Here is a 49,108-nt window from a genome sequence, read left to right as displayed (position 1 = left end):
GGCTGTGTCTGTTTTTTATATGATCGGGGGTGGGGGGGGGGGGGGGGGGGGGGGGGGGGGGGGGGGGGGGGGGGGGCGCGGGGGGCCGGGTGCCGCCCGCGCCGCCGTACACGCCCCCCGCGCCCCCCGCGCACGCCCCCGACGACTGGGACGCGGGCTGGCGCGGCGGCTCCGCCCCCGCCGCCCCGGTTCCCGCCCCCGTAGGCGCGTCCGCCGCCGCTCCCGACGTGAGTCCGGTGCGGCTGCCGGGCTCCGCCGTGCCGATCGGCCCCGGACCGCGGGTGGCCGACGCGCGGGAAGCCGCGGTCAGGGCCGCGACGCCCGACGGCGGCCTCGCCGACTCCTGGTCCGGCGCGTCGGGGGCCGCGGCGAACGGCGCGGACGCCGCACTGCCCGCTCCCGCCGGACAACCCGCCGCGCCCCCCGCCGCGCCGCCCGAGGGCGCGCCTTGGCGGCCCTGGCGGTTCCGTATGTCGAACGACGTGTGGGGCACCCCGTACGTCGCGGGCGACCAGGTCTATGTCACGTCCTTCGAGGTGCACGCGCTGGACGTGGCCACCGGGCGGCGGCGCTTCAAGACACGCGACGTCGCCTGGTCGATGGCCGTCACGGAAGGCCGTATCCACGCGTCCGACGGCCCGTCGCTGTACGCGCTCGACGCCAAGGACGGCTCCGACCTGTGGCGCGTCCCGACCGAGGCCTGGGTCTACGCGCTCCGGGCCGACCGGGGCACCGTCGTCACCGGCACCCGCGGCGGCGGCGTACAGGCCTACGAGGCGGTCAACGGCGAGAAGCTGTGGGAGATCACCGGCGCCCAGACCGAGTTCGAGACCCCGCAGGCCGGGCCGGTCGTCCAGGACGGCACGGTCTACGTCTGGCAGGACGCGCGGCTGCGCGCCCTGGAGGCCCGTACCGGCGTCGAACGCTGGTCGTACCCCATCGGCGACGCGGCGTCCTGCGGGGGCGTACCGGTCCGGCTCACCCCGGCCGACGACGGCTATGTGTACGTGGTCGCGGGCACGCGCGCGCTGGCGATCGACGTGGCGGCGGGCCATGTCCGCTGGCACTTCGAGGCCCCGGCGGTCTTCCTCTCGCCGCCCGCGTTCGCGCCCGGACCCTCGGTGACCGGCGGCGGCGTCTACCTCGCGGACTACCTGGGCACGGTCTACGCCCTGGACGCCACCGACGGCCGCGACCGCTGGCGGATCGCCACCGAGGCCCGCTCCTCGATCGACCCGGTGCTGGTCACGGGCGGTCATGTGCATGTGGGCAGCGGAAACGGGCTCTACACCCTGGACGCGGTCACCGGCACCCCGAAGTGGCGCTTCCAGGCGGGCGGCGAGGTGATCGGCGCGCCGGTCGCCGCCGAGGAGCGCATCCACTTCGGCTCCGCCGACCACTGTCTGTACACGCTGGACGCGGACGGCGGCCAGCTCCGCTGGAAGCTCGCCACCGGCGGCGAGATCACGGGGTCGCCCGTGGCCGAGGCCGGTGTGGTCTACGCGTGCAGCAAGGACCGGTGCGTCTACGCGCTGGACGCCGTGAAGGGCACGGGCACGGCGACGGCCCGCTGACCGTGACGTGTCCCTGTCTGTGACGGCCGTCGTACCAGACACGGAAGGGATTCCGGACGGCGGCCGTCCGCTCCCGACGCTACGCCGCCTTCGCCCCGCCTGCCAGGCAGGCGGGGGTTCAAAGACAGTCCAGTCTCAGCGGACTCTGAAGTCCGGGCGGCGGGCGGCGAAGAGGTCCGCCTGCCGCTGAGGGGACAGATTGCCGAGCGCGATGAGGTGCGGCGCGTGCGCGAGCGCCTGGGTGCGCGCCGCCTCCTTCGCCGCCCAGACGGCCCGTACGGTGCCCTGCACGGCCTCGGTCGGGTACCCGGCGATGGTCGCCGCGCAGGCCAGGGCCGCGTCCAGGGCCCGGCCCGGCGCGGTGAGCTCGGAGACCAGGCCGGTCTCGTACGCCCGCCGGGCCGAGACCCGTTCGGCCGTACCCATCAGGGCCATCCGCGCCACCTCCCCGAACGGCATCCGCTGGGCCATGAACACGGACTCGTACGCGCTGACCATGCCGTAGGTCGTGTGCGGGTCGAAGAAGGTCGCGTCGGCGTCGGCGACGATGAACTCCGCCTCGCCGAGCAGATAGAACGCGCCGCCGCAGGCCATCCCGTTCACGGCGGCGATCACGGGCTTGAACAGGTCGTTCGCCTTGGGCCCTATCGTGAGCAGCGGATCGTCGACGGCGTACGGGGACGAGGGCTGCGGCACGGCCACGGACCGGTCGACGCCGGTGCAGAAGGCCCGGCCGCCGGCGCCGGTGAGGACGATCGCGCGCACGGCGTCCTCGTACCGGAACCGCCGCCAGGCGGCGGCGAGCCCGGCGGCGGTCTCCAGGTCGATCGCGTTGTGCTTCGACGGCCGGTCGAGGGTGACGACGGCGACCCCGGTCTCCTCGTCGGTCTCGACGCGCGGGGACGTCGCGCCGCTCACCGGTCCCGGTCCAGTACCCAGCGGGGCACGGCGATCCCGCCGACCTCGCCGAAGACGACCCGGACGCGGGCGCCGACGCGCAGCAGCTCGCCGGGCACCGAGTTCAGCGGCGCGTCAGGGCCGGTGACCAGGTTGCCGACCAGGCGGATGCGCGGGGCGTCGGCGAGCTCGACGACGATCGCGTTGTACGGCGCCTGCTCGGCGTAGGCGGGCAGCAGCGGCGGGTGCGGGACGACGTACGACCAGATGCGGCCCTTGCCGCTCATCGCGCGCCACTCGCTCGCGAAGGACTGGCAGCGGGGACAGCAGGGGCGGGGCGGGAAGCGCGGCTCGCCGCAGCCGGGTGCGGCGCAGGCCTGGACGCGCAGCTCGCCGCGGGCGGCGTACTCCCAGAAGGGCGCGCCGTCGTCGTCGGGCAGGGGCGGCAGCAGCGCGCCCGCCCGAGCGCCGTCGGCGGCGGGGCGGTCGGCACCGGGGCGGTCTGCAGCGGGGCCGTTGTCAGTGGCGGGGTTCATAGTGGAGGACATGAGCGATCAACTCCTCAGCAGGACGGCCGAAGTGGGTACGCCCTCGCCCGCGGTGACCAGGCAGGTGGCGGCGTCGGGTATCTGCGCCGTGCTGGTGCCGCGCAGCTGCTTCACGCCTTCGGTGATGAGGTTGAAGCCGTGGACGTACGCCTCGCTGAGTCCGCCGCCGCCGGTGTTGAGGGGCAGCCGTCCGCCGATCTCCAGGGCGCCGCCCTCGGTGAAGGCCGCGCCCTCGCCGCGGGCGCAGAAGCCGTAGCCCTCCAGGGACAGCGGGATCAGCGGGGTGAAGGCGTCGTAGATCTGGGCCACGTCGACGTCCTGGGGGCCGAAGTCGGCCTGCTTCCACAGCTGTCGGGCGGCGGTCCAGGCCGGTCCGGTGAGCGGGTCGTCGTTCCAGTAGTTGACCATGCCGTGGTGCTGGGACGGCAGTCCCTGGGCGACGGAGTGCAGATACACGGGCTTCTGACGGCAGTCGCGGGCGCGTTCGGCCGACACGACCACACAGGCGAGGGCGCCGTCGGTCTCCAGGCAGTTGTCGAAGAGGCAGAGCGGCTCGCTGATCCAGCGTGCCGTCATATACATCTCGCGGGTGAGGGGGCGTTCGTACATCATCGCGGCCGGGTTCTGGTTGGCCCGGTTGCGGCAGGCCAGCGCGACATTGAAGAGGTGGTCCCGAGTGGCTCCGTACTCGTGCATATAGCGGCGGGCCAGCATGCCGATCTCGTCCGCGGGGCGCAGCAGGCCGAACGGCCTGGTCCACTGGGCGGGGGCGGGCAGTTGGACGGCGGTGTTCGTCCAGGGCCGCGGCCCGCTGCCGCGCTTGCGCGACCGCCAGGCGACGCCGACGCTCGCCTGCCCGGTGGCGATCGCGGCGGCCAGGTGCGCGAGGGTCGCGCAGGAACCGCCGCCGCCGTAGCCGACCTTGCTGAAGAAGGTCACGTCACCCGCGCCGATCGCCTTGGCGATCTCGACCTCGTCGGTCTCCTCCATGGTGTACGAGGCGAAGGCGTCCACCTCGGACGGGGCGATTCCGGCGTCGTCGAGTGCGCTGACGATCGCCCGGCAGGCCAGGGCCTTCTCGGACTCCGGCAGGTGTTTGGCGAAGGGGGTCTGTCCGATGCCGGCAATCGCCGTAGCGTCTTTGAGGCCTGTCGTCGCTGTCGCTGTCGCCGTCGCCGTACGCGCCGCCATCGCCGCCTCCGTGGTCAACCTGCCCGCGTCACTGCTGACAGCGGGGAAGGGTACAGCTAATCTGACGGATAGTCAGCTACTGGGTGGGAGGGCTTGTGATGCGAGCGAGACCTGCACGCGCGACACCTGCACACGCGACGCCCGCGGCGCGCGGCGGCCTGGAGTGGGGCACCATCCCGGAACTGGTGCGCGCGGCGGCGCTGCGGTTCGGCGAGCGCGAGGCGGTGGCCGACGGCCGCACCCGGATCACGTACGCCGAACTGGGCGAGCGGGTGGAGCGGGCCGCCGCGGCCTGCATGGCCAGCGGCGTACGCACCGGCGACCGGGTCGCGATCTGGGCTCCCAACACCCTGGACTGGATCGTCTCGGCGCTCGGCGCGGTCTGCTCCGGCGCGGTCCTGGTCCCGCTGAACACCCGCTTCAAAGGCGCCGAGGCGGCGTACGTCCTGGCCCGCTCCCGCGCGAAGCTGCTGTTCGTCACCGGAACCTTCCTCGGCGCCTCGTACGTCGCGTCCCTGCGCCGCGCGACCGCCGAAGGCAGCGGCACGGGACCGCTCCCGAGCCTCCCGCACCTGGAGCAGGCGGTGGTATTCGCGGACGACGCCCCGGAGAACTTCCGCTCCTGGAAGGACTTCCTGGCCGACGGCGAGCGCGTCAGCGTCGCCGACGTCCGCGACCGCGCCGCCGAGATCGACGCGTCGTCCCCCTCCGACATCATCTTCACCTCGGGCACCACGGGCCGCCCCAAGGGCGCCGTCATCACCCACGCCCAGACCCTGCGCTGCTACGACGTCTGGAGCGAACTGGCGGGCCTGCGCGAAGGCGACCGCTATCTCATCGTCAACCCGTTCTTCCACACCTTCGGCTACAAGGCGGGGATCATCGCCTGCCTGACGCGCGGCGCGACGATGGTGCCGCAGCCGGTGTTCACCACCGACACGGTGCTGGCGAACATCGCCGCCGAACGCATCTCGGTCCTGCCGGGCCCGCCCACCCTGCACCAGTCCCTGCTCGACCACCCGGCCCGCGACCAGCACGACCTCTCCGCGCTCCGGCTGGTCGTGACGGGCGCGGCGGTCGTCCCCCTCCGCCTCGTCGAGCGGCTGCGCTCGGAGCTCCGCATCGGCACCGTACTGACCGCCTACGGCCTGTCCGAAGCGAGCGGCATCGTCACCATGTGCCGCCGCGGCGACGACCCCGCGGTCATCGCCGGCACCTCCGGCCGGGCCATCCCCGACACCGAGATACGGGTGACGGACGCCGCGGGCCAGCCCCTGCCGCCCGGTCAGCCGGGCGAGGTCCTGGTCCGCGGCCACCACGTCATGAGCGGCTACTTCGAGGACCCCCTGGAGACCAAGAAGGCCCTCACCCCCGACGGCTGGCTGCGCACCGGCGACGTGGGCGTACTCGACGAGGCGGGAAACCTGCGCATCACCGACCGCCTCAAGGACATGTTCATCGTCGGCGGCTTCAACGCCTACCCCGCCGAGATAGAGCAACTCCTCGCCCTGCACCCGGACATCGCGGACGTCGCGGTGATCGGCATACCCGACCCCCGCCTCGGCGAGGTCGGCCGCGCCTACGCGGTGCGCCGCCCCGGCTCCACCCTGACCGCCGACGACCTGATCGCCTGGTCCCGCCGTGAGATGGCCAACTACAAGGTCCCGCGCGAGGTCGAGTTCGTCCCCGGCCTCCCACGGAACGCGAGCGGCAAGGTCCTGAAGCGGGAACTGCGGGAACTGCGGGAACTCGGGAAACCGAGGCCCCGGCCGCTCACCAGAGAGGAGTGTTGAGCTCGACCGCGCGCCGGGCCGCGGCGAGCGCGGCCGCGTCCCCCACGTCCAGCGCGGTGTCGGTGAACTTGATGGTGTGATCGTCGCCGTGCGCGGCGGCCGCCTGGAAGACCTCCTCGGCGGTCAGCTCCCCCGACGGGCTGTAGACGACGCCCTCCCGAGGCCGGTACGCCGCCGTCACCGCCGCGCTCGCCGCCCAGGCCGCCGCCAGCGAGGAGGGCCACAGCTCGCGGGGGAGCGCGGGCAGGGTCCGCAGCACGGCGTTGGGCGCGGTCGCGGAGTGCACCATCATGACCGGCTCGCCGTGCCCGTGGGTGGCGTACCGGTGCACCGAGGCGGTGACCAGCTCCGTCAGCGCGGCACGGGCGGCGTCCGGGTCCCCGGCGTTCCCGTCACCGGCGTTCCCGGCCCCGGCGCTCCCGTCCCCGGCGCTCGGGGCGGTCGCGGCGGCATGCCCCGGCCAGGTGGGGAAGGCCGATATCTGCGAGAGCCGGTTGCGGATGCCGCCGCCCTGCTCGGGCACGGCCTCCACCGCGTCCAGCGCGGCCAGGGCGCTCGGCGCGGTGCGCAGGGTCCGCACCTCGGGCAGATACAGCTGGCGCGCGGCCCAGTACCCGAGCGCGTGGGCGAGTTCGGCGACACGGGGAGCGCTCTCGTCGCCGCCCAGCAGCGTCCGTACGGCATGCCCGATCCGGATCACCGAGTGCGTGGCGCTCGCTGCGATGCCCGGCAGCAGCCGGGGCCACCACTGGGCCAGCACGTCCCGCCAGGGCCGCCCCTCCCCGGAGATCTCCCGCTCGAAGTACGCGATCCAGTCCGCGACCCGCCGCTCATCCCCCATCGCCTCCCGCCAGTTGGCCTCGGTGATGGGTTCGCGGAGGTCGGGGAAGTCCTCCAGCTTCCCGCTGTACCGATCGATCCACTGGTGTACGGCGGCCGCCTGCCCGTGGTGCACGAGCGCCTCCACGGCCATGGGCGCGTGATTGCTCAACCCGCCTTGGTACTCAGGCCCGGTGGCGTGCAGGCGTAGCAGCGCTTCGTCAAGGATGCCGGTGGTGTCATCGCTCATGCACCCCACGCTAGGCCGCCGCCCGCGCCGACGTAACGGCCCGCGGCCCTAGGACCTGCGACGGAGACGGGCACGAGCCCTGATACGAGTACCAGGACCCGCGAGAAGCGGACCGCGCGGGAACCCCTACCCTGATGCCCTGCGTCTGCCCAGAAGACAGGCGTACGACGGAAGCACGGGGATTCGGGGATTCGGGGGAACACATGGGCACGGCACGGGACCGGCTGCGCTCCAGCACGGTGGTACTGGGCGGAATGGGCCTGCTCGCGGCCGCGCTCACCGCGTGCGGCTCGGAACCGGACAAGCGGTGCGTGGACCGGGACAGCTACGACCGCGACCTGGGCTACCGCGTCATCGACTCCCAGAACTGCAAGACCAGCGCCTCGCCCAAGTCAAGCCGGGACGCCGCCTGGTACTACGGCGGCCGGAAGAAGAGCGGCTGGGCCAAAGGCGGTTCGTTCCGCAAGCGGTCGAAGGATTCCGGCTCCAGTTCCGGCGCCGGCGGCGGCACCGGCTCGTCAAGCGGCACCGGATCGTCGAACGGCGGCCAGTACACCTCGGGCGGCGGCTCGTACGACGACGACGGCGGCTACGGCAGCAGCGGCAGCGTGACCCGAGGCGGCTTCGGCAAGCCCGGCTCCGGCAGCTCGGGCGGCTGACCGCCGATGCAGCGCCACACCATCGAGCCGCGCCCCGGCTGGCAGCAGACCGTCGAACAGCAGGGGTTGATCTATCCCCTCACCCGCTACCCGGACGACTCGCTGCGCCCGTACTGGGACGAGAGCGCGTACTACGCGTTCACGCTCCCGGAGGTGGAGGCGCTGGAGGAGACCGTCGAAGAGCTGCACCAGATGTGCCTGGCCGCCGCCGCGCACATCGTGGACACCGGCCGCTTCGCCGAACTCGGCATCCTGGACGGCCGCCTGGCCGACCTGATCGCCGAGTCATGGCGACGACGGTCCGAACAGCCCAGCGTCTACAGCCGGTTCGACCTCCGCTACGACGGAAGGGATGGCGGAAGGGATGGCGGAAGGGGCGGCGGCCCGGCCAAGCTGCTGGAGTACAACGCCGACACGCCTACCTCGCTCGTGGAGGCCGCCAGCGCCCAGTGGTTCTGGATGGAAGAGCGCTTCCCGGACGCCGACCAGTGGAACTCCCTCCACGAACGCCTCGTCGACGCCTGGAAGCGGCAGGCCCCGCTCCTCCCGTCCCGCGGCCCGCTGTACTTCGCGCACTCGGCGGACGACGAACTCGGCGAGGACCTGATGACGGTCGCGTACCTGCGGGAGACCGCCGAACAGGCCGGGCTCGCGACCGAGGCCATCGCGATGGAACACATCGGCTGGGACGACCTCTCCGGACGCTTCGTCGACCAGCGACTCGGCTTCATCCGCGCCTGCTTCAAGCTCTACCCGTGGGAGTGGCTGGCGACGGACGACTTCGGCCCGCACGTCCTGGACACCCTCGACAACGGCGGCGGCACCGGCAGCACCCTGTGGATCGAGCCCGCCTGGAAGATGCTGCTCTCCAACAAGGCGCTGCTAGCGGTGCTGTGGGAGCTCTACCCCGGCCACCCGAACCTCCTCCCCGCCTACCTGGACGGCCCGCGCGAGCTGGCGGCCGGTTCCACGCCGGGCCCCGGCTACGTCGCCAAGCCGCTCCTGGGCCGGGAGGGCGCGGGCGTCACCGTCCACCAGCCCGGATCCGCCCCCGTCGTACGCGACGAGCCCTGCTGCTACCAACAGCTGGCCCCGCTCCCCGACTTCGACGGCAACCGGGTCGTGCTCGGCGCGTGGACGGTCGGCGACGAGGCGGCGGGCCTCGGCATCCGCGAGTCGTCGGGCCTGGTCACGGACGAGTACGCCCGCTTCATCCCGCACGTGATCCGCTGAAGCGCCCCGGTCTCCCCGACCTCAGGATGCCGGGCCTCCCGAGGCCAGCCGCAGATCGACCCAGACGTCCGTGTCGCCCTCGTCCAGCACGTACCGCTCGACCTCGACGAAACCACGCGCCAGCGCGAACCGCAGCCCCTCCGTGTTCGCCGCGAGAACGACCGTCTCGATCCCGTCGGCCCCGAGTTCCCTCGCCTGCTGGAGCGAGCGCGCGTAGAGCTGCCCGCCGAACCCCTGCCCGCGGTACTCGGGGAGCACGCGCGCGATGACGGTCGCCGCGGCGGTCTCGTCGCCCGGCGGCCGCACGGTCGTACACCCCACGAGGACGTCCCCGAGGTACGCCACCTCCAGGCGATACCGCGCGGCCCGCCCGCGCACGTCGTCCAGCGACATGGCGGCGGGCGGCACGATGACGTTGTGCACGTGCCGCCAGTCCGTGAGCTGCGCGTCGGTGCGGGGTTCGATGAAGCGAAGGCTGTCCATCGCCGCAGCGAACCCGAGCACGGGCCCCGACGTCAACCGCATTCGCGTCGCGCGGCGTGACGCCGCCCATGGCATGACTCACAGAAAAAGTACAGGCAGCGTGAGCAACTATCCTGATGTGTCCCGTTTCGGTCAGGTGCATTCCGGCGAGAGGACGCCTCCGAGGTATACGCAGAGTTAATCGGTGCCATGTGGCCTGCATAAACTCGGCGGACTGAAGCCGCACCCGCGACCCCGCGGCGAGGCTTTCTTCTTTCTCACTGACCAGGGAAGGCCCAAGTGAAGTTCCGCCGTACTCTCGCGGTGGCCGTCGCCGCTGCTGTGACCACGCCTGTCGCACTCATCGCCGCCACCCCCGCGTTCGCCGACAGCCCGGCCGCGTCCCAGACGCAGGCGCAGACGCAGACACAGACGCAGAACCAGCCGACGTACCAGGAGCTGGAAAAGGCGGCGGCCGAGGCGAAGAAGACGTACGAGAAGGCCCTCGCCGAGAGGGAGAGGCTGCAGAACGTACTCAAGGTCACCCTGGAAGCCGACACCCACCCGCTCAAGGCCGCCTGGCTCACCGCGGACAAGGCGGCCAAGGAGGCGAGCGCCGCCAGGACCGCTGCCGAGAAGGCGGTGGAAGACGCCCAGACCAAGCTCGACGCGGCCGGGGACGAGACCGAGAAGGCCACGGCCCAGAAGGCTCTCGACCAGGCCAAGGAGGCCCTGCCCAAGGCCGTCAAGGCCGAGGAGACGGCCAAGGCCGAAGCCAAGAAGGCCCGCACCGCGCTGGACGACGCCAGGGTCGCCGCGGCCCGCGAGTACCACCTGAACCAGCAGGCCCTCAAGGAGGCCGACAAGGCCAAGAAGGCCGCCGACAAGGCGCTCGCCGAAGCGAAGAAGTGCGTCCGTGAGGCGGGGCTCACCGCGCTCGCGGACGGCCTGCCGTCGAAGGTGACCGCCGGTACCACCGTCGAGTTCACGCTCCGGCTGACCAATGGAACCGACCGGACGGTGAAGGTCAAGCCGCTGGTGGCCATCCACCCGAAGGACGGGACGAACCGCCACCTCAAGATGCAGTGGTCCGACGGTTCCGGCTGGCAGGACCCGAAGTCTGGCGATCCCCACCACCTCGACCTCGACAAGGCCATCGAGCCGGGCGGCGACAGCGCCGTCAAGATACGCCTGCGGCTCGGTTCCGAGTCCCCGGCCGGTGACGCCTTCGCCCTGTTCGCCATCGACGGCTCCAACCAGTACAACCCCTGCCTCAACGGCCCGATGAAGCGGTACGACTTCGAGCTCCTGCCTGCTGGCAGCGAGCCCGGCCCGGTCGACGACGCCGAGCCCGGCAAGCCTGACAAGGGCGACGACCAGCGGCCGGACACGGACAAGCCCGACACGGATAAGGGCTCCTCCAAGCAGCCAGCGGACGGCGACAGCGGCAACGCCTCAGACGCCAGCCCCAGCCCCAGCCCCAGCACTGGCACTGGCACTGGCACGGACGCTGACACCGACGCTGACGGGAACCTCGCCAAGACCGGCGCGTCCTCGTCCACGACCCCCATCGCCCTCGCGGGCGCCGCCGCCGTGGCACTCGGCGCCGGAGCGGTCTTCGTCGTACGCCGCCGCAAGGCCACCGCCGCCAGCTAGGACAGGCCCTAGGGCATGCCTCGGCCGCAGCGGCTCCCCTCCAGGCCGCTGCGGCCGATCCCCGTGGGGGTTGGTCCGGTGAGGACCTCTTATGGCATGTGGTTGTCCTGGGGCTTCAGGATCGGCTCGTCCTTGGCCTCAGCCGTCTGTATGTCGATCACCGGGGAGATCTCGTCCACAGGCTCGCTGGGCATGTGGTTGTCCTGCGTGGTGATGTCCCCGGACTTCTTCATCTGCTGCTGCTCGCTCATGGCTTGAGCTCCCCTGTTGTGGTTGAGATCGAATCGAACGACTGAGGAACGCCCGTCCGGCAGCTCCCCCGAGGACCGCCGGACGGGCGTTCGGAGCCGTTCACCCTAGCCGGTTCGGCTCCTCGCCAGACCGTCTGCCCCCCGGCGCAACGGTTCGACTAAGACGAGAGTGCCGTACGGCGATAAACGAATGATGAACGCCCGTGACAGGGGCTTTTCGGGGGCCCGCCCAGCGCGTTCTCAGGCAGCCGTGGCGGGCGCGAGCAACCTGCGGATCTCACTCGTCTCGGCCACGGGACCGCACTGCTCGTAGAGCGCGAGTGCTTCCTCCCAGCACACCTTGGCCCGGTCGAGTTGGCCGAGTCCCGACAGTGCCTTGCCCAGCAGGGTCAGCACCTCGCCGCGTATCCGGTCGCCGCCGATGCAGCGCAGCGCGAGCGCCTGTTCGGCGTGCTGAGCCGCTTGAAGGTGTCGGCGCGCGGCGAGATGCACATCGGCGATGCGGAAGTGGGTGGTTCCCTGCCAGAGCTGCTGCCGGTGGCCGGTGAACGTACCCAGCGCGTCGGAGAGCTGACGGAGCGCGTCGGTGAGCCGGTTGGCTCTGGTCAGCGCGATCCCGAGGGAATAGCGGCCGTTGGCCGCGCGCAAGGTGGAGCCCAGTTCGTCGTAGATGTCGATGCCCTGCTGCGCGGTCTCGACCGCGGTCGTGGTGCGGCCCAGCCCCAGATGGGCACGGGAGAGATTGCACAGAGCGGTGGCCTCGCTGGCGCGGTTGCCCGCCGAACGGGAGTTCTCGATAGCCTTGTTGAGGAAACCCTCACCGTCATCGAAACGGGCCTGGTGCAGGGCGATGATGCCCCGGTCATTGGCCGCCCAGCACACCGCCGCCGGGTCCACCGCGGACTCCGCCAGCCGCATCGCCAGGCGGGCCTCCTCGTCCGCGTCCGCGATGCGCCCGGACACGAGCAGGACGTTGGTGAGCGTCGTACGGGCCCGGCCCTCGGCGAAGGTGTCTCCGGCGCGCCGCGCCGCGTCGCGTACGGCGACGGCCGTGGTCTCGTACCGGAGCGCGTTGGCGCCCGACTCGGCGAGGTCCTTCGCCGCCCACAGCAGGTCGACCGCGCGTCGCAGGCGTTCGGGGGCCGTCGACTGCTGGACGCAGGCCAGCAGGCATTCGGCCTCCGCGTACAGCCAGTCCAGGGCCGCGCCGCCGTCCGTGAACTCCAGGCCGGAGTAGCGGGTCGGCGCCAGGTGGTCGACCATCAGGTCGCCGGGCCGCTCGATCGCGTACACCCCCGCCGCCGTGGCCAGGTAGAAGTCCAGGAGCCGGGAGAGCGCGGCCTCGCGCTCGCTCGGGGGCTGTTCGTCCCGTTCCGCGCAGGCGCGGGCGTAGAGCCGTACGAGGTCGTGGAAGCGGTAGCGGCCCGGCGCGGCCGACTCCAGGAGGGACGTGTCGACCAGGGACTCCAGCAGGTCCTCGGTGTCCTCGACGGGGAGGCCGAGGACGGCCGCCGCCGCGGCGACCGAGATGTCCGGCCCTTCGGCGAGCCCGAGCAGCCGGAACGCCCGTGCCTGCGCGGGCTCCAGCGCGCCGTAGCCCAGCTCGAACGTCGCCTTCACCGCCAGGTCGCCCGCCTGGAGTTCGTCCAGACGGCGGCGCTCGTCGCCGAGCTTCGCGGCCAGCACGGAGACCGTCCAGGTGCGGCGCGCGGCGAGGCGGGACGCGGCGATGCGGATGGCCAGCGGGAGGAAGCCGCAGGCGGCGACCACGTCCAGGGCGGCTTCCCGCTCCGCCGCCACCCGCTCCTCGCCCACGATCTTGGTGAAGAGCTGGAGCGCCTCCTCCGGTGACATCACATCCAGGTCGACCAGATGCGCCCCGGCCAGATCGACCATGCGGATCCGTGAGGTGACCAGCGCGGCGCACCCGGCCGTGCCGGGCAGCAGCGGGCGCACCTGGGCGGCGTCGCGGGCGTTGTCCAGCAGGACCAGCACCCGACGGCCGTCGAGGAGCGAGCGGTACAGGGCCGCGCGCTCCTCCATGGAGTCGGGGATCGCGGAGTCGGCGGTGCCGAGGGCGCGGAGGAAGGAGCCGAGCACGGTCTCCGGCTCGGCGACGCGCGGGCCCGCTCCCTGGAGGTCGACGTACAGCTGGCCGTCGGGGAAGTGGGCGCGGACCTCGTGGGCGACGTGCACGGCGAGGGTCGTCTTGCCCACGCCGCCGATCCCGGCCAGGGCGGAGACCGCCATCACCCGGCCCTCCTCGGCGGTCAGGTACGCGCCCAGCTCCGCGACGAACGACGCGCGCCCGGTGAAGTCCGGGACGGTCGCCGGGAGCTGGGCCGGGCGGACCGGCGCCGTGGCCGGGGCGGCGGGCGCGGCGCCGGGCTCGGCCAGGGCCGGGTCGGCCTGGAGGATGCGCCGCTGGAGTTCGGCGAGGCCGGGGCGCGGGTCCACGCCGAGCTCGTCCGCGAGCAGGCGGCGGGTGTCCGCGTAGACGGCGAGGGCCTCGGCCTGGCGGCCGGAGCGGTAGAGGGCGAGCATGAGCAGTTCGCGCAGGCGCTCGCGCAGCGGGTGGGCCGCCGTGAGCGCGGTCAGCTCGGATACCGACTCGGCGTGGCAGCCCTGCTCCAGGTCCATGTCCAGGCGGGTTTCGAGGAGTTGCAGCCGCCACTCCTCCAGCCGGGTGCGCTGGGTGTCCGCGTAGGGTCCGGGTACGTTGGCGAGGGGCTCGCCGTCCCAGAGGGCGAGGGCGTCGTTGAGCAGGGCGCGGGCGCGGCAGAGGTCGCTCGCGCCTCTGGCCTTCTCGGCTCGGGCCCACAGGTCCTCGGCCACGGCCAGGTCGAGCGCGTCGCCGGGCAGCCGGATCGCGTAGCCGCCCGACTCGCTGGTCAGGACGTCGGGGGAGAGCGCCTTGCGCAGCCGGGAGGCGTAGGTGCGTACCGCGGCGAGCGCCTGTGACGGGGGCTCCTCGCCCCAGACCGCGTCGATCAGCTCGGCGGCGGTGGCGGTGCGGCCCTCGCGCAGCAGGAGCGCCGCGAGCAGGGCGCGTTGCTGGGGCGATCCGGTGCTCAGCGGCTCGCCGCCGCGCCAGGCCCGTACCGGTCCGAGCACGCTGAAGCGCAGCGCCTCCCGTGACATCGACACCTCGGGGCGCCGCTGCTCGGGTACGCGCGGTACACCGTCCATCCCTGCCCCCTGGCGAACCTGGACCGAACCTTGACGGTTCCTTGCAAAGCGTGGCGATCCGCGGTTTATTCCCGCGCTTCGCGTCTGCCCGCCGTGGAATCGCCGCTGCCAGTCTGCCTTGTGCGCGCCGGATACGTCAGCCGTGGGAGACACCTCTCACACGGTCCACCCAAGCCAACCTGGTGCACCCCCGGCAGGCAAGGCGGGGACAGGTCACGTACGCGGTGCACACCAGTCACTCGCCCGTCACGCGCCGCTCGGATCCGGGCTCGTATCCGGGCTCGCATCCGGCCGTCTGGCCGCGCGCGATGAGCTGACGGTTCGTCAGATCGGCGCTACCGTGGTGCGCATGGAGACCTTCCCGAAGATCATCTCGGTGGACGACCACACGGTCGAACCCCCCAACGTCTGGCAGGACCGCCTCCCGTCGAAGTACCGCGACACCGGCCCCCGCGTGGTTCGTGCCCCTTTGCGGGAAATGACCTTCATGGGCGGGAAGTTCGCTCCCGTGATGGGGGAGAAGGGAGACGACGGGCCGATAGGCGACTGGTGGGTCTACGAGGATCTGCACCGCCCGCTGACCCGCCTGGACACCGCCGTCGGCTACGACAGGGACGAGATCAAGCTGGAAGTCATCACCTACGAGCAGATGCGGCCGGGGTCGTACAGCGTCCCCGAGCGGCTGGCCGACATGGACGTGAACCACGTCCAGTCCGCCGTCTGCTTCCCGACCTTCCCGCGCTTCTGCGGCCAGACCTTCACCGAGGCCGGGGACCGCGAGCTGGGCCTGCTGGGGGTACGGGCGTACAACGACTGGATGGTGGAGGAGTGGTGCGGCGCGCAGGCGCGCGGACGGCTGATCCCCCTCACCCTCATCCCGCTGTGGGACGCCCGCCTCGCCGCCGACGAGGTGCGCAGGAACGCCGCGCGCGGGGTGCGGGCGGTGGCCTTCTCCGAGATCCCGCCGCACCTGGGCCTCCCGTCCATCCACACGGACGACTGGGACCCGTTCCTGGCGGCCTGCGACGAGACCGGGACGGTCGTCGCCATGCACATCGGCTCGTCCAGCAGGATGCCGTCCACATCGGCGGACGCGCCGCCCGCCGTCGGATCCACGATCACCTTCGCCAACTGCTGCTTCTCGATGGTCGACTGGCTGATGAGCGGCAAGTTCGAGCGCTTCCCGAACCTCCGAATCATGTACGCCGAGGGGCAGATCGGGTGGATCCCGTACATCCTGGAGCGGGCGGACGTGGTCTGGGAGGAGAACCGCGGCTGGGGCGGAGTCGCCGACAAGGTGCGCCGCCCGCCGTCCGAACTCTTCGCCGACCACGTCTACGGCTGCTTCTTCGACGACGCCTTCGGCCTGCGGAACCTGGACGCGATCGGGGTCGGCAACGTGCTGTACGAGACCGACTACCCGCACTCGGACTCGACCTGGCCGAAGTCCCGCGAGGTCGGCGAGAGCCAGATGGGACACCTGGACCCGGACGTCGTGGACCGCATCGTCCGGGGCAACGCGATCGACCTGCTGGGCCTGACCGAGGACGGGCTGTGGGGGCCGTCCGCGCCGTCGGGACCGGCCGAGTCGTCGGGGCCGCCTGCGCAGGGGGGCCCGGCGTGAACCCGAGGGAGTCGTCGCGAGCGCGGCGGCGGCGCCTGGTCTACGGGATGCAGCTTCCCGTCCAGTCGCAGAGCACCCTCTACGCCGAGCCGTGGGAGGCGGGGGCCGGGCCCGCCGACCTCGTGGAGATCGCCCGGACCGCGGACCGCTCCGGGTTCGCGTACCTCGCCAGCTGCGACCATGTGGCGATCCCGCGCCGCCTCGCGGCCGCGATGGGCACCGTCTGGTACGACCCGGTGGCCACCCTCTCCTTCCTCGCGGCCGTCACCGAGCGGGTGCGGCTGCTCAGCCACGTCGCCGTCGTCGGGCTGCGGCACCCGCTGATCACCGCCAAGCAGTACGCCACGGTGGACTGCCTCTCCGGCGGCCGCCTGATCCTCGGGGTCGGGGCCGGGCATGTGGCGGAGGAGTTCGACGCGGTGGGCGCGGACTTCGCGGGGCGCGGGGCCGTGCTGGACGAGACGATCGACGCGCTCAGGGCGGCGCTCGGCCCTGGCGAGTTCCCCGAACACCACGGCGAGCGCTACCGGTTCCGCGACCTCGGGCAGCGACCCCGGCCCGCCCAGGAGCGGGTCCCGCTGTGGGTGGGCGGCTCATCGCCCGCCGCCGTACGCAGGGCCGCGACCCGCGGCGACGGCTGGCTGCCGCAGGGCGACCCGCGCGACCGGCTGCCCGCGCAGATCGCGAAGCTGAAGCGGCTGCGCGAGGCGGCGGGGGTGGCGGAGCCGATCACCGTCGGGGCCATCGCCGAGCCGCTGTACGTGGGCGAGCCCGCCTGGGACGTGGGGCGCCGGGCGCTGAGCGGCAAGCCGGAGGCCGTCGCCGATTCGCTGCGCGCGTACGCGGCGATGGGCGTGGACCAGATCCAGGTGCGGTTCCGCAGCCGGAGCCGCGCCGAACTCGCCGACCAGATGGCGGCGTTCGGCGCGGACGTGGCGCCGCTCCTCGACGACTGAGTCAACGGCCGAAGTCAACGGCCGAAGTCAGGCCGAAGTCAACGAACGGCTCAAGCGGATGGGTCCGTGAAGGAGTGCGTATGGGCAAGCTGGACGGGCGCGTCGTCATCGTCACCGGCGCCGCACGCGGGCAGGGCGAGCAGGAGGCGCGGCTCTTCGCCGATGAGGGCGCCAGCGTCGTCCTGGCCGATGTGCTGGACGACCAGGGGGCGGCCGTCGCCAAAGAGATAGCCGAGGAGACCGGCGAGGACCGGGCCAGGTACGTCCACCTGGACGTCGGAAGTGAAGAGGACTGGACCGCCGCCGTGGCCGCCGCCAAGGAGGCCTTCGGCCGCGTAGACGGGCTGGTGAACAACGCCGGGATCCTGCGGTTCAACGCGCTGGTGGACACCCCGCTGGACGAGTTCATGCAGGTGGTGCGGGTCAACCAGGCGGGCTGTTTCCTCGGGATCAAGGCCGTCGCGGGCGAGATCGGCGCGGCGGGCGGCGGGACGATCGTGAACACCGCCTCGTACACCGCGCTGACCGGCATGGCCGCCGTCGGCGCCTACGCGGCGACCAAACACGCGATCCTCGGGCTGACTCGGGTCGCGGCGCTGGAGCTCGCGCCGCGCGGCATCCGGGTCAACGCGATGTGCCCCGGCGCGATCGACACCCCCATGTCCAACCCCTCGCTGCTCGACCCCGCGGCCGACCCCGCCGAGACCTCGGCCGCGCTGGACGAGCTCTACCGCAAGCTGGTGCCGCTGGGGCGGGTCGGGCAGCCGCGTGAGGTGGCCGACCTGGCGCTCTTTCTCACCAGCGCGGACTCCTCGTACATCACCGGGCAGCCGTTCGTGATCGACGGCGGCTGGCTGGCAGGGGTCAGCGTGATCTGACGCAGCGTCAGTATTGACGCCTCACGGCGACGGTGGAACAGTCGACGGCATCAAATCTGACGCATCGTCAGAAATAGCGAAGAGGACGGTGAACCGCCGTGGAATTCGGGCTCTTTGTACAGGGATACGTCGGCAAGCGCGCCGAGACCGACCCGCTGGCCGAGCACAAGGCGCTGATGGAGGAGACCGAGTACGTCATCCAGGCGGACAAGTCCGGCTTCAAGTACGCCTGGGCCTCCGAGCACCACTTCCTGGAGGAGTACTCGCACCTCTCCGCGAACGAGGTGTTCCTCGGCTACCTCGCCCACGCCACCGACCGCATCCACCTGGGCTCCGGCATCTTCAACCCCCTGGCGCAGGTCAATCACCCGGTGAAGGTCGCCGAGAAGGTCGCCATGCTCGACCATCTCTCCGAGGGCAGACACGAGTTCGGCTCGGGGCGCGGCGCGGGCTCGCACGAGATCCTGGGGTTCATACCGGGCGTCACCGATATGAACTACACCAAGGAGATCTGGGAAGAGACCATCGCCGAGTTCCCCAAAATGTGGCTCCAGGAGGAGTACCCCGGCTTCCAGGGCAAGCACTGGCAGCTCCCGCCGCGCAAGATCTTCCCCAAGCCGTACGGCAAGTCCCACCCGGCCATGTGGTACGCCGCCGGGTCCCCGCCGTCGTACGCCATGGCCGCGCGCAAGGGGCTCGGGGTGCTCGGGTTCAGCGTCCAGAAGGTCTCCGACATGGAGTGGGTGCTGGAGCAGTACAAGACGGCCATCACGGACGCCGAGCCGGTCGGCGACTTCGTCAACGACAACGTCATGGTGACCTCGACGGCGGTCTGCGCGCCGACCCACGAGGAGGCGGTACGGATCGCGGCGGGCGGCGGGCTGCACTACCTCCAGTCCCTGGTGTTCCGCTACCACGACACCTTTCCCCGGCCGGAGGGCTTCCCGGTCTGGCCGGAGACGCTGCCGGAGTTCAACGAGGAGATCATCGAGCTGCTGATCGCCGAGGAGCTGCTGATCTGCGGGGACCCGGACGAGGTGCTGCGGCAGTGCAAGCGGTGGGAGCAGGCGGGGGCCGACCAGCTGTCGTTCGGGCTGCCGATCGGGATCTCGCGCGAGGACACGCTCCAGTCGATCAAGCTGATCGGCGAGCACGTGATCCCGAAGATCGACACGGACCCGGTGCACAGGACCACGCGGTTCAGACAGGGCGCACATTGAACCGCCCCGACCCGCACCGCCCCGCACCCTGAAGGGAACGAGACATGCTCGACCACCTCATCCGCGGCGCGACGGTCGTGGACGGCACCGGCGCCCCCGCCCGCGTCGCCGACGTCGGCATCAGGGACGGCCGGATCGCCCTGATCGCTGAGCCGGGCGGCGACGCCGCGGCCGAGACCGCCGCCGCGACCACCGAGGACGCTGCCGGCCGCGTCCTCGCCCCCGGCTTCGTGGACCCGCACACCCACTACGACGCCCAGCTGTTCTGGGACCCGTACGCCACCCCGTCCCTGAACCACGGCGTCACCACCGTCGCGGGCGGAAACTGCGGCTTCACGCTCGCCCCGCTCAACCCCGCCCGCCCCGAAGACGCCGACTACACCCGCCGGATGATGTCGAAGGTCGAGGGCATGTCCCTGGTCGCGCTCGAAGAGGGCGCGCCCTGGAACTGGCACACCTTCGGCGAGTACCTGGACGCCCTGGAGGGCCGGATCGCGGTCAACGCCGGTTTCATGGCGGGCCACTGCGCCCTGCGCCGCCATGTCATGGGCGCGGACGCGACCAGCGGCCGGCCGCCCACCGACGAGCAACTGGCCGCCATGCTGGCCCTGTTCCACGAAGCGATGGACGCGGGCGCCTGGGGCCTGTCCACCACCCAGTCCGCCACCCACTCCGACGGCGACGGCCGCCCCGTGGCCTCCCGCCACGCGCACCCCGACGAACTCCTCGCCCTGTCCCGCGCCGTGGCCGAACACGAGGGCACCCAGCTCGAAGCGATCGTCGCCGGCTGCCTCGACCAGTTCAGCGACGCCGAGGTCGACCTCTTCGTCGAGATGTCCGCCGCCGCGGGCCGCCCCCTCAACTGGAACGTCCTCACCATCGACGCCGCCGTCCCCGAACGCGTACCCCGCCAGCTGGTCCCCAGCGAACGGGCCCGCAAGGCGGGCGGTCGCGTCGTCGCCCTCACCATGCCCATCCTCACCCCCATGAACATGTCGCTCGGCACGTTCTGCGCGCTCAACCTCATCCCCGGCTGGGGCGAGACCCTGGCCCTCCCCGTACCCCAGCGGATCGAGCGCCTCCGCGACCCGGACGTACGGGCCGAGCTGCTCCGCCGCGCCGACTCCAGGGAGGCCGGGGTCTTCCGCCGCCTCGCGCGCTTCGACCGGTACGTCATCGGCGACACATACTCCGACGCGAACGCGGGCCTCACCGGCCGCGTCGTACGGGACATCGCCGCCGAACGCGGCCAGGACCCGTTCCACTGCCTGGTCGAGATCTGCGCCGACGACGGCCTGCGTACGGTCCTGTGGCCGATGCCGACCGACAACGACCCCGACTCCTGGGAGCTGCGCCGCCAGACCTGGGAACACGAGGACGTCCTGCTCGGCGGCTCCGACGCGGGCGCGCACCTGGACCGGATGTGCGGCGCCCCGTACACCACGCGCTTCATCGGCGACTGCCTGCGCGGCCGCGGACTGGTCTCCCTGGAACGGGCCGTCCAGATGCTCACGGACGACCCCGCCCGCCTCTTCGGGCTGCGCGAACGCGGCCGGATAGCCGAGGGCTACCACGCGGACCTCGTCCTGTTCGACCCGGAGACGATCGACGCGGGTAAGGCCACCCTCGTCCACGACCTGCCGGGCGACAGCCCGCGCTTGGACTCCAAGGCGATCGGCGTCCACGCGGTCTGGGTCAACGGGGTGGAGACCATCCGCGATGACGTGGTCACCGGCGCGGTGCCGGGCACGGTGCTGCGTTCCGGCCGGGACACCAGGACGGTGAGCACCACGTGAGCACGCCACAGCAGGCGAGCACGCCACAGCGGCTGTTCGTGGGCGGCGAGTGGGTCGAACCCGACGCCGGTCACTACGAGGTGATCGACCCCGCGACCGAGGACGTCGTCGGACTCGCCCCCGAAGCCAGCCGCGAGCAGGTGTACGCCGCCGCTGCCGCCGCGCGGGAGGCGTTCGGCCCGTGGTCCCGCACCCGAGCCGAGGAGCGCGCCGCGATCCTCGACCGGGCCGCCGACCTGATGCGGCGCGACACGGCGGCCCACGTCGAACTGGCCCAGGCCGAGACCGGCGCGACGACGGCGACCGCGCGCGGCATGCAGGTCGCGGTCGGGGTGTCGCGCTTCAGCCGCTACGCGAGGGGGGCCCTTGAGCCGGTCGAATCCGCCCATCCGCCCCAGGTCAACGAGGCCGGTCCGATGGGCGGGGCGGGCGCGTTCGGTGCGCTGGCCGTACGTCAGCCGGTCGGCGTCGTCACCTGCGTCACCTCGTACAACAACCCTTGGGCCAACCCCGCGGGCAAGGTCGCGCCCGCGCTGGCCATGGGCAACACGGTGGTCGTGAAGCCCGCGCCGCAGGACCCGCTGTCGGTCTACCGGATGGCGGCGGCGCTCGGCGAGGCGCTGGAGGAGGCCGGGGCGCCGCCAGGCGTGGTGAACGTGGTGTCCGGGTCGCGCTCCGAGGTCGGCGAGGCGGCCGTCGACTCCCCGGACGTCGACATGGTCAGCTTCACCGGCTCCACGGCGGTCGGCCAGCGGATCGCCGAGGTGTGCGGGCGCGGCATGAAACGGCAGCTGATGGAGCTGGGCGGCAAGGGCGCGGCGCTCGTCTTCGACGACGTGGGCGACGCGGGCCTCGACGCGGCGGTGCGGGGCATCGGCACGGCCTTCGCCTTCTACAGCGGCCAGATCTGCACGGCCCCGACACGGGTGCTGGCCGCCCGCGCGATCTACGACCGGCTCCTGGCGAAGCTCACCGAATACGTCGCGCACCTGAAGGTAGGCGACCCGCGCGAGCGGGGCACCGTGGTCGGCCCGGTCATCTCAGCCGCGCACCGGGACCGCGTCGAGTCGTACGTCGACCTGGGCCGGAAGGAGGGCGCACGGCTGGTGACGGGCGGCGACCGCCCGCCGTCCCCGCACGGCCGGGGCTTCTACGTCGCCCCGACCCTCCTCGCCGACTGCACCAGCGACATGCGGGTCGTACGGGAGGAGATCTTCGGCCCGGTCGTCGTGGTCGTCCCCTTCGACGGCGGCGAGGACGAGGCGGTGTCCCTGGCCAACGACTCCGACTACGGCCTGATCGACTACGTCTGGACCGGCGACGTGGCCCGCGCCTTCCGCGTCGCGCGGCGGCTGCGCGCGGGCGGCGTCGGCGTGAACACGATCGGCCGGAACATGGAGGCGCCGTTCGGCGGCTTCAAGCGCAGCGGGGTCGGCCGCGACTGCGGCTCGTACGCGCTGCACGCGTACAGCGAACTCCAGTCGATCGTCTGGACGACGGCCTGACGGGTTCTGTCCACCAGGCCCGCCCGTGGCTGTCCGTGGCTGTCCGTGGCTGTTCGGTCTGCCCCGAATTCGGATGGTTGATCGTCTGGTAGTACCGTGCCGGGTGACCTGTGGGTGTCCTGTGGACGTCCGCAGCCACCGGTGCGCGGGACATTCGGTGGACGACTGCCGCACGGCACCGGATGAGACGGGGACCACCGACCCATGGCGCTGACCACGCTGCGTAAACCGAACAAGTCCGTGCCGCAGGGGACCGCTCTCGCGGGCGCGGCCCTGGCGAGCCTGCTGCTGAGCGGCTGCTCAAGCTACGACTCCACCACCCCGTCCGACGCGCGCGGCAAGGCGGCGGACGGGGCCGAGGTCGCGGCGGGAGCGGTGGACTGCGCGAAGGCCAAGTGCATCGCCCTCACCTTCGACGGCGGCCCCGGCCCCAAGACGCCCGAGCTGCTGGAGACTCTGAAGAAGGAGAAGGTCCCGGCGACCTTCTTCCTCCTCGGCAAGAAGCACATCGAGCGCTACCCGGACACCGTGCGCGCCATCGCGGACGCGGACGAGGGCCACGAGCTGGCCAACCACACCTGGACCCACCCCCGCCTCCCGGACGTCTCCGAGGACGAGATCCGCCGGGAGCTGTCCCGCACCCAGGACGAGGTGAAGCGCCTCACCGGCGTCACGCCGACCCTGATGCGCCCGCCGCAGGGCCGCACGGACGACAAGGTCGAGAAGGTCTGCAAGGAGCTCGGCCTGTCCCAGGTGCTGTGGTCCACCACGGCGAAGGACTACAAGACGAACGACTCCGCGCTGATACAGAAGCGCACCCTCGACCAGGCGGGCCGCGACGGCATCATCCTCCTGCACGACATCTACCGGGGCACGGTCCCGGCCGTCCCCGGCATCATCACCGAACTCAAGAAGCGCGGCTACACCTTCGTCACGGTGACCGACCTCCTGTCCCCGGCGAAGCCGGAGCCGGGCAAGGTCTACAAGCCCTGACGTTCTCCCGCTTCTCCGCCCGAGTGCGCGGAATCCCTCAGAAAACGAGTACGCGGCCGCGTGGTTTCAACCGATCATGTGCGTATGACCGATCAGCCGACGATAAGCACCCTGACCCTGCGCCACAGGATTCCCTCCGATTGGACGGCGGATCCCTGGGCTGAGGTACGGCCTCTGCTCGACGGCGTTGACGTACTGAAGGAGGTTCACCCGGAAGGGATGGCGCCCAGTTGTCGGCACTGGACGGGGCCGGCCGAGAGCTGGCCGCTGGCGGTCACGGAGGAACCCCGCCGGGTCATGATCACTGAGCCGACCTGCACGGCCGGCTGTTGCGGAGCCCTGTACGTCACCATGCGCCGCGAAGGCGGTTGGGTGATCTGGGACGCCTGGGAGAACACCAGCGACATCACAGCGGTACCTCCGGACTTCCGTTTCGATGTCGCCCAGTACGAGACCGAACTCGCGCGGGCTGCGGCGGACCGCAGTTGGGAAGAGCCGGTGGACGCCATCGCCCGGCTTCTCGCGCAGACCCTCGCGGACAGCGGCTGGTTCGAGCGGTGGGGGTGTGTCCTCACGAGTGTCGCGCCACGACGCGAGGAGCCCGGCCTGCCTGAGGAGCTTGCCAGTCCCGAGGGCGTTGACGTCGAGTTCCATCAGGTCCGGGGAGTGGGCACGCGGGCGAGTCGTTACCGATACGAGTTGGTCGTCAACCGTGATCAGCCCGTGGACGAGCAGGCGCGGCGGTTCGCGGACCGTATTCTGGCGGATGATCCGCGCAAGACTGCGGAGGCAGAGCACTCCGTCAGCGGCCCATCACGAAATGCCGGGGTTGGTGGCACTGGTGCATGAGCGGGACTTCCCTAGCCGGACGCCTGCTGGCGGGTGCGGGCCCGTGCTGCCTGCACGGGCCCGCACGGTGGGGTGTTACGCCGCGGTGTCGTAGGTGTAGAGGGGGGTGTGGTTCAGCATCTCGGACGGGGTGACGTCGTTCCAGGGGCGCATGGTGTCGTGCAGGTCCACCACGTTGGGGGTGCCCCCTGTGGGCAGGTAGGGCGAGTCGGGGTGGCGCCGCTGCCAGTCGGACCAGAGCTTGTCTATGAAGGTGTGGTGCAGCCAGAACACCGGGTCGTTGGGGGAGGTGCCGGTCGCCATCTGGCCGCCGACCCAGACATGGACGCGGTTGTGCAGGTTGACGCCGCGCCAGCCCTCCAGGTGGTTGCGGAAGCCGTCGGACGCGCTGTTCCAGGGAGCGGTGTCGTACGTCTCCATGGCGAGGACCGAGTCGACCTCGGCGCGGGTCGGGAGCCCGCGCCAGCCGGAGGCGAGGGAGCGGCGCAGGTAGTCGCGGCCGTCCACGCGAACGGTGATCTCCCAGCGGCCGCCGCTGTACGCGAACGGGCCGTCCATGACCTGGCCGTCGCGGCTGCGGCCGGTGCCGCCGAGGAAGTCCGGGGCCCAGAGCGAGGAGCTGGTGGTGCGGTCCGCCGTCCAGTCCCAGTAGGGCAGGGCGACGGTCGGGTCTATGGACTGCAGGGCCTCCTCGAAGTCCAGGAGGAATCTGCGGTGCCAGGGCAGGAAGGACGGCGAGCGGTGTCCGACGCGGTCGCCGTTGTCGGTGTCGCTCATGATGAACTCGTTGTGGGTGGCGACGAACGGGTCGTAGCGGCCGCTCGCCTTGAGTTCGAGCAGGGCGTTGACGAAGGCGCGCTTCTCGGCAGCGGTCAGCTGGGACTGGTTCTTGCGTACGGTCATGAGGGTGAGTCCTGGCCTTCCGGGTTCAGGCGGTGAACGGGACGAGCTCGGCGCCCTGGAGCTCCCGCACCGCGGCGCGGGCGGTGGCGCGCGGCGTGGCGAGGGGCTCGTAGTGGTTGATGACGCTGATCCAGGTGCCGTCGGCGTTCCGCATCAGGTGCAGCTCCTGGCCGTCTACGTACACGGCGTAGCCGCCGTGGCGTCCGCCGCCGTGGTGTCCGCCGTCGCGCGAGGGCGCGCCCTGGATGCGGCGGCCCTGGTAGACCTCGTCGAACGGTTCCAGGTCGGGCGAGGCGGAGCCCTGGGCCCGGTCCCGGCCCTGGTCCTGGGCCGCCGCCTGGCGGGCGGCGGCCAGCGCGGGTCCGGCGATCACCGGCCCGGCGGCCGTGGCGGCCGCGACGGTGCCGACGACGGCGCCCAGGGCATGGCGGCGCGTGATTCTGGACATGGGAAAGTCCCCCCAGTCGGTGCGTGGTCAAGTGCACCCAGGGCCGTGGTCGGCGGCCCCGGTCGGCATATGCCTATCGGGGATCGATACTCGGAGGGAACCCTCCGCATTCCGGACGAGCCAGATGCGGACATGTCGCCGTACATCATGCAGAGTTGAACAAAGTTGATCTTGCGGCGCGGATGCCCTCTGTCCGCGTCCGGTGGGAATTCTTGCGGGAGATGTGGCCGTCGTGTGAAGACTCTTCCGTTGTGGGGCGATGTGTGTGGCGGGCGTCACTTCGCGAAACTGGCCATAAATCGTCTTAGTCCACGAGCGGGAGGAGCTCCGGCAGGTGGCCGTCCGACGCCGCCGCCGCGCGCTGGCGTTCCTCGGGGACCTCGCCGTACAGCGTGGTGCGGGGTCTGGCCGGGCGGCCCGCCGCTTCCGCGATCGCGGTCAGGTCCCTGACCGAGCGGTAGGAGCCGTAGGACGAGCCCGCCATCCGGGAGATGGTCTCCTCCATCAGCGTGCCGCCCAGGTCGTTGGCGCCCGAGCGGAGCATCTCCGCCGCGCCGTCCGTGCCCAGCTTCACCCAGCTGGTCTGGATGTTGGGGATGTGCGGGTGGAGCAGGAGGCGGGCCATGGCCATCACCGCGCGGTTGTCGCGGGCGGTCGGTCCCGGCCGGGCTATCCCCGCCAGGTAGACCGGGGCGTTGGTGTGGATGAAGGGGAGGGTGACGAACTCCGTGAAGCCGCCGGTCTCCCGCTGGATCTCCGCCAGCGTGCGGAAGTGGCCCAGCCAGTGGCGGGGCTGGTCGACATGGCCGTACATCATCGTCGAGGACGAGCGGATGCCCAGCTCGTGGGCGGTCTTGACGACCTCGATCCAGGTGGCGGCCGGCAGCTTGCCCTTGGTCAGGACCCAGCGCACCTCGTCGTCGAGTATCTCGGCCGCCGTGCCGGGGATGGAGTCCAGGCCCGCCTCCTTCGCGGCGGTGAGCCACTCGCGGATCGAAAGCCCGGTCCTGCTCGCGCCGTTGACGACCTCCATCGGCGAGAAGGCGTGTACGTGCATGCCGGGTACGCGCTGCTTCACGGCGCGCGCGATGTCGAAGTACGCCGTGCCGGGCAGATCCGGGTGGATGCCGCCCTGCATACAGACCTCGATCGCGCCCACCTCCCAGGCCTGCTCGGCGCGGTCGGCGACCTGGTCGAGCGAGAGCGTGTACGCGTCGGCGTCCGTGCGGCGCTGGGCGAAGGCGCAGAAGCGGCAGCCGGTGTAGCAGACGTTGGTGAAGTTGATGTTCCGCGTGACGATATACGTGACGTCGTCACCCACCACCGACTCGCGGAGGTCGTCGGCGACGCGGCAGAGCGCGTCCAGCGCCGGGCCGTCCGCGTGCAGCAGGGCCAGCGCCTCGTCGTCGGTGAGGCGGGTCGGGTCGTCGGCCGCCTGGCTGAGCGCGGCGCGTACGTCGCCGTCGATGCGGGACGGGACCATGCCGGGCGCGGCCTGCTCGCGCAGCGCCTCCCAGTCGCCGTACACCTCGTCGAAGTCGTCGCGGCGGTCCGCGGTGCGGCCGGTGGTGTCGATGGTGCGGTGCAGGTCCGTGCGGCCGGCGCCGCCGCTGGCCGTGAACCCCTCGTCGGGCTCCTGCCAGGGCAGGCCACGCGGGTTCACGTCACGGGCCAGGCCCGCGTCCGGGTCGGCCAGGGCGCGGACGTGCGGCAGCAGCCGCGGGTCGAGCCAGGGCTCGCCGCGCTGGACGAACTCCGGGTAGACGCACAGGCGTTCGCGCAGCTCGAAGCCCGCGGCGGCCGAGCGCTCGGCGAGTTCGTCCAGCTGGGGCCAGGGCTTCTCGGGGTTCACATGGTCCGGGGTGAGGGGCGAGACGCCGCCCCAGTCGTCGATCCCCGCGCCGATCAGCCGCTCGTACTCGCCGTCGACCAGGTTGGGCGGGGCCTGGAGACAGCCGGACGGGCCCATGAGGAGCCGGGCGACGGCCACCGTGGCGACCAGGTCGTCCAGCTCCGCGTCCGGCATCCCGCGCATCGCCGTGTCCGGCTTGGCGCGGAAGTTCTGAATGATCAGCTCCTGCACGCCGTGGTACGCGCGCGACACCCGGCGCAGCGCGAACAGCGAGTCGGCGCGCTCCTCGTATGTCTCGCCGATGCCGATCAGCAGCCCGCTGGTGAAGGGGACGGACGAGCGACCGGCGTCCTCAAGGACCCGCAGCCGCACGGCCGGTTCCTTGTCCGGAGAGCCGTAGTGCGGGCCGCCCGGCTCGCTCCACAGCCGCTCGGCCGTGGTCTCCAGCATCATCCCCATGGACGGCGCGACCGGCTTGAGCCGCTGGAAGTCCGTCCAGGACATCACTCCGGGGTTGAGGTGCGGCAGCAGCCCCGTCTCCTCCAGGATCCGGATCGCCATCGCGCGCACATACGTGATCGTGTCGTCGTAGCCCTCGGCCTCCAGCCACTCACGCGCCTCGGGCCAGCGGTCCTCCGGCTTGTCGCCGAGGGTGATCAGGGCCTCCTTGCAGCCCAGTTCGGCCCCGCGCCGGGCGATCGCCAGCACCTCGTCGGGCGACATGAACATCCCGTGCCCGGCGCGCCGCAGCTTCCCCGGCACGGTGGCGAACGTGCAGTAGTGGCACTTGTCCCGGCACAGCCGGGTGAGCGGGATGAACACGCTCTTCGAGTACGTGATGACACCGGGCCGCCCGGCCGCCGCGAGACCCGCGTCCCGCACCCGCGCCGCCGAGGCGGCCAGGTCCGCGAGGTCGTCCCCGCGCGCCTGGAGCAGCACGGCCGTCTCGGTGGCGTCGAGCGCGACGCCGTCCCGCGCGCGCCTGAGCGCGCGCCGCATGGCGTTCTCGGTCGGGCGTACCGGCGTCGGGCGCTCCGGTTGTCCGGGCTGGTGATCCGTCATAAAACGAGCATACGAGCGACCGCTGACAGCATGTGTGGGAAGGCGGCCAGCACTGCCCGTTCACAGGTACTGGCTGTACTCGTCCAGGGCCCGCAGGACCTCCGGCTCGTCCCCTGGCGGCAGTTGCAGCACGACCTCCGACACGCCCAGCTCCGCGTAGTGCGCCAGTTTGCCGGGCGTCGGCCGTACCGCGTACGGGACGACCTCGGGGACGCCCGCGCGGCCCGCCGCCGCCCAGGCCTCGTGCAGCGCCGGGAGCGTCTCGGTCAGGCCCCGGCCGCCGATGGGCAGCCAGCCGTCCGCGTACTCGGCGATGTGCGCGAACAGCCGCGGGCCCGCGCCGCCGCCGAGCAGGGTGCGGGGCCCGACGACCGGGCCGCGCGGCTCCCGCACCGGCTTGGGGAAGGCGTGGCTCGCGCTGACCGCGCCGAACTCGCCCTTGTACGCCGTGGGCTCGGCCGCCCACAGGGCGCGCATCAGGGCCATGCGGTCCCGTACGAGGGCGCGCCGGGTGCGCCAGTCCACGCCGTGGTCGGCGGCCTCCTCGACGTTCCAGCCGAAGCCGAGACCGAGCGTGAAGCGGCCGCCGGAGAGATGGTCCAGGGTCGCGGCCTGCTTGGCCAGCACGATCGGGTCATGCTGGGCGAGCAGCGTGATGCCGGTGCCGAGGCCGAGTCGGTCCGTGACCGCGGCCGCCTGGCCGAGCGCCACGAACGGGTCCAGGGTCCTGCCGTACTCGCGCGGGAGGTCGCCGCCCATCGGGGCGGGGCTCTGGCGGCTCACCGGGATATGGGTGTGCTCGGGCAGATAGAGCCCGGCGAAGCCGCGCCGCTCCAGCTCGCGTGCGAGCCGTACCGGCGTGATCGTCTCGTCCGTCAGGAAGATGGTCGTCGCGATGCGCATACGGGGACCTCCGGGCCGGTGCAGGCGGGTTCGGTGTGTAGACGGGTTCGGTGTGTAGACAGGTTCGGTGTAGACGGGCTCGGTGCAGACGGGTTCGATAGTGCCGGGTCGCGCCGCCGTCCGGACCCCTCCAAACGGGCGTTCCTGTTCGATTACAGTGCGGGGGCACTGTGGGGTACCGCGTAGGGAGGGAGGGGCGCGATGGGCGGAGTGGCCACGGGCATCTGGGGCCGGGCGGAGCAGCAGGACTTCCGCAGCAGGGTGCGCGGCACGCTGCTCGGTTCCGCGCTCGGCGACGCGCTCGGGGCGCCGCTGGCCGGGCTCGGTCTGGACGCGATACGCACCGCGCACGGCCCGGACGGGCTCACCGACCTCGCCCCCGCCTACGGCAGGCGCGGCGCGGTGACCGCGGCGACGCAGCTCGGTCTCTTCACCGTCGACGGTTTGATCCGCGCGCAGGTACGGCGGGACACCGGGGCCTGGCATCCGCCCACCGACGTACACCGCGCGCACCGCAGGTGGGTGGCGACCCAGCGCGAGTGGGGACCCGACGAGCGGCGTAAGGACGACGGCTGGCTGGCGCGCGAGGAGTGGCTGTACGCGCGCCGCGCCCCGGACCGCGCCTGCCTGCTCGGGCTCGCGGACGAGGCGATGGGCACGCTGGAGGCGCCCCGCAACCCCGCCGAGTCCGGCGCCGGGGCGGTGATGCGGTCCGCGCCGTTCGGGCTGCTGGTCGGCTGGGAGCCGCAGTTGGTCCTCCAGTTGGCCGTCGAGTGCGCGGTGCAGAGCCATGGCCACCCCGTCGCGTATCTCGCCGCGGGGGCGCACGCCCTGCTCGTGCACGGCCTCGCGCGTGGCGAGTCCCTGGACGGCGCGGTCCAGCACACCCTGGCCCTGCTGGCCGCCAGGCCGGGGCATGAGCCGGTCAGCGCGGCACTGCGGCAGGCGCTGGGCGCGGTGCGGCAGGGGATGCCGAGCGCGGCGCGGGTCGAGGCGCTGGCGCTGGGCGACAGCGACGCGGCGGCTGGCGGCGCTGGTGGCGCTGGTGGCGGTAGTGGCGGTGGCGCGGGGGATGTGCTCGGGGCCGCCGTCTACGCCACGCTGGTCTGCGAGGACATCCGGCACGGGCTGACGCTCGCGGTCAACCACGGGGGAGACTCGGTGGCCACCGGGGCGCTGGCCGGGGCGCTCCTCGGCGCCCTGCACGGTGAGACGGCGCTGCCGCCGGGGTGGATCGCGGAGCTGGAGGGCCGTCCCACGATCCTGTCGCTCGCGGACGACTTCGCCATGGAGATGACACAGGGACCCGCGCTGCACGGTCCGGGCGCGTCGGCTCCGGGCTGGCTGTCCCGCTACCCGCGGCTGTGACGCTGGGGCTCCGCCCCCGATCCCGTTCGTCCTCAATCGCCGGATGGGCTCGATATGCCCTACCTCATCACCTCCCCGGCGTTCACCAGCAGCGACTGGCCCGTGATCGACCGGGCCCGGTCCGACGCCAGGAAGACCGCCGCGTCCGCGACGTCCCCGTCCGTCGCCAGTTCCGGGAGCGCCATGCGCTCCGTGAGCCGGGCCAGTACGTCGGTCTCCGGCACGCCGTCGCTCTGCGCGGTGAATCGCACATAAGCCTCCACCGGCGGGCCCCACATCCAGCCGGGCAGCACCGTGTTGACCCGGACGCGGTCCGGGCCCAGCTCCCTGGCCAGGGAGTACATCGCCGACGTGAGCGCGCCCTTGGACGCCGCGTACGCCGCCTGCCGCACCTGTGAGGGCGCGACGACGGACGACTGCGTACCGATGATCACGACCGCGCCGCCGCGCTCCCGCAGCGCGGGCAGACAGGCGCGCGTCATGCGCAGCGTGCCCAGCAGGTTGACGTCGACGACCCGCTGCCAGGTCGCGAAGTCCGCGTCCGCGAGCCCCCCGAAGTAGCTGTCCCAGGCCGCGACATGGACCACCGCGTCGAGCCGTCCGAACCGTTCGAGCGCCAGCGCGACGAGCGCCTCGCACTGGGCCTCGTCCGTGATGTCGGTCGGCCGGAACGCCGTGGCGCGGCCGTCGGGGTCGATCGCGGCCGCGGTCTTGGCGAGGTTCGCCTCGGTCCGCGCGCCGAGCACGGCCCGCCCTCCGTCCCGTACGACCGCCGCCGCGACCTCGTGGCCGAGCCCGGCGCCGACCCCGGAGACAAGTACGGTCTTCCCCTGCAACAGCCGCACGGACGCCTCCACGAGTCAGGGGTCCTGGAGTCTGGCGCATTAATTGACGGACCGTCAGAGTAGGTCCGTTCGGAGGAAGAAGGAAGACGAGGGAAGACGAAGGAAGAGGAAGAGGGGGCACGCTGGTGGGTGACGAGACGCGCAGTGAGGTGTACGCGGAGCTGGCGGCCGTGGGGCCGTACGGGACGCGTCCGGGGCACGCCCTGATCACCATGGTCGAGCCGCATCCGGGCCACGAGTACGCGTACAACCGCTGGTACGAGGACGACCACTACTACGCGGGCGCGATGGCCATGCCCTGGATGTTCGCCGGACGCCGCTGGGTCGCCACCCGAGATCTCCGACTCCTGCGGTATCCGGAGGAGTCGGCCGTCGCGCGGCCGGTGACCGCCGGGTGCTATATCTCCACGTACTGGATCACCGACGGGCGCTACGACGACCACATGAAGTGGACCGTCGGCATCAACAAGCGGCTCAACCGGGACGGCCGGGTGTACCGGGACCGCACGCACGTCTTCACGTCCTTCCAGGACCACCTGGCGACGGTGTACCGGGACGGGGCGGCGGGTCCGCGTGACCGCCACGCGCTCGATCACCCCTACCGGGGGCTGGTCCTCGAAGTCGTCGACGCCGAAGGGCCGGGGCGACGCGATGAGTTGCTGGCGTGGCTGCGGGACGAGCGGCTGCCGCGCAGACTGGCGGCGAAGGAGGGCGGCGCCGTTCCGGCCGCGATGGCGGTGGTGTTCCGGCCGACTCCGCTGCCGGGAGACCGGATGTCGTACGTGAAGCAGGTCGAGGGCGTCGATACGCGGCTGACGCTGCTGTGGTTCCTGGAGGCGGACCCGAGGGAGTGCTGGGACGAGCACTTCGCGGGCCAGGCGGACGCGGTCGCCGAGTCGGGCCTTGGGCGGGTCGAGTTGGTCGCGCCGTTCGTTCCGACGGTACCGGGCACCGATGCCTACGTCGACCAACTGCGGTAGCCCCGTAGCCCCGTAGTCTCGGTAGCCGTCGTAGGCGGTGGCGGACAGCGCCGAGCCCCCTCGGCCGGGACGGCGGGCCAGTCGAGAGGGCTCTTCGATGGTGCGTGGGTCCGGGGCGCGAACTCTCCGCATCAGACGAGGTCGGAAGCCTCCCCGCCGACCTGTCCGACGAACGCGTTCCAGGAGGCCGGGCCGAAGGCGAGGGCCGGGCCCTCGGGGGCCTTGGAGTCCCGCACGGCGATCGCGTGCGGCACGGGGGACTTGACTTCCACGCACGCCCCGTTTCCGCCGGAGTACGACGACTTCGTCCAGGTGTCCAGGGTTCCCTGCTGAATTGCCATTTTCGCTCCGCAAGTCAGTTGTCGAGTGTCGAGATTCGGTCCGTCGACGAATTCGTTTTCGTCGACGTGATCGACGCTACTCGCCAACTTGGCTGAGTGAACCAGCCATTCACTCGACAGGATGGCATATTCCAGGTAGGTCTTCCCTCTTGACGCTGTCACGGTGTACGGTTCGGCGTCTTCCGGTGCGGGTGGTCCTTAACGGCACTCCTGTTACGTCTGCGCCCTCGCGTATCCCTTCGCGATGTCCGTGATGAACTGGCGGGTTTGGTCCACATTCAGGGCCTGTGCCCGCAGATGCTCGTACATGACGCTGTATTTCTGGACGTCTGGGGCCTTTTCCAGATAAAGGTCACTGGTGACGCCCTCGATGTAGACGACACTGGAGTCGGCGGCCTCCGGGAACTCAAGCACGGCGTACTGGCCGTTCACGCCGGGGTGCGCCCCCATGGCGAACGGCATCACCTGGACCGTCACATGCGGCAGTTGCGACACCTCCACCAGGTGTTCCAGCTGTTCGATCATCACCTGACGGTCACCGACGACCCGGCGCAGGGCCGCCTCGTCGATCACGGACCACAGCCGCAGGGGGCTCTCGTCGTCGTTGATCCGGTCCTGGCGGCGCATCCGTACCTGGACGCGCTTCTCGATGTCGGTCGGCGTGGTCTCCGGCAGCGCGCCGGTGATCAGGGCCTCCGCGTACGAGCGGGTCTGCAGCAGGCCCGAGACGACCTGCGGCTCGTACACGCGCAGCGACGCCGCGTCCGTCTCCAGACCGATGTAGACGCTGTACGGGATGTCGCCGTACGCGTGCCACCAGCCTTGCTGGCGGCTGTCCTTGGCCATCTGCATCAGCGAGTCGACGATGCGGCGGTCCTCGACCTCGTACACGCCGCACAGGTCGCGGACGTCGCGCTGGCTGATGGAACGCCGGCCGTTCTCCAGGCGGCTGATCTTCGACTGGGAGACCAGCAGACGTTCGGCCACCTCCTCGGCCGTCATGCCTTTGAGCTCGCGGAGCCGACGCAGCTCCATGCCCAACCGGCGTCGTCTGACGGTGGGATTGACGTTGGACGCCACGAGAAGTGCACCTCCGGCTGAAGCCTCTGCTTTGCGTATCTGCTGTTCTGCTGTTGAGCAGATTGCCACCAAGTGGTGACTCAGCGCTGGGAAACGCCGGATGGTGTGCGACGGTGTTCGATGACGTATACGGCGACGTACGGCGACGTACGGCGTCGTACGGCGACGTACCCGGCTCGGACCGTGCGGACGGCGGACCGTGCGGACATGCGAGCGCGCGGGGCGGTGGACCGGCCCGTCGTCCTGGACGGGGCCGGTCACCGCCCCGCGCTCCCTAGCGGCTCCCGAACGCGAACGGGATGGGGACTCACACGGTGCGCTGGCTCAGTTCAATGGGCCACGGCTCGGGCCATGGAGCCCCGGCGTGGCTGCATGGGGACACCGTTGGCGTTGGAGCCCACGGTGTCCGGTGCGGCGGTGGACCGGGCTGGTTGGCGGCCGCCCGGAGCCGGCGAGCGGCGTGGCTGTGCGGCCACGCCGTTCTGGACGTCCATCACGGCGTGCGCCACGAGACCGCCCATAGGGTCGTGCCTGATCAGATCCCGGAGCCGGGAGCGCGACGAGCGCCCCTCGTTTCCCGGATAGAGGTGCTTGCCGAGTCCGACCGCGTGGGCCAGCGCGGCGAGCGCCGCGGTCCGCGGATCCGGCGGTACGCCGGTGCGGATCGCCGAGTCCAGCCGGGCCTTGATCTCCCGGCTGATGGCCGTGTCCGTCGCCTGGTAGCGAGTCGTCGGCAGCACCCCGCACATCTGGCCCTCGACGGCATGCACCATGCCGCACCGCTCCAGATGCGAGAGATACGTCTGGCGCAGCCCCAGGCGGGGCCCGCCGATCCAGTTGACCGCGCGTACCGGAGCGCCACGCCTGCGTAGCAGTTCCAGTGCGCAGTCCAGCGTCGGATCTCCAGTCGGCCGTGGTACCACCACGGCGATACGATCCCCGTCAGGGGCTATCCGTCCGGCCATCGCCAGCTCTACTAGCTGCGCTCCGGCCAGACCGAGGTCGAGCGACTGCGGCTGCGCTGTGGTACCCGTGGTCGGGTCCAGAGCGAGCAGCAGAAGCTCCTCCGGAATTGTTCTGCGGCTCCTGCCCATCCATGCCTCCCCGCGTGGATGAGTGACAGGGTGACCCCTCTCACATTCATCTGTCGAGAGCACGTGGGTGGTTCGTACGGGAACCGGCAGGTATGTCGTTCTCGTCTACCACGAGGGGCAACCCCACACACAGGACACTGGTACATGGTTCGGACACGAGGTTCGGACGCGCGGGGCGCTCCCGCGAGGCACGAGGCGTACGGGCGTACGGGCGCAAGACGCATTTAAGGCGCATTTGAGGAGGCATCGGTGGCGGGCGAGACCCCCGACAGGTCGGAGCGGCGGGAGAGCGATCCCCGGCTCGCGGTGTTCCGGGACACGCCGGACGGTGGCGACGCGGAGCCCAGCGCCGACGCGGAGCCCGCTTCGGAGCCCGCAGAGCTCTCAGAGGCGTCAGAGCCCTCAGAGCCCTCAGAGCCCTCAGAGCCCTCAGAGCCTGAGGACACGCGGCTGCGGGCGGCGGTGGCGGCGTGGGTCGCCAGGGCGGAGCCGGACGCGGGCGCTGCTGACGCCGACGCCGCCGACAGCGCTGAGCGGGATGCCGACTCCGCCGCCGACTCCGCCGCCGACACCGACGTACCGGACCCGGACGGGGAGCGGCCGGACGGGGAGCGGCCGGCCGAGGACAGGTCTGGCGAGCCGGGTGAGCCCGACGCGAAGGTCTCCCCCGCCGCTGACGCCGAAAGCGCCGAGGGGGACGAGGACGGCGCGGGCGCGGAGGGCACAGGGGGCGTGGACCAGGCGACGGCCGTGTTCAGCGCCGTCCCCGCGCCCGCGCGCGGTGAGGACCAGCCGACCGCCATGCTGAAGACCGTGCGGCCGGAGGCCGACGCCGAGCGGACCAGCAAGTTCGTCGCGCTCAAGCCGCTGGAGGAGTCAGACAGGGCCGCCGTGGCCGCCGGGGCGGCCGGAACCGGGAGCGCCCAGGCGGCGCGGCCGCAGTCGCAACCGCAACCAGCCGCGCGGTCCGCAGCCGAGCCCGAGCCGCACGCCGAACCCGCTGCCGACCTCACCGCTGAACCCGCCGAGCGGACCTCGCAGCAGCCGCTGCCGCCCCAGCCCCCGCTCGACCTGCTCGCCGAACTGACGAACAGGCCGCCGAAGCCGGAAACCCCGCTGCGCAACGCGCTGCGCCGGGTCAAGATCTGGTCGCCGCTGGTGGTCCTGGTCGCGATCATCTTCGTGGTCGTCCAGGCCGTGCGCCCGCTGCCCGCCCCCAGTATCGAGCTCACCTCCGCCGAGTCCTTCACGTTTGAGGGCGAGAAGCCGTCGATGCCCTGGCCGACCGAGGGCCAGGCGGTCGTCGAGGTCGACGGGCTCGGCAGCCTCGGCACGTACGGCGAGCAGAAGCCGATCCCGATCGGCAGCGTCGCCAAGACGATGACGGCGTACGTGATACTCAAGGAGCACGAGCCCGACGAGACCCTGACCGTCGACAAGCAGGCCGAGGACGACTACGTCAACGGCCTCAAGGGGAACGAGTCGGTGGTCAAGGTCAAGGAGGGTCAGGAGATCACCGTCCATGAGGCGGTCCAGGCCCTGATGCTCCCGTCCGCGAACAACGTCGCGCGGCTGCTCGCCCGCTGGGACGGCAAGGGCGACGCGGAGGCGTTCGTCGACAAGATGAACAAGACCGCGAGCGACCTGGGCATGGCGGACACCACCTACACGGACCCCAGCGGTCTTGAGGACAGCACCGTCAGCTCCGCCGCCGACCAGGTGAAACTGGGCAAGGCGGCGATGGACATCCCGGTGTTCAAGAAGATCGTGCGCAAGCCCACGTACGACTCGACGACCTCCGGCAAGGAGGAGCGCAACTACAACAAGCTGATCCCGTGGTACGGCGTCGTCGGCATCAAGACCGGCTCCACCACCAAGGCAGGTGGCAACCTGCTCTTCGCGGCTGAGAAGAAGATCGGCGGCAGCACCCAGCTGATCATCGGCGCGGTGTTCGGGCAGCACGGGGTGCCGATCCTGGACACGGCGGTCGACAAGAGCCTGGAGCTGATCCAGCGCACGCAGCAGCTCCTCGAAGCGGAGACTCTGGTCAAGAAGGGCGACGTCGTGGGCGTCGTCGACGACGGTCTCGGCGGTACCACCCCGGTGGTCGCCACCAAGGACGTCGCCGCGGTCGGCTGGCCGGGCCTGACCGTCGAGCTGGAGCTGACCGACGACGGCAAGACCCTGCCGCACTCCGCCGAGGCCGGAACGGAGGTCGGCGTACTGACCATCGGCGGCGACGGCGGCGGTGGCGGCGAGGGATCCGGTAGTGAGGGCGAAGGCGAAGGAGAGGGCGACGGCGAAGGCGAAGGCGACAAGGACGCGGTACGCGTGCCGGTGGCCCTCCAGAACGACCTGGCGGAACCGGGCTTCGGCCAGAAGCTGACCCGAGTCGGCTGACCCAGGTCACCGACCGCCCTCGGCCGGACGCCATACGCGGGACCAGCCCTCACCGGGGCTCCCTCTGTCGGTCGCGCGTGCTAGCGTCGCGAGGATCGGGCGGGGACGCGACAGCCAGCATGAGTCAGTACGGGGCAGCACGACGGCCAGCACGCGGCCAGCACGACAGTCAGCACGGGAACGACGCGGGGAGAGCCTTACGTGGCCACTGTGGGGCCGACGCGCGCGGACGACGACGCCAACTCTGACGAGAGTGCGGCCGCCGCGCGAATACGGCTGCCAGAGCAGCGCAAGAGTGCCGCGGCCGCCTCAGACGTGGGCGCGGGCGTGGGCGTGGGCGTGGGCGTGGGCGTGGGCATGGACTCCGGCACGCCGCACCACCCAGGCGGGACCGGCCAGTCAGGCGCTGCACTGTTCCGTCGCGTGCTCCGGCATCCGATCACCCTCGTCACCCTCGTCGCCGCCGTACTCCACATCGTCTGGTTCTTCACGTTCGCCAACAGCGGCGGCGACCTCGCCGCCCAGGACGCCTGGGCCGAGTTCGTCGGCCGCCACCCGGCGTCCGCGTACAACCTCGCCTGGTACGGCGGGATGCACCCGGTGTCGTACAGCGTGGTGTCGCCGTACCTGATGCACGTACTCGGCGTGCGGACCACGATGATGATCGCCGGGACCGTGTCGGCCGGGCTGCTCACGCTGATCCTGATGCGCTGCCGGGTGGTCAGGAACCCGCTGCCCGCGGCGTTCGCGGGCGTCTTCGCGCTGTTCTGCAACGCCGTGTCGGGCCGGGTCACCTTCGGCCTCGGCACGATGTTCGCGCTCGGCGCGGTGGCCGCGGTCTTCTGCTGGCCGCACCGGTGGCGCACCAAGCGCTGGGCCAAGGCCGCCGTGGCCGCCCCGCTGGCGGGGCTCGCGACGGCCGCGAGCCCGGTGGCGGGCCTGTTCACCGGTCTGGTCGCGGCCGCGCTGTTCCTCCAGGGCAGGCGTCCTGGCGCGTACGCGCTGGGTCTTGCGCCGGTGGCGGTCGTCGGCCTGTCCTGGTGGTTCTTCCCGTTCTCCGGTACGCAGCCGATGGCGATCTGGTCGGCCGTCCTGCCGATCCTCTTCGGCTGTCTCGTCTTCGCGTTCTCGCCCCAGCGGTGGGTCACGGTGCGGATCACCGCCGCGGTCTACGTCGTCAGCGTCGTCCTGGTGACCGCGCTCGAATCGCAGATCGGCTCCAACATCACCCGGCTCCCGATGCTCTTCGCGGGCGTCGCGCTGGTCGCCGCGCTGCCGTTCACCGTGCCGCGCACCCTCAAGTGGTACGCGCTCGCGACAGCCGCGCTCGGACTGAACGCCTGGATCGGCTTCAAGGCGTACGACGACCTGCGGAACACCACCCCGAAGGCCTTCTGGGCGCGTGAGCTGGCGCCGCTGCTCAACCAGCTGCAGAAGGTGGACGCGCAGAAGGGGCGCGTCGAGGTGGTACCCGCCCGCAGCCACCGCGAGGCGTCCGCCTTCGCGCCGTACGTGAACCTCGCGCGCGGCTGGACCCGCCAGGCCGACATGGGGCGCAACCCGCTCTTCTACGACGACACGCTGAACTCGGCGAACTACCGTGAGTGGCTGCACCGCTGGGCCGTCCACTACGTGGTGCTGCCCAAGGACGCGCTGGACGGCGACGGCGCGCAGCGCGAGCGCGAGCTGCTGGAACAGGGCCTGCCGTATCTCAAGCAGCTGTGGTCCGACCGGAACTGGAAACTCTTCGAGGTCAAGTCGCCCCGGCCGCTCGCCGACCCGCCCGCGAAGGTGCGGCGCGCCGGGCAGGACGGCTGGACGATCGATGTGACGGCGCCCGGCCGGGTGCTCATCCGCATCCCGTACTCGCCGTGGCTCGGGCTGGTCGACGAGGACGGCAAGCGTGTGGAGCGGCCGCGGGAGACCGAGGAGTCCAAGAACCGGGCGGAGGGCGAGCCGAAGACGTTCGACAACGTCAACGGCTGCCTGATCGAGGCCGAGGAGGACGCGGACGGCGACAAGTGGACGGAACTCCTGGCGCCGCGCGCCGGTACGTACTACCTGGGCGCGCCCTACGGGTTCTCTCGGGGCACCCCGTGCCCCGAGGAGCTTCGCTGACACGCCCTAGCGTGCCGCGCCCCCTCTAGCGTGCCGCGCCCCCCGCATCCGGTCCCGCATTCGGTCCCGCATCCGGGCCTGGACCGGCCCGTGGGCTCAGCTGGCGGGCCGCGGTCGCACGGGGAAGGCGATGTCGCAGACCTCGTCCTCGGGGCCCGCGGCGGCCCAGTCGCCGAAGTAGATCTCCCGGCAGGGCCCGGCGATCGTCAGGTCCGGCTGGCGTCCGACCCAGTCCTCGACCGCCTCGAAGGCGGAGAGGATCTGCGGGTGCGCGACCTGCGCCTTGGTGATCCGGGTGTAGGCGAGGCGCTGGGCGGGTTCCACCCGGCTCCGCGCCGTGTGGACGGTGTCGGCCCAGGCCCGCGCGGCCGCCGCGTCGGCGACCGGGACACAGGCCTCGGCCGGGCCGTCGCTCTCCTGCGTCACCTCCGCGTGGTAGACGACGAACGGCGCGCCGGTCAGACCCCCGCACGCGCGCGCCGCGGTCGTGAGCCGTTCCAGCGAGCCGCCGATGAAGGTCGGCAGCTCGTCGGCGAGGGTGTGCCGGGACTCGGCGATGACGTACTGCTCGGGTACGTCGACGACCTGGACCGTGAACCTCTCGTACATGCCATGACTCCTTCCGGAGAGTCGGTCACGGAGGTGGTCCGCCAGCGTGCGCTGTCCGGCGACGCGCCGCTCGACCTCCGCCCAGTACGCCGCGACCGCGTCGGCCGCCCGCGCGGGCGGCAGCGCCAGCACCTCGCTGATCCGCGCCAGCGGCATGTCGAGCCGCCGCAGCAGCGCGACCAGCCGGGCCCGCTCCACCTGGTCGGCGCGGTAGCGGCGGTAGCCGCTGGCCTCGTCCACGTGGGCCGGGGGCAGCAGCCCGAGGCGGTCGTACAGCCGCAGGGCCTTGGGCGACAGCCGCGTGCGGCGGGCGAACGCCCCGATGGTGAGCAGCTCGCGGTCGGCGGCGTCGGCTGGGTCGGCTGGGTCGGCGGGGCCGGTGGGGGCGCGGGCGTCGTCGTGCACGGCCTCATCCTCCGTCGCCGGGCGGGCTCTCCGCCCGGCGAAGCCAACGCTGGGCCCTGCCCCAGGGGCAAGGTCAACCCTGGGCCGGCCGGGCGGGCCGCCTGCCGCCTGAGCCGGGCGGCGGGTCACATGCCGCCCGCGACGCGCAGTACCGCGCCCGTGGCGTACGAGGCGTCCTGGGACAGCAGCCAGGACACCGCGCCGGCGATCTCCTCCGGCTGCCCGGCCCGCCCGAGCGGAATGGTGTCCGCGAGCTTCGCGGGACGCTCGGGGTCCTCGTGGAACTCGGTCCAGACGACGCCGGGCGCCACGCCGTTCACGCGGATGCCGTCCGCCGCGACCTCCTTGGCGAGACCGACCGTGACGGCGTCCGTCGCGGCCTTGGTGGCGGCGTAGTGGACGTACTGGCCGGGGCTGCCGAGGGTGGCCGCCGCGGAGGAGATGTTCACGATGGCGCCGCCGCGTCCCGACGCGGTCATCTCCCGTACCGCGCGGCGCGCGCAGAGCAGATAGCCGAGCACGTTGACCTCGATCGCGTTCCGCATGCCGTCCGCGTCGGCGTCGGCCAGGCGGCCGTTGGGGCCGCTCACCCCGGCGTTGTTGACCAGCCCGGTGACCGGACCGAGCTCGGCCGCGGCGTCGAAGAGGCGGTCGACGGACGCCTCGTCCGCGGTGTCCACGGCCACGGTGACGCAGCGGTGCCCGGCCCCGTGGAGCTCGTCCGCGACGGCTTCGGCCGCGGCGGCGTCGGAGCGGTACCCGACGACCACGGCATGCCCGTCGGCGGCCAGCCTGCGGCAGATCGCGGCCCCGATGCCGCGGCTGCCACCGGTGACGACGGTGACCGGCTGCCGCTCTCGCTGATGCTGCATCCCTGACACTCCTCGACGCTCCTCGACGCACCTCATGCGCTGGCGGTCTCTCCGCGAGGCGAGGCTCTCAGGGCGACTCCATCACACCCGTGGACCGGGGAGCGGAGCCGGTGTGGCACGGCGCGGCAAAGGACGCGGACCGCGTACGCGCGACGGGTGCGCCGCCACCGGGCGGCGCACCCTTGGGAGCCGTCAGGACACCTCAAGGACGATCTTGCCGCGGGTGCGTCCCTCCTGGCTCTGCCGGAGCGCGTCCGCGGCGGCGGAGAGCGGGAAGACCGTGTCGACCGGCACCGTCAGCTTCCCGGCGTCCGCGAGCGCGCCGAGCGCGGTCAGGTCGGCGGCGTCCGGGCGCACCCACACCAGGTGGCCGCCCTTCTCCTTGGCCTCGCCGTCCGCGATGGACACCACCCGGCCGCGGTCCTTGAGCAGCTCCTGTGAGACGTCGACGACGCCGCCGCCGACGAAGTCCAGGGCCACGTCGACCCCTTCGGGCGCCAGGGCCCGCACCCGCTCGGCGAGCCCGTCGCCGTACGTGACGGGCTCGGCCCCGAGCGAGCGCAGGAAGTCGTGGTTGCGCTCGCTGGCCGTGCCGATGACGCGTACGCCCTCGGCGACCAGGATCTGGACGGCGAGCGAGCCGACGCCCCCGGCCGCCGCGTGCACCAGCGCCGTCTCACCGGCCTTCGTGCCGACCCGCCGGACCGACTGATACGCCGTGAGCCCCGCGAGCGGAAGCCCGGCCGCCTGCTGCCAGCTGAGCGCGGCGGGCTTGCGCGCCAGGGTCCGGACCGGCGCGGCGACCAGCTCGGCGTAAGTGCCGTGCTGGACCGCGTCCTTGCGGACGTAGCCGATGACCTCGTCGCCGACCTTGTACTCGGTGGCGTCGGCGCCGACCGCCTCGACCACGCCCGCCACGTCCCAGCCGGGGACGAACGGGAAGTGGGCGTCCAGCACCGGGTCGAGGTAGCCCGCGAGGATCTTCCAGTCCACCGGGTTGACCCCGGCCGCCTTGACCCGGACCAGGACCGAGTCCGGGCCCGTCTTCGGGTCGGGCAGGTCGGTGTACTCGAGGACTTCGGGGCCGCCGTAACTCTTCGCGTTGATTGCCTTCATGATCCGGTCCAACGCGGGACGCCCCGAGGACATTCCGGACCACGGCGAAGACCACCGGATCAGCCGCGGTGCGCTCGGGCGTCGGGTATGTCGAGGACGGTCTGGAACTGCTCGCGCGCCTCGCGGATACGGCCCGCCGCCACGTAGGCGCGTCCCAGACGGCTGCGGATGTCCATCTCCAGCCAGTCGTAACTGGGTTCGGTGAGCGAGGACAGCGACTGCTGTCGGCGGAAGGCCTGGTGATGGAGAGCGATGGCCGCGCTCAGGTTCCCCGTGCCGTGCTCGGCTGTGCCCAGCCGGGTCAGGCTGCGCGCGCAGAGGAAGACGTCCCCGCACCGCTCGACCAGACGGACCGCTTCGCGGAGCATCCGCTTGGCCTCGCCGTACTGGCCGAGGTGGAGGTGGATGTCGGCGGCGCAGCTCAGGACCCTGCCGAGCATGCGCGGTCTGCCGCTCGCCTCGGCGTGGGTACGGGCTGCGGCGAAGCACGCCAGCGCCTCTTCGTACCGCTGCCCGAACTGGTGGACGAGACCCTGGATGACGAACGCCATCGCGGCGACCCAGTCATTGAGCGGCCACCGGGGCAGGTTCGTCGCCGCGGTGAGGTGGGAGAGCGCCCGGTCGCCGTCACCCACGCTCAGGTACAGAGCCCCCAGCCCGGTCAGCGCCCGCGCCTCTTCGTATGTGTACGCGTACGCGTACGCGTACGGGTCGGGGCGGAGACGGCGGAGGCGCCGTGCCTCGGTGAACAGGTCGCGCGCCTGAGGGTAGCGGCGTTGGTACAGACAGGTGTAGCCCAGGCAGTTCCGCAGGGCGATGGCCATGCGCCGGTCGGTGGCCTCGTCCGCCTGTGCGAGTGCGATCTCCAGTGCGGTCTGGCTCTCGTGGTAGCGGCCCTGTCGTACGAAGTAGTCGCACAGCGCCTCGGCGATCCAGCACGCGTAGTCGGCCTCGCCGAGGGCCGCGGCGTGTCCGACGACGTCGGTGAGTTCTCCGCCTGCCGCGTCCAGCCAGCTCTCCGCGTCCCGCCAGTCCGCGAACGGCGCGTCGGCGGGCCGGGGGCCGGTCGGGGGAGGGCCGGTGGGGAAACCGCCGGAGCCCCAGTCGCTGGCGGTCCGGGCGGCGTCCAGATAGAGGCGGAGCGCGGCCGTGCGGGCGGCGGCGGCCTCGTCGGGCATGGCCTCCGCGACGCGTCGTGCGTGCACGCGGACCAGGTCGTGCAGCCGGTAGCGGCCGGGGCGCGGCTGCTGCAGAAGGCTCGCGTCGACCAGGCTCTCCAGGACCCGCTCGGCGTCGTGGGGCGGCCAGCCGAGCATGCCCGTCGGCGTCAGCACATCGAACTCGACCGTCGGCGCCAGGCCCAGGGCCCGGAATCCGCGCTGCTGCTCGGCGGTGATCTGGTCGTACGACAGGCGGAAGGCCGCCTCCACGCTGCGGTCCCCGACGCTCAGCTCACCGAGCAGGCGTTCGTCCCCGGCCATGCGCCCCACCAGGTACTCCACCGTCCAGGTACGGCGGTTCTGCAGCCGGGACCCGGCGATGCGCAGGGCCAGCGGCAACCCGTCGCACAGCCCGGCGAGACGGCGCGTCGCCTCCGGCTCCTGGCCCGCACGGCCTTCCCCGACGAGGTGCGTGAGCAGGGACACGGCGGCGCCGCTCTCCAGGGGCTCTACGGTGACCCGCCGCTCGGCGTCCAGCTCGGCCAGCCGTCGTCGACCGGCCACCAGAACCCTGCTGCCCGCCCCTGAGGGCAGCAGCGGTCGGATCTGGTCGGCGTCCAGGGCGTCGTCCAGCACGAGGAGCAGGCGCAGCGGGCTGGTCTCCGTGCGCCAGGCGGCGATGAGGTCCTCAAGGTCGCCCGGCAGCTCGCCGCCGACCACTCCGAGGGAGCGCAACAGCCGCTGCAACACCTGCTCCGGCGACTGCCGCCGCTGTGTGCTGTGGGCGCGCAGGTCCACGAACAGGCAGCCGTCGGGGTAGTCGGCGCTGAGCTCGCGGGCGGCTCGTACGACGAGGGCGGTCTTGCCGACCCCGGCCGCACCGTCCACCGTCACGACGGACACGGATCCCGACGCGGAAGGCGCGAGCAGCTGTGCCAGCTCGGCCTCCCGCCCGATGAGGCGGCCCGCGTCGCCCGGCAGGTCATTGACGGCGCGGCGGCGCTCGCGCCGATCCGGGCCGGGAGGGGCGGGAGCGACGGAATCGGGAGCGACGGAATTGGCAGCGGCGGAGGCAGGGGCGGCAGAAGCCGGGGAGGGGGAGGAGGACGGGACGGAGGACGCGGCGGAGGACGCGGCGGAGGCACGCGCCGCCGCCGGGCCGAGGAGACGTACGTCGTCCTGGCGCAGCACCGCCCGGTGCACTCGCTGGAGTTCGTCGCCGGGGTCCACGCCGAGCTCGCGGCGCAGGCGCTCGCGCACCTCCTCGTAGACGTTCAGCGCCTCGGTCTGGCGGTCGCCTCCGTACAGGGCGCGCATCCGCAACGCCGCCAGCGACTCGTCGGACGGATCGGACGCGGACAGCGCGGCGAGTTCGCCCGAGGCCTCGGTGAACCGGCCCAGCAGAACCAGGCATTCGAGCCGCTCCAGCCGAACCGTGCGCAGGTGCTCCAGAAGCCGCCGCCGCTCGGCCTCGGCGTACGGTCCCGGCAGCCCGGCGAGCGGCTCGCCGTCGGACAGGGCGAGCGCCCTGGACAGCCGGTCCGCCGCGGTGGCCGGATCGCCGGACGCCTTCGCGCGGCGAGCGCCGTCGACGTGCTCGGCCAGATCCGCCAGGTCGAGCCGGACCCCGCCCGCGACGAACCGGTACCCGCCCGGTTCCCCGCGTATCACCGAATCCACCGGTCCGGCGCCCTCGTCGTCGAGTCTCCTCCGCAGCCCGTAGACGTAACTGGGCAGCACCTTGCGGCCGGTTCGCGGCGGTCTCTCGCCCCAGACCCCGTCGAGTAACTGGTCATGGCTCAGCAGGCGGCCGGGACGCAGCGCCAGCGCGGTCAGTACGGCTTGCTGCCGGACGGGCCCGAGAGCCAGCGGCGAACCGTCCCGCCAGGCCCGTACCGGCCCGAGCACCGCGAGCCGCAGCCGCGCCCGCGCCTGCCGACGAGCTTCCGCCCCCACCTCTAGCCTCCGCCCCGCCCCGCTCGCTACTCCCGTACACATCATCAGAATTTCATCCGCATTGCAGCGCCTTCCGCCACGGTGTGGCAAGAGCGGCGGCCGTGGGAGGGGACCGGCCGCCGCCACGACCAGAGGAAGGAACACGAACGTGACCGCTGCCAACCGGTCTCTCACGACGTTGCTGAACCAGCGAAGACTCTTCCTCACACGGGAGCGGAGCGATGCCGCCGAGATCGTGTACGTATGCGTGGACGACGGACTGCCCGGCGGCTATCCGGTCGGTTACGCCGTCCCGTCCCGCGCGGGAACCTGGTTCGCGTACGCCCGGTCCCGCCCCGGCCGCGTCTTCGCCTGCGACCAGGTGGACGCAGGCCTGCCGAGCGCCGAAGCGGCCGTACGCGCCGTCATCGACCATGCCCGCTACGGGGATGTCCTGTACGCCCTGGAACGGGGGGTCGGCTCCGACGCCACGTACACCACCGAGCTGCACCGGGACCACGCCGCCTGGCTCGTCGCGCTCGACGAGCCCGAAGGCATCACTGACCTCGGCGGCGGCAGGGTCCGCTTCACCGGCCCCGCCGTCGCCTACCTGCGCGGTCTGCCGGCCCGCCTCGGCTGCCACGTAGACCAGGAGGACCGGATCTGGCTGGCGGGCCAGCCGCACCGACTGATCCGCGAGCCCCGCCCACCGTCGCGGCCCGCCCCCGAGGAGGCCCGCACTGACCGCCGCCTCCCCGATCGCCTCCCCGATCGCCTCGCCGAGCCCGCCGACGGCTACGAGGGCCGGTTCCGCTGACGGCTCTGCTCATCCGGGGCCCCGACGGCACCGTTGATCACGCCGTCGGAGCGCGGACGAAAACTCCTGTGCGTCGGCTCGCACACCTCTGCGATCATCCCCGAATGGCGCACAGTCTCGAATCGCTGGTCATCCGGCACACCCACCGCCTTGCCTCCCCCGAGGGACCCGCCGGGGAAGGAGCCGCCGCCGCACGGCAGTTCGACGCGGCGTTGGCGTCCGTGGGCTTCAAGCTCTCGACTGAGCTGCTGGAGCGGCTGTCCGGGCTGTCCGAGACCGTAGTCGTGCACACCGCCAGGCGAACGCTGCGCACCGTGAGCGAGATGGTGGGCGACCACGTCCGGCACAACTCGTACTTCATCGACTTTCCGGCGAACGTGCCGGACACCGAAGAGTTCTGGATGCGGTGTGTGGCGAAGGCGCTCGGCGACGACGGGTCGCGCGAGAAGGTGCTGACGCAGCTGGCGCACGGGGTGTTGGACCTGCTCAGCCTCCCCGCGTACGGCCGCTACCAGCACACCTACGAGGAGATGCTCGCGGCGCAGGACGAGCTGATCGCCTCGGCGGGTGACCGGGTGACCGTCCTGCACCTCGGGCGGGACCTGGACGACGAACTCACGGACCTGTACCTGGCCCTGGCGGGCAGCGCGACGCCACTGGGCGAGGACCACCTGCGCGACCTCAAGACCCTCGCCGAGCGATGCGTGCTCGGCCCCCAGCCGGAGTCGATCCCCGTCCGGGAGAACCGGGCGGTCGTCAACGAGGCCCGCCTGGGCGTCGGCGCCGACCTCCTGCTGGACACCGTCACCGATGTGCTGCGTCTGGCCTGCGCACTGTCGGGCGGCGACGTGACGCTCCAGGAGCCGACCCGGTTCCGGACGCTGCCGCGGCCGGTGCGCCGGGGGCTGCTCGCGGGCCTCGACGCGGTGGTCGCGGCGAACCCGGCGAAGCTCGCCGATGTGCACGCGCACCGGGAGCCCTTCAAGCGGCTCGGTGAGCGTCTCCATCCGCACGAGTACCCGCGCTGGCCGCACGCCGCCGAGGTGTTCGCCGTCGCGCGGGGCGAGAAGGAGGCGCGGTCCTTCGACAGCCGCGTCGAGAAGCTGCTCGACGAGTTCGACGTCACCGGTGCGGTGAAGCTGCTGAAGTCCGCTCCCGGCAAGCTGTTCCGCACCCTGGACCGCCTGCTGCGTATCGCCGCCGGCCAGGAGGAGCGGGACGCGGTGGTGGCCGCCGTGGTGGAGGTCGCTCCCGAGGTCTCCGGCCGGGTCGTCCTCTCGGTCCGTGAGCACTTGCACAACCGGGAGCGGGAGACCGACGAACCCCGCATCTTCGTCAACCGTCGGGGCCGCGCCTGGGCGGCCCCCGACGTCCGGCCTCCGGTACCGGCCGCTGACCGCGACCGTCTGATCGCCGCACTCGACGCCGAGCTGCGCCGTCGGCTCCCGGCACCGGGCCGGCTGTTGCTCGACCCCGACGTCCTCGACGTGGCGCTGCCGCTGAGCGGCAGGGCGACCGCGGCCGGGGTCGGCGTACTGCCGCGGGGTTCGGTCTCGGAGGTCGGCGGCGAACTGCTGCGCTTCTTCGTGTACTGGAAGGAGACCGAACACCGGACCGACTACGACCTCTCCGCGCTGCTTCTGCACAGCGACTACAGCACCGACTCCTGGCTCTCCTACACGGAGCTCACAGCCGTCGGGGGTGAGCACTCGGGCGATGTCACCGAGGCGCCCGACGGGGCCTCGGAGTTCATCGACCTGTCCCTGGACCGGGTGCGCGGCACGTTCATCGTCCCGCAGGTCAACATCTACGCGGGCGAGAGCTTCGAGGAGGTCGAGGAGTCGTTCTTCGGGTTCATGCTGCGCGACGGCGAACAGAAGGGCCGCCCGTTCGAGCCGCGCACGGTGCGGATGAAGTCGGAGCTGCGTGGGACGGGCCGTGTGGCGCTGCCGCTGGTGTTCCGGCGCGGGGACGACGGCCGGTGGCGTGCAAAGTGGCTGCACCTGTATCTGAAGGGCATCCCGACGGCCAACCGGGTCGAGGAGAACCAGGTGTCGGTGTCCAAGGTGGTGCGCGCCCTCGTGGAACGCGAGCAGCTGACGGTGGGGTACCTGATCGACCTGATGTCCGGCGACACCACAGCCATGACCCTGCGGGACGGCGCGCCGGTGCCGGACGAGCCCGTGACGTACATCGGTCTCGAACGTCCCGAGGGGCTGCACCCGGACTCCCAGGTCATCACCCTCGAAAATCTGCGCGACTTGATCCCGGTCTGAGTGCTAGCGTTGCCTACGGCGAGGCCATGAAGGGGCTTCCTTCTCATTCACTCCAAATGACTCAAGTCCTTTCGCTTTCCTCGCCCTCGACGCTGCTTCGGGCGGGGGGGGGGGGGCCCCCCCGCCCCCCCCCCCCCCCCCCCCCCCGCCCCCGGCCCCCCCCCCCCCCGCGCGCGCCCCC

Annotated in this window: 37 protein-coding genes and 1 pseudogene; 19 read left to right on the top strand and 19 right to left on the bottom strand. The window is 72.0% G+C overall.

Features of this window, described 5'->3' with window-relative positions; all coding sequences use genetic code 11:
• Positions 1-56 precede the first annotated feature (56 nt).
• A pseudogene (locus ACX6XY_RS24160) lies at positions 57-1,574 on the top strand (outer membrane protein assembly factor BamB family protein); the annotation flags it as partial.
• A gap of 135 nt (positions 1,575-1,709) precedes the next feature.
• On the opposite strand, the gene ACX6XY_RS24155 reads toward ACX6XY_RS24160, so the two are convergent.
• The 3 genes from ACX6XY_RS24155 to ACX6XY_RS24145 all read right to left on the bottom strand — a co-directional run bounded on the left by ACX6XY_RS24155 (position 1,710) and on the right by ACX6XY_RS24145 (position 4,210).
• Positions 1,710-2,492 (bottom strand): enoyl-CoA hydratase/isomerase family protein, encoded by a 783-nt coding sequence (locus ACX6XY_RS24155; RefSeq protein ID WP_460334556.1) that lies wholly within the window; start codon positions 2,490-2,492, stop codon positions 1,710-1,712.
• Positions 2,489-2,923, bottom strand: coding sequence for a Zn-ribbon domain-containing OB-fold protein (locus tag ACX6XY_RS24150; protein ID WP_460334565.1), 435 nt, complete (start codon positions 2,921-2,923; stop codon positions 2,489-2,491). The genes ACX6XY_RS24155 and ACX6XY_RS24150 overlap by 4 nt, the downstream gene beginning before the upstream one ends.
• A 102-nt stretch (positions 2,924-3,025) precedes the next feature.
• Entirely contained in the window at positions 3,026-4,210 is a 1,185-nt protein-coding gene (locus ACX6XY_RS24145; RefSeq protein ID WP_460334553.1) for a lipid-transfer protein, read from the bottom strand.
• Positions 4,211-4,308: 98 nt separating this feature from the next.
• Between ACX6XY_RS24145 and ACX6XY_RS24140 the strand changes: the two genes are divergently transcribed.
• Entirely contained in the window at positions 4,309-6,003 is a 1,695-nt protein-coding gene (locus ACX6XY_RS24140; protein WP_460334550.1) for a FadD3 family acyl-CoA ligase, read from the top strand.
• Here ACX6XY_RS24140 and ACX6XY_RS24135 read toward each other — a convergent pair.
• Entirely contained in the window at positions 5,984-7,072 is a 1,089-nt protein-coding gene (locus tag ACX6XY_RS24135; RefSeq protein WP_460334547.1) for a questin oxidase family protein, read from the bottom strand. The two genes, ACX6XY_RS24140 and ACX6XY_RS24135, sit on opposite strands and share 20 nt — an antisense overlap.
• A 203-nt stretch (positions 7,073-7,275) precedes the next feature.
• Between ACX6XY_RS24135 and ACX6XY_RS24130 the strand changes: the two genes are divergently transcribed.
• Both ACX6XY_RS24130 and ACX6XY_RS24125 read left to right on the top strand, forming a co-directional pair.
• A complete protein-coding gene (locus ACX6XY_RS24130; RefSeq protein ID WP_460334544.1) occupies positions 7,276-7,731 on the top strand; it encodes a hypothetical protein in 456 nt (151 codons plus the stop codon).
• A 6-nt stretch (positions 7,732-7,737) separates the two neighbouring features.
• Complete coding sequence (locus ACX6XY_RS24125; protein ID WP_460334541.1) at positions 7,738-8,964, top strand: glutathionylspermidine synthase family protein; 1,227 nt, start codon at positions 7,738-7,740, stop codon at positions 8,962-8,964.
• 21 nt (positions 8,965-8,985) lie between these two features.
• On the opposite strand, the gene ACX6XY_RS24120 is transcribed toward ACX6XY_RS24125, so the two are convergent.
• Positions 8,986-9,447: a GNAT family N-acetyltransferase gene (locus ACX6XY_RS24120; protein WP_460334538.1), complete on the bottom strand. Its 462-nt coding sequence runs from the start codon at positions 9,445-9,447 to the stop codon at positions 8,986-8,988.
• 279 nt (positions 9,448-9,726) lie between these two features.
• Here ACX6XY_RS24120 and ACX6XY_RS24115 point away from each other — a divergent pair, with 279 nt between their 5' ends.
• Positions 9,727-11,082, top strand: a complete 1,356-nt coding sequence (locus ACX6XY_RS24115) for an LAETG motif-containing sortase-dependent surface protein (protein ID WP_460334535.1) — start codon at positions 9,727-9,729, stop codon at positions 11,080-11,082.
• An 89-nt stretch (positions 11,083-11,171) separates the two neighbouring features.
• Here ACX6XY_RS24115 and ACX6XY_RS24110 read toward each other — a convergent pair whose 3' ends face one another.
• The gene (locus tag ACX6XY_RS24110) at positions 11,172-11,333 is read right to left on the bottom strand and encodes a hypothetical protein (protein WP_460334532.1); all 162 of its coding nucleotides are present in this window, start codon (positions 11,331-11,333) and stop codon (positions 11,172-11,174) included.
• A gap of 240 nt (positions 11,334-11,573) precedes the next feature.
• The gene (locus ACX6XY_RS24105) at positions 11,574-14,522 is read right to left on the bottom strand and encodes an AfsR/SARP family transcriptional regulator (protein WP_460334530.1); all 2,949 of its coding nucleotides are present in this window, start codon (positions 14,520-14,522) and stop codon (positions 11,574-11,576) included.
• Positions 14,523-14,871: 349 nt separating this feature from the next.
• On the opposite strand from ACX6XY_RS24105, the gene ACX6XY_RS24100 reads away from it, so the two are divergent.
• The 8 genes from ACX6XY_RS24100 (at position 14,872) to ACX6XY_RS24065 (ending at position 24,343) form a co-directional block, all read left to right on the top strand.
• A complete protein-coding gene (locus ACX6XY_RS24100; protein ID WP_460334527.1) occupies positions 14,872-16,146 on the top strand; it encodes an amidohydrolase family protein in 1,275 nt (424 codons plus the stop codon).
• A 47-nt stretch (positions 16,147-16,193) separates the two neighbouring features.
• Positions 16,194-17,102, top strand: coding sequence for a TIGR03619 family F420-dependent LLM class oxidoreductase (locus tag ACX6XY_RS24095; protein ID WP_460334562.1), 909 nt, complete (start codon positions 16,194-16,196; stop codon positions 17,100-17,102).
• Between the two features lie 80 nt (positions 17,103-17,182).
• Entirely contained in the window at positions 17,183-17,980 is a 798-nt protein-coding gene (locus ACX6XY_RS24090; RefSeq protein ID WP_460334524.1) for an SDR family NAD(P)-dependent oxidoreductase, read from the top strand.
• A 98-nt stretch (positions 17,981-18,078) separates the two neighbouring features.
• Positions 18,079-19,200 carry an LLM class flavin-dependent oxidoreductase gene (locus tag ACX6XY_RS24085; protein WP_460334521.1) on the top strand — a complete coding sequence of 374 codons (1,122 nt, stop codon included), beginning with the start codon at positions 18,079-18,081 and terminating at the stop codon, positions 19,198-19,200.
• Positions 19,201-19,244: 44 nt separating this feature from the next.
• The gene (locus ACX6XY_RS24080; RefSeq protein WP_460334518.1) at positions 19,245-20,996 is read left to right on the top strand and encodes an N-acyl-D-amino-acid deacylase family protein; all 1,752 of its coding nucleotides are present in this window, start codon (positions 19,245-19,247) and stop codon (positions 20,994-20,996) included.
• On the top strand, positions 20,993-22,501 hold the full coding sequence (locus tag ACX6XY_RS24075) for an aldehyde dehydrogenase family protein (protein ID WP_460334515.1): 1,509 nt from the start codon (positions 20,993-20,995) through the stop codon (positions 22,499-22,501). Before ACX6XY_RS24080 ends, ACX6XY_RS24075 begins: the two co-directional genes overlap by 4 nt.
• Before the next feature lie 204 nt (positions 22,502-22,705).
• Positions 22,706-23,494, top strand: a complete 789-nt coding sequence (locus ACX6XY_RS24070) for a polysaccharide deacetylase family protein (RefSeq protein ID WP_460334512.1) — start codon at positions 22,706-22,708, stop codon at positions 23,492-23,494.
• A gap of 84 nt (positions 23,495-23,578) precedes the next feature.
• Entirely contained in the window at positions 23,579-24,343 is a 765-nt protein-coding gene (locus ACX6XY_RS24065) for a hypothetical protein (protein ID WP_460334509.1), read from the top strand.
• A 75-nt stretch (positions 24,344-24,418) separates the two neighbouring features.
• On the opposite strand, the gene melC2 is transcribed toward ACX6XY_RS24065, so the two are convergent.
• The 4 genes from melC2 to ACX6XY_RS24045 form a co-directional block, all read right to left on the bottom strand.
• Complete coding sequence (gene melC2 / locus ACX6XY_RS24060) at positions 24,419-25,246, bottom strand: tyrosinase MelC2 (protein ID WP_460334506.1); 828 nt, start codon at positions 25,244-25,246, stop codon at positions 24,419-24,421.
• A gap of 25 nt (positions 25,247-25,271) precedes the next feature.
• A complete protein-coding gene (gene melC1, locus ACX6XY_RS24055) occupies positions 25,272-25,694 on the bottom strand; it encodes an apotyrosinase chaperone MelC1 (RefSeq protein WP_460334503.1) in 423 nt (140 codons plus the stop codon).
• A gap of 304 nt (positions 25,695-25,998) precedes the next feature.
• A complete protein-coding gene (locus tag ACX6XY_RS24050) occupies positions 25,999-28,608 on the bottom strand; it encodes a bifunctional FO biosynthesis protein CofGH (RefSeq protein WP_460334500.1) in 2,610 nt (869 codons plus the stop codon).
• A 60-nt stretch (positions 28,609-28,668) separates the two neighbouring features.
• Positions 28,669-29,511, bottom strand: a complete 843-nt coding sequence (locus ACX6XY_RS24045; protein ID WP_460334498.1) for a TIGR03619 family F420-dependent LLM class oxidoreductase — start codon at positions 29,509-29,511, stop codon at positions 28,669-28,671.
• Positions 29,512-29,712: 201 nt separating this feature from the next.
• On the opposite strand from ACX6XY_RS24045, the gene ACX6XY_RS24040 reads away from it, so the two are divergent.
• Positions 29,713-30,879, top strand: coding sequence for an ADP-ribosylglycohydrolase family protein (locus ACX6XY_RS24040; protein WP_460334496.1), 1,167 nt, complete (start codon positions 29,713-29,715; stop codon positions 30,877-30,879).
• A gap of 59 nt (positions 30,880-30,938) precedes the next feature.
• Here the strand turns inward: ACX6XY_RS24040 and ACX6XY_RS24035 are convergent, their stop codons facing one another.
• Positions 30,939-31,724 carry an SDR family oxidoreductase gene (locus tag ACX6XY_RS24035; RefSeq protein ID WP_460334493.1) on the bottom strand — a complete coding sequence of 262 codons (786 nt, stop codon included), beginning with the start codon at positions 31,722-31,724 and terminating at the stop codon, positions 30,939-30,941.
• Positions 31,725-31,849: 125 nt separating this feature from the next.
• Between ACX6XY_RS24035 and ACX6XY_RS24030 the strand changes: the two genes are divergently transcribed.
• Positions 31,850-32,704 carry a hypothetical protein gene (locus ACX6XY_RS24030; RefSeq protein WP_460334490.1) on the top strand — a complete coding sequence of 285 codons (855 nt, stop codon included), beginning with the start codon at positions 31,850-31,852 and terminating at the stop codon, positions 32,702-32,704.
• Positions 32,705-32,835: 131 nt separating this feature from the next.
• Here ACX6XY_RS24030 and ACX6XY_RS24025 read toward each other — a convergent pair whose 3' ends face one another.
• The 3 genes from ACX6XY_RS24025 to ACX6XY_RS24015 form a co-directional block, all read right to left on the bottom strand.
• Positions 32,836-33,045 (bottom strand): DUF397 domain-containing protein, encoded by a 210-nt coding sequence (locus tag ACX6XY_RS24025; RefSeq protein ID WP_460334487.1) that lies wholly within the window; start codon positions 33,043-33,045, stop codon positions 32,836-32,838.
• 213 nt (positions 33,046-33,258) lie between these two features.
• Complete coding sequence (locus ACX6XY_RS24020; RefSeq protein ID WP_460334485.1) at positions 33,259-34,125, bottom strand: helix-turn-helix domain-containing protein; 867 nt, start codon at positions 34,123-34,125, stop codon at positions 33,259-33,261.
• Positions 34,126-34,454: 329 nt separating this feature from the next.
• A complete protein-coding gene (locus tag ACX6XY_RS24015) occupies positions 34,455-35,219 on the bottom strand; it encodes a GOLPH3/VPS74 family protein (RefSeq protein ID WP_460334483.1) in 765 nt (254 codons plus the stop codon).
• 249 nt (positions 35,220-35,468) lie between these two features.
• Between ACX6XY_RS24015 and ACX6XY_RS24010 the strand changes: the two genes are divergently transcribed.
• The gene (locus ACX6XY_RS24010) at positions 35,469-37,619 is read left to right on the top strand and encodes a D-alanyl-D-alanine carboxypeptidase family protein (protein WP_460334481.1); all 2,151 of its coding nucleotides are present in this window, start codon (positions 35,469-35,471) and stop codon (positions 37,617-37,619) included.
• A 201-nt stretch (positions 37,620-37,820) separates the two neighbouring features.
• Positions 37,821-39,737, top strand: a complete 1,917-nt coding sequence (locus ACX6XY_RS24005) for an MFS transporter (protein WP_460334478.1) — start codon at positions 37,821-37,823, stop codon at positions 39,735-39,737.
• A 96-nt stretch (positions 39,738-39,833) separates the two neighbouring features.
• Here ACX6XY_RS24005 and ACX6XY_RS24000 read toward each other — a convergent pair whose 3' ends face one another.
• From ACX6XY_RS24000 to ACX6XY_RS23985, 4 genes are all read right to left on the bottom strand, one after another.
• On the bottom strand, positions 39,834-40,679 hold the full coding sequence (locus ACX6XY_RS24000) for a MerR family transcriptional regulator (RefSeq protein WP_460334559.1): 846 nt from the start codon (positions 40,677-40,679) through the stop codon (positions 39,834-39,836).
• Positions 40,680-40,876: 197 nt separating this feature from the next.
• Entirely contained in the window at positions 40,877-41,623 is a 747-nt protein-coding gene (locus ACX6XY_RS23995; RefSeq protein WP_460334476.1) for an SDR family NAD(P)-dependent oxidoreductase, read from the bottom strand.
• Positions 41,624-41,815: 192 nt separating this feature from the next.
• Positions 41,816-42,739 carry an NADP-dependent oxidoreductase gene (locus ACX6XY_RS23990; protein ID WP_460334474.1) on the bottom strand — a complete coding sequence of 308 codons (924 nt, stop codon included), beginning with the start codon at positions 42,737-42,739 and terminating at the stop codon, positions 41,816-41,818.
• Between the two features lie 59 nt (positions 42,740-42,798).
• A complete protein-coding gene (locus ACX6XY_RS23985; RefSeq protein WP_460334470.1) occupies positions 42,799-45,855 on the bottom strand; it encodes an AfsR/SARP family transcriptional regulator in 3,057 nt (1,018 codons plus the stop codon).
• Between the two features lie 148 nt (positions 45,856-46,003).
• Here ACX6XY_RS23985 and ACX6XY_RS23980 point away from each other — a divergent pair, with 148 nt between their 5' ends.
• Both ACX6XY_RS23980 and ACX6XY_RS23975 read left to right on the top strand, forming a co-directional pair.
• A complete protein-coding gene (locus tag ACX6XY_RS23980) occupies positions 46,004-46,651 on the top strand; it encodes a hypothetical protein (protein ID WP_460334467.1) in 648 nt (215 codons plus the stop codon).
• 104 nt (positions 46,652-46,755) lie between these two features.
• Positions 46,756-48,927: a TerD family protein gene (locus ACX6XY_RS23975; protein ID WP_460334464.1), complete on the top strand. Its 2,172-nt coding sequence runs from the start codon at positions 46,756-46,758 to the stop codon at positions 48,925-48,927.
• Positions 48,928-49,108: the final 181 nt, after the last annotated feature.

Source organism: Streptomyces sp. O3 (assembly GCF_054788135.1).
The sequence above is the reverse complement of the archived record's forward strand: the minus strand, read 5'-3'. Positions and strand labels throughout refer to the sequence as shown.

What these genes read in the sequence shown, in the direction of transcription:
- ACX6XY_RS24050 (WP_460334500.1), bottom strand. Translation starts at nt 28,608, where the DNA reads ATGACGGATCACCAGCCCGGACAACCGGAGCGCCCGACGCCGGTACGC.
- melC1 (WP_460334503.1), bottom strand. Translation starts at nt 25,694, where the DNA reads ATGTCCAGAATCACGCGCCGCCATGCCCTGGGCGCCGTCGTCGGCACC.
- ACX6XY_RS24025 (WP_460334487.1), bottom strand. Translation starts at nt 33,045, where the DNA reads ATGGCAATTCAGCAGGGAACCCTGGACACCTGGACGAAGTCGTCGTAC.
- ACX6XY_RS24070 (WP_460334512.1), top strand. Translation starts at nt 22,706, where the DNA reads ATGGCGCTGACCACGCTGCGTAAACCGAACAAGTCCGTGCCGCAGGGG.
- ACX6XY_RS24140 (WP_460334550.1), top strand. Translation starts at nt 4,309, where the DNA reads ATGCGAGCGAGACCTGCACGCGCGACACCTGCACACGCGACGCCCGCG.
- ACX6XY_RS24100 (WP_460334527.1), top strand. Translation starts at nt 14,872, where the DNA reads ATGGAGACCTTCCCGAAGATCATCTCGGTGGACGACCACACGGTCGAA.
- ACX6XY_RS24145 (WP_460334553.1), bottom strand. Translation starts at nt 4,210, where the DNA reads ATGGCGGCGCGTACGGCGACGGCGACAGCGACAGCGACGACAGGCCTC.
- ACX6XY_RS24095 (WP_460334562.1), top strand. Translation starts at nt 16,194, where the DNA reads ATGCAGCTTCCCGTCCAGTCGCAGAGCACCCTCTACGCCGAGCCGTGG.
- ACX6XY_RS24105 (WP_460334530.1), bottom strand. Translation starts at nt 14,522, where the DNA reads ATGGACGGTGTACCGCGCGTACCCGAGCAGCGGCGCCCCGAGGTGTCG.
- ACX6XY_RS24080 (WP_460334518.1), top strand. Translation starts at nt 19,245, where the DNA reads ATGCTCGACCACCTCATCCGCGGCGCGACGGTCGTGGACGGCACCGGC.
- ACX6XY_RS24065 (WP_460334509.1), top strand. Translation starts at nt 23,579, where the DNA reads ATGACCGATCAGCCGACGATAAGCACCCTGACCCTGCGCCACAGGATT.
- ACX6XY_RS24110 (WP_460334532.1), bottom strand. Translation starts at nt 11,333, where the DNA reads ATGAGCGAGCAGCAGCAGATGAAGAAGTCCGGGGACATCACCACGCAG.
- ACX6XY_RS23990 (WP_460334474.1), bottom strand. Translation starts at nt 42,739, where the DNA reads ATGAAGGCAATCAACGCGAAGAGTTACGGCGGCCCCGAAGTCCTCGAG.
- ACX6XY_RS24045 (WP_460334498.1), bottom strand. Translation starts at nt 29,511, where the DNA reads ATGCGCATCGCGACGACCATCTTCCTGACGGACGAGACGATCACGCCG.
- ACX6XY_RS23995 (WP_460334476.1), bottom strand. Translation starts at nt 41,623, where the DNA reads ATGCAGCATCAGCGAGAGCGGCAGCCGGTCACCGTCGTCACCGGTGGC.
- ACX6XY_RS24130 (WP_460334544.1), top strand. Translation starts at nt 7,276, where the DNA reads ATGGGCACGGCACGGGACCGGCTGCGCTCCAGCACGGTGGTACTGGGC.
- ACX6XY_RS24015 (WP_460334483.1), bottom strand. Translation starts at nt 35,219, where the DNA reads ATGGGCAGGAGCCGCAGAACAATTCCGGAGGAGCTTCTGCTGCTCGCT.
- ACX6XY_RS24040 (WP_460334496.1), top strand. Translation starts at nt 29,713, where the DNA reads ATGGGCGGAGTGGCCACGGGCATCTGGGGCCGGGCGGAGCAGCAGGAC.
- melC2 (WP_460334506.1), bottom strand. Translation starts at nt 25,246, where the DNA reads ATGACCGTACGCAAGAACCAGTCCCAGCTGACCGCTGCCGAGAAGCGC.
- ACX6XY_RS24090 (WP_460334524.1), top strand. Translation starts at nt 17,183, where the DNA reads ATGGGCAAGCTGGACGGGCGCGTCGTCATCGTCACCGGCGCCGCACGC.
- ACX6XY_RS23975 (WP_460334464.1), top strand. Translation starts at nt 46,756, where the DNA reads ATGGCGCACAGTCTCGAATCGCTGGTCATCCGGCACACCCACCGCCTT.
- ACX6XY_RS24135 (WP_460334547.1), bottom strand. Translation starts at nt 7,072, where the DNA reads ATGAGCGATGACACCACCGGCATCCTTGACGAAGCGCTGCTACGCCTG.
- ACX6XY_RS24120 (WP_460334538.1), bottom strand. Translation starts at nt 9,447, where the DNA reads ATGGACAGCCTTCGCTTCATCGAACCCCGCACCGACGCGCAGCTCACG.
- ACX6XY_RS24125 (WP_460334541.1), top strand. Translation starts at nt 7,738, where the DNA reads ATGCAGCGCCACACCATCGAGCCGCGCCCCGGCTGGCAGCAGACCGTC.